Here is a 42,257-nt window from a genome sequence, read left to right as displayed (position 1 = left end):
TATATGAGCGCGGGCCAGTTTCCGATTCCGATCGTGTTCCGAGGCGCGGGCGGCGCGGGAGGAAGATTGGCGGCTCAACATTCTCAGTCGTTTGAAAGTTGGTACGCGCATATCCCCGGTTTGAAAGTGATCGCTCCTTATACTCCCGCGGACGCTTGTGGTCTTTTGAAAACGGCGATCCGGGACAACAACCCTACGATCTTTATCGAAAGCGAAGTGTTATACGGAACCAGAGGAGAAGTTCCGGATCAAGAATATTCGATTCCGTTCGGAAAAGCGGATCTCAAACGCGAAGGATCGGATATAACGATCGTTAGTTGGTCAAGAGCGCTGCAATACGTTTTACCCGCCGCCGAACGACTGGCAAAGGAAGGAATCTCCGTGGAAGTTTTGGATCTGCGTTCGATCCGTCCCTTGGACGAGGAAGCGATCTACGCGTCGATTCGAAAAACCAACCGAGCTTTGATCGTAGAGGAAGGTTGGGAAGTGGCCGGTTTCGGATCGCAAGTCGCCTATCTCATTCAGAAGAATTCTTTCGACGATCTGGACGCGCCCGTGGAACGAATCACGCAAGAAGACGTTCCGATGCCGTATGCCGCGAATTTGGAAAAAGCCTCTCTTCCGAGCGAAGAGAAAATCATCGCGAAGGTTCGGGAAATGCTCGAATAAGAAGAGCAAGGAAGATTCAAAATGGCAAAAATTGCAGAGATGACTCAGCTCAGTCCGACGATGTCCGAAGGTAAGATCGTCCGTTGGCTCAAACAAAAAGGAGACGCGGTTTCTCCCGGAGAAATCATCGCAGAAGTGGAAACCGATAAAGCCGTGATGGAAATGGAAGCGTTTGAAACCGGTGTTTTACTGGAAGTCCTCGCACCCGAAGGAAGTCTTCTACCGGTCGGGGCGCCGGTCGCGATCATCGGAAAATCGGGAGAGGACGTTTCCGCGTTAGTCGAAACCGCAAAAAAATCCATTCCTGTAAAAAAGGAAAGTTCGGCTGCGCCCAGCCAAACCCCGACCTCTGCACCGGGCCCGTCGTCCGCGACAACTCCGACATCTTCCGCACAAGCGCAAAGCGGAACCTCCTCCTCATCCGCAACATCGAGCTCAGGCTCAGGAAAAAATCTCGAAACGAAAACGAACGTTTCTCTTTCGCAAGGCGCGGAAAACAAAGGCATAACAGCAAACGAAGAACGATCTTCCGGATTCAAAACGTCCTCTTCGTTCGGCGCGGAAGAATCGGATCATTCTCCCGTTCGAACCGCACGCGACGGGCGTCCGATCAAGGCTTCTCCGTTGGCGAAGAATCTCGCGATTCAAAAGGGAGTGGATTTAGGCGAAGTGATCGGCTCCGGGCCCGGAGGAAGAATCATCAAACGCGACATTCTTTCGTATCAGGAATCAGGCGGAGGCAAACAAGGTTCTTTTGTTAAGCGACAAGACCGCAAACTTGAAATCACCGGAATGCGTAGGACGATCGCCTCCAGACTCGCGCATTCAACTTCGACGATCCCTCATTTTTATCTTACGATGGAATTGGACGCAGGTCCGATCAGCGATCTCAGAAATTCCTTCAACAAGGATCTGGGACTCGATGGTCACGAAAAAGTCAGCGTCAATGATCTCATTCTGAAGGCGTGTGCATTCAGTTTATTGCAAGTTCCAGAAGTCAATTCTTCCTGGAGAGAGGATCATATTCTCCAGCATGGAAGAATCGACGTGGGAGTCGCGGTTTCGATCGAAGGCGGACTCATCACTCCGTATATCCGCAACGCAGATCAGAAAACCGTTCTCGCAATCAGCGCTGAAATAAAAGAACTTGCTTCCCGTGCAAGAGACAGAAAACTCAAACCGGGGGAATACACGGACGGAACGTTTACCGTTTCCAACCTCGGAATGTATGGAATTTCATCCTTCACCGCGGTCATCAACGAACCCGAAGCCGCCATCCTTGCGGTGGGAGCGCTCGTTGAAAAACCGGTTCTCAAGGCTGGAAGTATCGTTCCGGGAAAAATTCTGAACGTCACTCTTTCCTGCGATCACAGAGTGATCGACGGAGCGACGGGAGCAAGATTTCTTTCGATCTTCCGTGATTTTATAGAACATCCCCTTCGCCTGCTTACAGGCTAAGGATTTTATTTTTGTGGAAAAAGATTCAGCGTCCGCGGCTCGAAAAGAAAAAATCAGAAAATCGGCACTCCTCCTTCTCTCTTTAAACAAAGAAGACGCAGCCAAGGTTTTATCCAAACTCGACGACTCGATGATCGAAGAGATCATTTTGGAAATGGCTCAGATCAAAACCATCTCTAAAAAGGAAAAAGAAGACGTTCTTTTAGAGTTTAAGAATTCGGTTCTTCCCGGAGAAGGTGAAATCAAGGGCGGGTTGGACGCGGCCCGCGAAATCTTGCAGCAATCCTTAGGAAGAGAAAAAGCCGAGAATATTCTCGGCAAACTTTCCCGCAAAGACATCGAAGACGATTTTTCTTTTTTAAGTGAAGCCGAACCCGGCGTACTTGCGGGTCTGCTTCAACACGAATCTCCGCAGACGGTCGCGGTAACTCTCGCATTCATGAGCCCGAAAAAAGCCGCTGATATTTTGAAGTTCTTTCCCGGAGAATTGCAGGCAAGCGTCGCGTATCGTTTGGCCAATACGACCAAAACGCATCCCGATGCGATCAAAGAAATTGCAAGGGTTCTCAAGAAGAAATACGAACAAAGGGATCGTTCCGAGTACAGCGAAGCCGGCGGCGCGGAAGCTCTTGCGAACATCCTCAACCACATGGACAAATCTCAGGAAGAGAATATCTTGAAAGAGTTGGAAGCGAATTCTCCCGAACTCGCAAAACAAGTCAAAGAGAAGTTATATACCTTTGAAGACGTTCTGGGTTTGGATCAGAAAGAAATGCGGATTCTTATCAATCGCTTGAGTGACGACGAATGCCTCAGTGTCGCTTTACGCGGCGCCGGCGACGAACTTAGAAATCATTTCTTAAACGCGATGTCCCGCAACCGAGCCGCGGAAATCATGGATATGATGGACATCCGCGGTAAACTCACCTTACGCGAGATCAACGACGCAAGAAATAGTATTTTAAATTTGGTTCGTGAGTTGGAAGAAGAAGGAACCATCTTTGTCAAAAAAGACGGGGAAGAATATATTTAAGGGAAGAATCTGACTCGTAGGGAAGAATCTGCTGAGTTGATTGCAGGAAATTGCGCTGCTACGGCGGGTTTGCGCTTCACAGGACTCGTCGTTTCGCAATTTTGCATCCTGCAAAATTAAGCTCCACGGCGTCTTCCTCGCGCGCTCATCCATCCATGGATTCGCATCGCGTTTTACGCTTTTTATGAAAGCGCAAAACGCTCTCGCTCGAAAGCTTCGAGTCCATTTTATTGTAAGTTAAAAGGAAAGTTTGAGAAGAGGAAGAATCCGGAGCTGACGGGACTCGAACCCGCGACATCCTGCGTGACAGGCAGGCACTCTAACCAGCTGAGCTACAGCTCCTTGTTCCTTAGATACTTTTTCAAAGGAACTTCCCCGGTCAATCGATTTCGTTTAAATTACTTCGAAAAATTCTGTTCCGAAAATCAATTCTTTCATTTACTGGAATACAGAATTCTTCCCGTAAAAATATTGGAACTTTACCGCAGATGATCGTTCAGGAAAAAAAACCGCAGGAACTTTTGGAAGACAGGGTTTTCACCGTCTCAAACTTTCTTTCCGTCAGCCGAGTTTTTCTTTTACCGTTTTTCATCACTTTCACAAAAACTTATATGACTTCGCCGGAAAGGACCGAATTCCTTTTCTATGCTATACTCACTTGTCTTTTGGCGGTTCTTACCGACTATCTTGACGGCTTTCTTGCAAGACTTCTTCATCAAGAATCGGTTCTCGGGAGATACTTAGATCCGGTCTGCGACAAGATCGTGACTGTCGGAGGACTTTCGGTCATCGTTCATTACTTCCGCTTTCCCCTTTGGATTCTCATCGCTTATATTATCCGAGAAATTTTAGGAATTTGGCTCGGTAGTTTTCTTTATCTCAAACGAGGAATTCAGGGGAAACCGAATTGGTGGGGAAAATTCGGAGTCGGATTGGTTGCGATCGCCGTTCTTTGGTATATGTGCATTCCATTGATCGAATTTAGAATTCCGGGCGAAACCATTCTCAAACATCCTGAAATTTCCGGTTACGTATTGGTCGCGATTCTTTGCGCGGGGATCTTCGCTTATTCGAAGCGTTACTGGAATATCGTTTTTCATCCGGAGAAGATTCAGATCGATCCCGAGGACAAAAAGACTCGAAAGAAATACGAGCTGGTTTGATCGTAAGTTCCTTGACGCCCAAGGCTATTCCCACATTCTGTCATTGCAACCCGCTCGGGTGGTGGAATTGGTAGACACGCAAGCTTGAGGTGCTTGTGCCGTTTAGGTGTAGGGGTTCGAGTCCCCTCTCGAGCAAAAATTCTCCCCTCTTTTACACAATCATAGAATCAATTACAACAAGATCCGGACTCGAAGCGAGCTTTGGTAAAGCGTTACGAGCTTCCTTAAGAAGCGAAGGTACGCTTCCGAGGAACAGGATGTTCCGAGGCCAAAGCGAGACGCCGTGGAGCTAAATCCATCAGGATGATGGATTGCGTAACGGCGAGTCCCCTCTCGAGCAAAAATTCTCCCCTCTTTTACACAATCATAGAATCAATTACAACAAGATCCGAACTCGAAGCGAGCTTTGGTAAAGCGTTACGAGCTTCCTTAAGAAGTGAAGGAACGCTTCCGAGGAACAGGATGTTCCGAGGCCAAAGCGAGACGCCGTGATAGATTCTGACCGATAGCGCGCCCCTTAGGAAAGCGCTATTGAGTTATCTGCTGAGTTTATTGCAGGATGATGGATTGCGTAACGGCGAGTCCCCCACAATGCGACCCGTAGAAGAGCATTGCGGTAAACCAATCGATCACTACAGATTGTTTTGTCGGAGGTACGACAGACTGTAATACGAATTTCTCCCCGCCCTTGTGTTTGGGTGGGGGGACCAGAAAGTTCAGTAGCCCTTCCGGATCGCGGCGGGTGGTGGGAAAGATCCCTATATCACAACTATCCAACTTCATCCACAACAATTTCCGTTTCCCATTTGTCGGAGGTACGACAACAAACTCCGAAAACAGACTTCGTTTGATTCCGTTTCAAAAAAGCCTATCTCCGCAAAAGCCCGCCCAAAAAATTGAGAAAAACCCACAGAGCGAAAGGCACCGATCATGCTTTATGAAATCACAATTCTCCAGTTTTCCAAAATGTTGAAAAACTTAAACACCATCCTGAATCAAGGAGCGGCCCACTCTGAATCCAAAAAATTCGACGTGCAAGTTCTTTTAAACTCGAGATTAGCGCCCGATCAGTTTCACTTGATCAAACAAATTCAAACCGCTTGCGATACGGCAAAGTTATGCGTTGCCCGTCTAACCGGTAAAGAAGCTCCGAAACACGACGATCAGGAAAAAACTCTTGCGGAACTTCGCGAAAGAATCCAATCCACGTTAGACTATCTTGTAACGTTCACGGAAAAAGACTTTTCCGAATCGAACGAACGCAAGATCTTTCATCCGCGCTGGGAAGGAAAATTTCTTACCGGCCGGGAGTTTGCGATTCAACACGCGATCCCGAACTTCTATTTTCATGTAACAACCGCCTATTCCATTCTTCGCCACAACGGCGTCGACATCGGAAAGAAGAATTACCTCGGCGAAATGCCGTTGAAAAACGAATAAGACGGAGAAGATCTTTTGAAACAAATCGATTTTCTGTTTCGAGTACCGATTCTTTGGATCGGAATCTTCTGGGTTTCATTCCAAACTTGTAATTCTCCCGCTTTTTCCCCGCGCCCTCGCGAACAACAAACAACCGCGGCCTCCGCGACCGCTAATTCGAAAGGAATTCCGGTTCTGATCTATCACGAGATCGTAACCGACACGCAAAAAGAATACGGAGAAACCGTGATTTCTTTGGAACGATTCGAAGAACAGATGCGCTATCTGCACACCAAGGGTTACAATCCGATTCCAATGAAAGACCTCCTTGCCTATATGCGCAATGGTAAGAAACTTCCCGATCGTTCGATCGTTTTGAACTTCGACGACGGCTGGAAAAACGCGCTCAACGCCGTCCCGATTCTGGAACGTTATTCGTTTCCTGCTTCCTTTTGGATCATCGCCGGACCGAAAGGAATCGGAAACGGAGAATATATGGAATGGACCGAGATCCAAACCCTCGCTAAAAATCCAAAGTTCGAAATCGGTTCCCATACCTACAGTCATCCCTGGAACCCGAAAGATAACCTCGTTACTTGGGTGGACGGGAAAGTTCCCGGTAAAGGCGACAAAGAAGCCCTTTTCGAACTAAAAGAATCCAAAAGTATTTTGGAAAAGAAGTTAGGAGTTCCTGTTGATTTCCTTGCCTGGCCCTGCGGTTGGTTCAACGAGAAACTTATAAAATTAGCGGTGAAGGCCGGCTATAAGGCAATCTTAACAACCCAAGAAGGCGCCAATCTACCGGGGGATGATCCCTTGCGAATCAAACGGGTTTTTATCGATGGGAAATGCGACCTTGCATCCTTTATTGAACAATTGGAAAATCCACGATACATCGTGTGTCAAAAAGGACAGAGACCAACGCAGGGAAATTCCCCCTATTCCTATTAGAATTCTCTAAATTTAGCTTCCAAAATAAATTTTTCTTCTCCGGAGAATATTATGATTTCTTCGGGGAAGCGTAATCTTGTTATTGTAAGTTTAGTAACTTTGAATGAGAAACGATCCAGCTTTTTCCGTGGAATCCAAGAATTCGAAAAACCTCCGGTATTATCGGGACCAGATCTGGATTACAAGACTCTTTCTTCTTCTGACAATTCTCGCGTGTACGTTTGCGAGCATCGAGATGGTTCGTGTCTTCTGGGAGCAATTGCTCGATCACAGACCCTTTGCCGCGATCGGTCAAATCGCCTTTACGATTATCATCGTCCTCTTAACCTACGGGAACTTCGTTTATCAATTTACGCGACTCGGTTATTTCAAAAGACTTCTGCTACATTCTCCTCCGAAACGAGAAGAATTGGAAGGGATCTATGCGCAGAATTCTCCGGCTCTCGCCGTGCTCGTTCCTTCTTACAAAGAGGAATTGGATATCGTCCGTGAAACCCTTCTTTCCGCGGCCCTCCAGGATTATCCGAATCGAAGAGTGGTATTGTTAATCGACGATCCTCCTCAGCCGAAACGTTATGAGGATTTCGAAGCCCTTCAAAAGATGCGGGAACTGCCCCGATCTCTTCAAAAAGAATTCAACGATGCGGCTTCTCCTTTTCTTCATGCAAGAAAAGAATATTTAGACCGAAAACTTTCACATCAATCGAAAGTCCTCGCAGAAACCGAGCGGCTCATTCAACTCTATGAGAACGCTTCCTCTTGGTTCCAAAACCGCATCGGTTCTTATGACGATGCTTCCGTCAAAAAAGATCTGCCCGAACATACGCGCCGTTTTATGAAGGAACGTTTCTTCCAAGAATGGTCCAACCTTCATTCCGAAAGAGCGTCCGAACTGCGCGAACTTTTGAACGACGGCGGAGCTAATTCGGAAAGAATCGAACGCGAATACAACCGTTTGGCGTCCTTATTCTCCGTTCAATTTTCCACGTTCGAAAGAAAGAAGTATCTGAATCTTTCTCATCTTCCCAATAAGGCGATGAACTTGAACAGCTACATCGATCTCATAGGAAAAAAATGGAAGGAACGGGAAGAATCGCACGGAATTCTTCTGGAAGAAGTTCACGGAAAACAATTCAGTTTCGAAGTTCCTTCCGCGGATCTGCTGATTACCTTGGACGCGGACAGCGTTCTTTTACCGGACTATATTCTAAAATTGGCAAACGTTTTGACTTCTCCTTCCATGAAAAGAGTCGCGGTGGCTCAAACTCCGTACAGCTCCTTTCCGGGCGCGCCTAACGTGTTGGAAAGAATGGCGGGCGCAACGACCGACATTCAATATCAGATTCACCAAGGGTTTACGCATTGGCGTGCGACGTTTTGGGTCGGCGCAAACGCTATGCTTCGCTATCAAGCCCTTCTCGATATCAAAACCGTTTTCAAAGAACGCGGTTATACGATCAGCAAATACATCCAAGACAATACCGTCATCGAAGACACGGAATCGAGCATCGATCTTTTGGATGTGAACTGGAATCTTTACAACTATCCGGAACGACTCGCTTACAGCGCGACTCCTCCCGACTTCGGTTCTCTTTTGATTCAAAGAAGAAGATGGGCCAACGGAGGACTCATCATTCTTCCGAAACTTCTGCGTCACGTGTTTCAGTGGCCCTGGCGATTCGCAAAATTCGCGGAAGCCTTCTTCCGAGTTCATTATCTCGGATCGATCGCCGCAGTGAACATCGGACTTGTCATTCTTATGGGAACTCCGCTCGGAGAGGGAATCGAAACCTATTGGATCGCCGTATCTTCGCTTCCGTATTTCTTTTTATACGGAATGGATCTCGTCGAAATGGAATACAAATGGAGCGACGTTTTCCGTGTGTATGCACTGAACCTTCTTTTGATTCCGGTAAACTTAGCCGGGGTTTTCATGTCGATCAACCAAGCGATCACCGGAAAACAGATTCCGTTCAGCAGAACTCCGAAAGTAATCGGAAGAACCGCGATGCCCGCTCTTTACGTCATCGCCGAATATTCTCTTTTGGCGCAGCTGTTGTTCGGGTTCGTTACGAACTTCATCCACAGAAACTGGGTTTATTCGATGTACAATTTGGGGAACGCGATTCTTTTAGGATATGCGATCGTAAAATTCATCGGACTCAAATCGTGTTGGGAAGACATTCTTCTCTCCCTATCCAAACAACCGGAGATCGTCGAAACGGTCGCTCATCTCGTCGAAAAGAGAGTGGCCATCGATCCCGAAGGCGCGATGATTTATACCGGCGAAACTTCGGAAGAAGATCCGATTTCCTCTTAAACAAAAGTCCTTTCGTAAACGACGGACCGATCGTGCCGCATCAAAGGAACTGCTACGTTCCGGCGTAAATTCCTCTTGTAATTTGGTTCCTGGGAAAAACTCTCGTTCTATATGTCTGCAAATCCAGGACCGGTATCCGTACAGGAAGTTTTGTACAAAGCACGGTTATTCTTTTCCGGATTTTTCCTTTGTTTGATCCTCGGACTCGGATTCGTTTTTTTAAGTCCCTTATTTTTGATCCAAGATCGCCCCTTTCCCAAAAGCGACGCGCTCGTTCTCGAAGCCAAAGAGACGATTCCCAGAGATATTCTCAAAAACGCAGCCGACGGTTTTAAAAAAGGATACGCAGGAATTCTGATCGTTTTGTATTCTCCCGCGACCGTAAACTCCCACTTGGGAATTCCTCTGGATTTGACCGCGGATATCCAAAGTTCTTTGGTTTCTCTTGGAGTGGATGAATCCAAAATTCTGATCTACAAACTCGAACCGTATCCGACGGGTGCGAAGAATTTTTCTAAATCGCTTTTAAAGATCTGTCTCGATCGACAATTGAAAACAATTCTCCTTCTTTCCAAACGATTCGAATCCGCGTTTCAACAAAAGGCATACGAATCCGTCTTAGGCCCAGCGGGTTTAAAGATCCACGTCGTTCCCCTTTCGGACAAGATCGGACTCGGCAACTGGTTCCTAACGGAAGAAGGATTCGAAATCGTATTCGTAAATTTGGCAAAAACGTTATATCAAATACTTCCAGGAAAATAAGATCCGCATGTTAGACGCAAAAGAATCCAACGAGCTCATTCAGCAAAGAATTCAAAAAATCGAAGAATTAAAGAAACAAGGGATCAATCCGTACCCGGTCCGTTTTTTTCCGGATTCAAAATCGAAGGACATCATCGAACGATTCGAAAAAACTCCGACCGGACCCGAAACCAAATTCAAGTTAGGCGGAAGACTTCATTCCAAACGAGTGATGGGAAAAGCGAGTTTCGCGCATTTAAAGGACAGCGCGGGAATCATACAACTCTATGCGACCCGGGACGACCTCGGAGAAACTTCCTATTCCATCTTTAAATCGCTCGATCTCGGAGATATCATCGGACTCGAAGGATATCTCTTCACGACGCAAAAGGGAGAAATCACTCTGCACGTCACTTCGGTGGAACTTCTCGCGAAGTGCATCCGCCCTCTTCCGGTCGTAAAAGAAAAGGACGGGGTTGTATACGACGCGTTCGCCGACGTCGAACAAAGATACAGAATGCGTTACGTGGATCTCGTCGTGAACGATCACGTCCGCGACACCTTCATTACGAGAAGCAGAATCGTTTCCGAAATCAGAAGTTTTCTTACCAACGAAGGATTTCTCGAAGTGGAAACTCCGATGATGCAGCCGATTGCGGGCGGTGCCGCGGCAAGACCGTTCGTGACCCATCACAACACGCTCGACATGCAGTTGTTTTTAAGAATCGCCCCGGAACTCTATCTCAAACGTTTGATCGTAGGCGGAATGGATCGTGTATTCGAATTGAACCGCAACTTCCGAAACGAAGGGATTTCCACCAAACACAACCCTGAGTTTACGATGATGGAAGCTTACATGGCTTTCGGAGACATGAGTTCGATGCTCGATCTGACCGAAAGACTGATCATTCATCTGGCCCGGACGATCTGTGGAACCTTAAAAATCCAATACGGCAAGGATTTGATCGATCTTTCTTCTCCTTGGAGAAGAGTTACGTATGTGGATATCATCAAGGAATACAGCGGAATCGATTTTAGCCAAATCACTTCTTTGGAAGAAGCGAAGAAAAAAGCTTCCGAATTGAAAGTGGACGTTTCTAAGTGCAATACGATCTGGAAAGTCGCGGATGAAGTTTTTTCCGACAAAGCGGAACCGAATCTGATTCAACCGGTGTTCATCACCGATTATCCGAAAGAACTCTCTCCTCTTGCAAAATCCAATCCGGATAAACCGGATTATGTGGAACGTTTCGAACCGTACATTGCGGGAAGAGAAATCGGAAACGCATTTACGGAGTTAAACGATCCGTTCGATCAAAAGGAACGATTCGAAGATCAGGTAAAACAAAGAGAAGCGGGCGACGACGAAGCGTTTATGATGGACGAAGATTATATCCGGGCGTTGGAATACGGAATGCCTCCTACGGGAGGACTTGGAATCGGGATTGATCGTTTGGTGATGCTATTGACCAACTCCCATTCGATCCGAGATACCATTCTTTTTCCTTTGATGAGACCGGAATAAACTTCGGTCTTCGAGTTTCTGCTTTTCCAAAAGGATATTCCGGTTTAGTATCAAAAACGCGATTTCAACGGAGGGGATTTCGATTTAAGATCCGGAATGAATCGGATGTTTGTTCATAACGCAAGCGAACGACTTCGACTTTATTACGATGAATCGGGTTTTTACAACGGTAGTAAAAAGTTTGGTCTGTTTTTCGTAGTTAGATCTTAGTATCGAAGATAAGAATTACCCTTGCAATCTTCTTCTCTTTTTAGAGGTTTCCGAATCTCCCCATCGAACCACAAACATTTCAATCAAAGAATCGATTCTGCTGTCGATGCGATCCATTCTGCTATCGATACGATCCATTCGACTGTCAATGCGATCCATTCGAATATTGAGAGCGGAAAACGATTTTACTAAACGCGATTCCGTATGCTTTAAATCTTCCTTAAATTCAATACGTAAGATTTGTTGATCCGCCTTCGTTTCTTTTTTGAATTCCTCCATGCTGGAAGAAAGCTGTTTCCAGATCAGATGAAGAAATCCGAATAACGATCCGAAACCCAGTAAAACGGTAAGAAAGAGAGTTAAGAACGGAAGTTCGGTCATACCCAATATTCCGACCTACTCAAAAAGCGATTTCAATTCTTTTTTCTACAATGCGTAGGTATATTCAGGAAAAAAGATATACTCGTTTCGAATATTTTCCCGACAAACTAAAAATGAAAATCGATTCTTAGGATTTTTTTCTAAAGAGAGATTTAAAGAAAACAACCGTAAAAAATTGGAACATTCTAAAAAGACGGAAGAGTCTCCAAGGTTTGCTCAAAATTCTCCAGAGCCAAATCAAACCCCTCAGTTTAAAAAAGTTAGGCGCCTTTCTTACCTTGCCGGAAAGAATATCCAAAGATCCGCTAACTCCGATGATCACGGAATGTCCGAAGAACGCAGTGTTGTTTTCGATCCAAATTTCCTGTTCCGGAAAATCCATTGCAAGAAAGATAATATTCGGGCTCGTCTTACGGATGGATTCTTTTACCATCAGTTCGCGTTGCGGATTCATGTAACCCGCGTGACGACCAACGATTCTTACTCCCGGAAAATGTCGGGAAAGTGTGAAATACACTTTTTCAATCACGTCTTCTTTTCCGCCGAGCATGAATATGGAATAATTTCTAAGTTCACAAAGACGGACCAAGTCCATCATCAAGGCGATCGGAGAAATTCTTTCCTTGAGAACTTTTCCGAGGCGAGCGGCCGCCCACTGAAGTCCCGCGCCTTCCGCGAGGATCATCGTCGCCTTTTCCGTGATTCGATGGAGTTTTTTTCCCTTTCGAACCGACATGATTTTGATCGGATCCAAAAAGAGAATGTGATGAAACTTTTCCTTTTCCTCCAAGAGTCGATAAATCTTGGCCACGGATTCGTCCTGGGTTACGTTATCGAAGGGAACCCCGAGAATATCCGTTTTCCCTAATGTTTCCGTCTGAATGACCTGATAATCTAAAAGATAATCCCGATCGTCCTTTGCGGAAAGATGTATGATTTCACCCGGCTTTTTCATCCTAAAGGCATCCTATACGACATAAGTTCAGAGTCAATTGAAACTTACCGAATTTGCCCGCGTATTTTTTTCACGGCGGCCCGAAATTCCTTCTCTAAACAAGCCATGGAAATGCTCGAAAGGAGAAACGGAGCTTGGGCTAAGATTCGATCCAGATTATCGACCTGAATCCCGCCGATCAACGTTACGGGCAACGGAGCTTCGTTTGCGATTCTTCTCAAATCCTTTGTCCCGACGGCCGACTTTGCGTCGTCTTTGTTATCGGTCGGAAAAATCGGTCCGAGCCCGGTGTAATTCCAAAGGGAAGAATCCAAGGCCTTGATTTCTTCCAACGTATGAGACGAAGTTCCTAAATAGAGTTTGGATTCCGAGAGATTTTTTTTCTCTTCTTCGTTCAACGACTCATAGTCTTCTTTTCCGACATGAGCTCCGAAACAATTCCAATCCCTCGCCTGTTTCCAATAGTCGTTCAAAATCCAAAGGATGGTCGGATAACGATCCTGCAGCTTCTTTACGATCGATTCTAAGATCGAATTGGAAACTCCTTTGGCTCGGATCTGAACAAAGGGAACCAGATCCGGAACTTCCAACCAAAGTTCGGGAAGCGAAAACAAATCCAGATCTCTTTTACTACAAAAATCCCGGTCGAGGATCGGATAAATTCCCGGCGCCGGCCAAGAAGAAGTCTTAGCCCCCGCCGACAAATCTTAAAATCTCCACTTGATCGCCGTCTTCCAAAGAGGTTTTGTTCCAAAATTCCCGTTTGAGAATGTTTCCGTTTTTCTGAATGGCAACCATTTCCGGTCTAAGTTTCAAATATTCTAATAAGGATGAAATCCTCGGTTCTTCGAGTTCGGAAAGGGAAAGCGGTTTTCCGTTAACTTTCATAAAGTAATCCTAGAAAGTTTGGCTTTGGAATTGTAACATGTCCAATCTTTTTTGATTTACGCGAAATTCCGAGATAGAGGATCATACATTTATGAAGAAATTATTTTCGATCTTGATTTCTCTTCTTTTACTTTCCACAGTTTTTGTAGGTTGCCATTCCCGAAAAGACGAAACGACCGATAAGGCCTTTTTCAATTATATCCTTGCCTGCGGTCCGGGTGGAACCATCGAATCCTGCAATGCGGGCTGTTCCGCGACTTACGGAAACACAGTAACGGCGACTAACTTGCAAGCGCTCAATACCTGCACGAGCTCGTGTTCCACGAACTGCAACGTGTTGACCTTATTCCTGCAATACAGCGCCCTCAATAAGTAAAGTAACGAAACAAAGAGGCCGCGAAAACTCCGGCGGTCTCGATTCTTAATATCGAATCTCCCGCCTTTACTCCGATCACATTCCTTTCTTTGAATAGACTTTTTTCCTTTTCCCGAAAGCCGCCTTCCGGTCCGATGATCCAGATCGAATTTCGAAAAAACTCCGGTTGCAACCCCGCTTCTCCCCTCGGATCGAATTGATACAGAGAATGTTTCGTATCTTTTTGAGAATGTAGGAACTCCTTCAGAGAAACAGGAGCGTAAATTTCCGGTAAAAAAATCCGTTTAGACTGAGCGGCGGCTTCTTCCGCGATCTTTTCGGCGCGTTTGAGATTGAAATCCTTTCGATCGGATTGTTCGAAGTTGAGAAAATAAAAATGCGTTAATCCGAGTTCGGTTCCTTTTTGCAAAAGCCATTCCAATCGGTTTCCCTTCGGAATCGCCGTCGCGATTCCGGAAATCGATTCCGTTCGCGGATGGTGTTTCGTTTCCTTCAAGATTCCCTGCAAAGAATTCGCCTTCGTTTCGTAGATCCATTCGCTTCCGGTTCCGCTTAAAACACGGAGAATCTTATCTTCCGAAAATATACGAAGCGCTTTGAGATGGGAGATTTCGTCCCGATCGAGCGGGAACGTTTCGTCCCCCGTCCAGTCCCTTCTGAAAAGAATCGATTCTTCCAACGGAGAATTTTTCCTATCTATCGGTTCAGGTTCGCGAGATCGAACAGGGAAGGATCGGGTTTGACTTCCTTGTCTATTTCAGTATATTCTAATACGCTGATGGAACCAGTGTTCAGATCGAGCATTTCCAATCGGTTCGCGTGTTCTTCCTTGACGAATTTCTGATTTTGTTTCACTTTCACCGGTCCGTATTTGATGTTCATCGTTTTGAACAAGACCCCGTCCCGGTCGTGAAAGTCGAGTCGGGTCGGCCGCAACGAATCGGAATCCAAAAGTAAAATCAGCTTCGAATAAAAATACGGAATGATCGGTTTCAACGAAACCCGTTTGAAGGAATGATCCGCGGTTTTCAAATCGCTTTGAACGATGGGGTTGTAGTTCGCCTGATACGAGACCCCGGAAAGATCGATAAAGCTGAAACCGGTCGCTAAATGCGATTCGTATTTTTCCTCGTCGACTTTTCGGAAAATCTTTTTGGATAGCACGTTGAACGCATAGATCTGTTCGCCTTCGTCTTTGACCAAAATTTTATATTCCAGTCCTCGACCTCGGCTTTCAAACAGGTAGAGAGTGTCTTCTTCCTTTCGAAAAATGCTTACGTCCCAACTCCAGGTTTCTCCGCTTCTTCGGATGAGAATCAAATTGGCCTTGATCAATCCCTGATTGGATTTGAGGAGAGCCTGATCGAGTCTTGCAACCAATTCTTGTGCGACTCGGATCGAATTGTTGGATCCTTGCGGGTTTGTTTCTCCGCTGAAAAAAGTCAGCGCAACGAAACCTACCGAAATCGCAAGAATCCGAATCAAACTTATTCTGCCCTCATCGTCGGGGCGCTGAAAGAATACAATCCGTGAACGGATCCTTGCGCCTGTGCGGACTCGGATCTTCTTTCAAAACGGAGTTTTCCATCTCGGAGCGCTTTATGAATTTCCGGTATCGATTTATAACCCATGTCTTGGAACGAAAGACGCAGACCCTGAGATAAGTAAGGAATGAAGTTCAGGATCGACCCCCTATCAACAACCGATCCGCTGACTCCTTGAGCCACTTTTACCTTTTGACCTTCGTTGAAGTAACGTTTGTCCCCGCCCGCTTTCATCGCTTCGATGGATGCCATTCCTCTGTATTTCTTGAGACGGATTCCGTTCTCGTAAAAATACTCTCCCGGAGCCTCGCTGGTTCCGGCGAACATGAATCCCATCATACAAGTGGAAGCACCGATCGCCAATGCGTTCGCGATATCTCCGATATTGGAAATTCCTCCGTCGGCGATCACGGGAACATCGTATTTTGCGGCGTGTTTTGCGGTCTGAAAGATTGCGGTCGCTTGCGCTCTTCCCACCGCCATCGTATCCTGCGTGATACAAATCGAACCCGGCCCCATTCCGATTCGGAGCCCGTCGGCTCCTGCGCGGATTAGATTCTCCGCTTGTCCGCGGGTTACTACGTTTCCGCCGACGACTTCCAGATTCTTAAATTCTTTTTTGATAAATTGAATCATCTCGATCTGATAGTTCGAGTTTCCTTGCGCGGAGTCGATGATGATTACGTCCACACCCGCTTCGTAAAGCGCCGCGACTCTGTCTCTAGATTCGAGCAACGTAGAAACCGCCGCTCCGCAGCGAAGTCGTTTGCGTTCGTCTTTGGAGGCGTCCGGAAATTCTTTGTTCTTCTTTAAGTCGGAACGACTTACAAGTGACACCAACTTTCCATCAGAATCCACAATCGGTAATTTTCCGATCTTAGATTTCTTAATGATGTCGTTTGCATCTTGTAAAGTGATACCCGCTTTTCCCGTGATGATGTTTGTGGTCATCACTTTATCCAAAGTGATCTCGCGATTCTTTTCAAAATCGATATCCCTGTTGGTTACGATTCCAACAAGTTTAGAATTTCGGGTTCCATCTTCGGTGACGGGAATTCCGGTAAACCCTTTGTGTTCTTTGATCCAATCCAAATCGCGAATGACGTTCTTTGGTCCGAGAATCACAGGATCGGTGATAAAACCGTTTTCGAAACGTTTTACCTTTTCCACGAGAGCGACCTGTTCTTCGATCGTGTTGTTGTAATGAATGATTCCGATTCCACCCATCAAAGCTTGTGCGATAGCCATCTGGGATTCGGTCACCGTGTCCATCGGTGAACTTATAAAAGGTCTCTTCAGTTTTATATTTCGAGTCAGTCTGGTTTCAAGCTCAACTTCGGAGGGATGGAAGTCGATATATCCAGGGAGGACGAGAAAATCTCTGTAAGTTAGGCCGATCTGAAGACTGAAAAGTTCGTCTCCGGATAGTCCGTCTAAATATTCGGAGTCGCGGTAAGTTTGGTTTGACATTCTTATTCCTTACCTAGTACATAAAAGGTAAACAGAGAGCTGAGATCAAGAGAATTTCCCCTCCTTCGCTTTGAAAAACTATGGAAACCATTCAAAGAAAAAAAAGAGACAAGGAAACGATTTCCGATCCTGCGAAAAAGTTTCACATCATTTCCAAATTTCTCGTGAAAACCGATATTGTCGCGCAAGCCTCGGGCGGTCTAAAGCAGATCGTCAAAATTCTGCAGGTTTCCAAAGACGCGACGAAAATTCTCATTCAAACGCAGACTCCGAACGCGTTTCCTTTGAACAGCCAAGTCACTCTTACCAAACTACTAGCGAAATACGTGGAACTCGATTGCGAAGTTCTGGATGAAAAACCGAACAACCAGTTGATTCTTTCCGTTTCCGATATTTCGATCGCAAGCAAGGAAAGAAGTTTAAACAGAATTGCGCCTCCCGAAGGAACCGTATGGATCACGAACATACGCACGAGCAAAACGACGATCGACGCGAATCTGTTCAACATTCCCACTTCGGTGAAAGTGAACTTTGCCGACTACGAAACGAAACTGAAATCCAAATACGATTTTTTGAAAATCGACGTGTTCCGCACGATCGGAGATAAGTTCGATCTCGTTAAAAAAACGCGTAAGATTCTTTTTATCCCCAACACACAAAAGGAAGAAAGTTATACTGCCTTTGATCAGGAAGGTTTTATCGACTACGCTTCCGAACTCGGAGATGCGGAAGACGTTCGCAAACGGATCATCGAATATGCGAATCAGAAAATCAAATCGGAACTCATCGTTCCCGTCATCTATCTCAACCACGAAGAACAAGCCATCCCCATCGGGTTCGTTCACGCGCAAAACCGCACCAGAGAAATCGACATTCTCGAGGTGATGGAAATCAAAACGCTTACGTTCGAAATGGTGGATCGAATCCGCGAATCCAACACGGTTCTTGTGAAGGAAAGATTTCCGATCGTGAATATTTCCACGGGAGGTTTGAAGGTAAAGATCAATCACCCCGATTTGAATCACGATCTCACCAAAAGAGCGGGATTCACATTCGATATTTTTTTTAAGATGCAGGCGCCTCTTACGGCGTTCGGAGTCATCCGGTCCGTGACCAAGGATAGCGAAGGTAATCTTTACGTTGGACTTTCGATCGAAGGAAACTCTTCCAGACCGGGAGAAAGAAAGAAATATATCGACAACGTAAACCGCCTACTCGCGGAAGCGAATCAGGCCCAGTCGTAGGCGGCGATCCCCATCCCTGTCAAAACGGACCGATCCAGAGTCGAATACGGTCGAATACGATTAAAGATTTATAATTTTCTAATATTCAGGAACTTGCACGTCCACAAAAAGAACGTTTCCGTCCGGTAGCTTTTTACTGTAGGTTACCAGCAGAATTTCGTAGCTGATATCGTAATACGGATTGCTGATGATCCATTCCGCACGAGAATCCTTCATCGATTTATAGAATTGTTCGAGGAAATACGGTCTCCAACTCCAGTTTCTTCCCACAAAGGAAAGATCGATATCCATCGAAACCTCTCCGATCCGCATATAGTTGGGGGATAGCTGACTTCCGGTCGGGCTTGTGACGTAGATTCGAAACACAAAGTCGCTGAGAACGGAAGGATTTTGAATCTGGATCGAACAGGATTCTTCCTCCGAGTTTACGAGAATTCCGGAAAGATCGAGCTTCTCCTCCAATTCGTTCTCTCGTTTGATTCTTCGAATGAGCTGTTGACGCTTGTGATTCAAAAAGAGTTCGTGCAAAGTGGAAAAGCGAAGCTTCAACTCTTCCTGTCCGATCATCTCGGGCAAAGCCTCCGCAAAATAAAATCCCTGTAAGAAACGCGCGCCGTATGTGAGGGATTGAAAAAGTTCCGCTTCGTTTTCGATTCCCTCGAACAACAAGGAACAACCCAACGATTCCGAAAGACGGGAAATCGTAAAAAGAATTTCCTGAAAGTTGCGGGATGTGACCGAATGCCGCAGCATCTGCAGATCGACCTTGAGAATATCGGGATGAAAGATTCCGATCCGATCCAAGTTGGAGGAACGGGAGCCGAGGTCGTCGATCGCGACTAAAAACCCTTCCGCCTTATAACGGGAAATCAAAGGACGAAGCGATTCAATGCTTCCGTCGAAATGTTCTTCCACGATTTCAATCACGATCTTGGAGGGATTGAGTCCCAATTCCTTTACGAGACGAATCGTGTAAGGATCCTTTTCTTCGTCTTCGATATGATCTCTCATATACGCCGGCGAAATATTGAGGAAAAGTTTCGCGTCAGGAAAGCGATGTTGATTTTTCAAAAGATGTAGGATCGCTTTTCTGCGGAGATCACGGTCTATCTCTCGTTTGAGATGATAAATTTCCTTACGCTCGGCATGATCCAGAACATCCGACTCCGCATCCAAAAAGAAAGGACCGAGAGAATGAATTTTTCCGGATTGATCTCGGAACCTTCCCAAGGTTTCATAACCGAAAATGGAATCCCTTTCCACGGAAAGGATCGGTTGAAAAAAAGGAATGATTTCCCCAGCCTGGAACCAATTATCCCATTCTGATTTCGTTTTCGGAAACGTGCCGGAAGGCTTTATCATTCAGTTACACGATTTTGGACTGTCTCAATCCTACAAGGAAATTCCGCACAACGTAAAAAAACGGATACGAATCTTCGTATTACTTACCGTAAAAGGACTGCGAATTTGAGGCGCAATTTGTATTTCACTTTTAGCATTCTGCTGATTTTATTCGGTGTCATTTCCGCGTTTCAAATGCGCTGGATTGCAGACGATGCTTTCATTAGCCTGCGTTATGCGAAGAATTTTGCGGACGGCAAAGGGCTTGTTTTTAACGCGGGAGAATATGTCGAAGGTTATACGAACTTTCTTTGGACCGTTCTTTTGATTCCGTTTCATTGGAAAGAATGGATCCATCCCGTGGACGCGACGTACTGTTTCGGAATCGCATCCTTTTTGGGAACTTGTATTTATCTTCTTTTTTTTTCGAGGAGAATTTCGAAGGACAATCTTCCGATTCCATTCGCACTTTCTTGTTTTGTTCTCCTGCACCACAACCGGGTTTTTGCAACGGGAGGATTGGAAACATCTCTCCACGGATTTATATTCATAGCGTCTTCATATCATTTGATATATTCTCAAAGAATCATTTCTTATAGAACGATTCTCGGAATCGGACTTTCCGCATTGAGCTGCCTCAATCGTCCGGACGGACTTTTGTTTCACGGCCTCGCGGGAATTTACGTTTCACTTCGCGTCTTTCAAGAGTTTCACGAGAGGAAGAATGACCTAAAATCCGTCGTATTCCGTTCCGAATTCGCGCTTCTTTGTATTCTTTTCTATTTATCTCCTGTTCTTTTCTATATTTGGAAATTAGAATATTATGGAAACCTACTTCCGAATACGTTTTATGCCAAGTCGGGAGGAAGCTTTCATCTATCGCAAGGACTTTTGTATCTCTGGACTTTTTTGAAGATGTATTACGCGATGATTCCGATCGTTCTGTTCGCTCTTTTTTCTTTCACCCGAACGCTTCGCGAACAAGCGTTAAAGCCGATCGCAAACCGAGATTTCCGTTGGATTCTACTCATATTTTTTCCGATTTTATACGCGGGTTATTATACCTGGATCGGAGGAGACTTTATGTTTTCCCGGTTTTATCTTCCGATTCTTCCTTTGGTTTTTGTTTGGACCGAACAAAAAATTCAATTCCTTCGAGATTCTTATCAAAGAAAAGAGAAAGTTATTCTTACCATCGTTTGCGCAATGCCGATTCTACTCGGATTAAGATGGGATCTCTATAAAGGTTCCGCGTTCCCGATCATCAACGGAATCAGCGATGAAAATCAAATTTACAAACGGGAAACGACGGAGCGCGTCAGAGACCGACTTCTTCCTTGGAGAAAACATTTCGAGGATTCGAAGGTTCGAGTCGCTTTTGCGGGAGCGGGATGTATCTTGATCTATTACTTAAATCCGATTGTTGCGATCGAAACCGAAGCGGGACTTACCGATCCAGTGATCGCTCGAATGGAATTCAAAGAACGAAAAAGAATCGGCCACGGAAAATCCGCGCCTCTCGATTACCTTCGAGAAAGAGGCGTTCATATTTTGCTCTACTCGAACGGCCTTCCGATTAAAAAAGAATACGACGAATTTCTGACGGGGGATTTTTCATCTCCGTGGAGAATTCTTTTTTACTCACAGAGCGTAATGAGCGAACTGCTGAAAATTTCTTCGTTCCAAGCCGTCGATTTTCCGTCGTATTTGGATTCCTATAAATACGAATATTTAAATCTCACTGCGCCACAACGGAAAGAAAAATTTTCGGAATTCGATTCTTACTATTTTCAAAACGGACAAGATCCGAAACGGGAAGAATGGTTTCGAAAAAATCGATAAGTTTTTTCAAAAAAAGAACGGATCTCTTGTCGGGAGAATCTTGATTGCTAAAATCGGGGAGCCAAATACCCTGCTACTATTCTCGTTTCGGACGAACTGCAAAAACTTAGATGAGCCAAGTTTTCAATATTAAAATTCTACCTCTTCCCTTACTTGCCTTCGCTTTATCTTTGCTGTTTTTTTTCGATCCTTCCAATCCCGCTCTTTCCAGGGATTCGGTCGTATTCGCTTTTTTTGTCTGGGTAATCTGCGCGGGAATTTCTTTTAAGAAAAAGAATCATCGGATTCATCCTTTGTTTCTGTTAGCCTGTCTTCTGTTAATCGGACTTTCCACGATCAACGGGATCAACCGTGCTCCTGTCGTCTATTTTCCGCAAAAGGTAAATATAAAACTTTTGTATGTAGCCGCGCTTTGTATTACTCTGATTTTGTATTTTAAGAACTTTCATCCGATCTTCTTATTCATTCATACGGTTGCGTTTGCCTGTTCGACTCCTCTTTTTTCCAGCATCAAAACCATCCCGCTCCTTCTGTTTATCATCGCTTCGTTTTTCTATTTATCTCCGAGAAGAATCGTATTTTCCAGAATGCACGGAATCGTTCTCTTGTTCTTCGTTCTGATAACGATATCCTCGTTGATTTCCTACAAATCGCAAGCGGCGCTTATGCAGCTTTGCCTTTTGTTGTCCGGAATTCTCGTTTTTTTCCTGATCTCTTCCTATCCAAGTCGCTTTATCAAGAAAGGATTGTTGCTTATTCTTTGCATCGATCTTCTGCTGAATACGATCAATCTGCTTTCAGCCGTTCATTTGATTTGGCCGTTTGATTTTTGGAAACCGCCTATGTTTTTGACGTACGCCGGTTTTCCGGTTTCGGCAATCGGAGTAATTTCCGCGTTTTGTGCCCTCGTCGCGTTTTATACGGCGATCCAATATCGAAATCATGCGTGGTATTTAATTCCGAGCGGATTTCTTTCCCTTTACCTCGCGTTTTTCAACCAATCGAGAGCGAGCTTATTGGCTTTCACGTTAGGCGCTCTTTGCATGATCGTATTTCGATTGAGTCCGAAACGGTTTTTCTTTCGGACCCTGATCGTGTCTTCGCTGATTGTTCTTTCCGTCGCGTTCGGTTTGATTTTGCTTTTGCCGGAAGAAATCGTAGCGCGCTATTTCAGTCCGGAGACCTTATTCATTCGTTTTTCGCTCTGGAAATTTCATTTTCAATCGGTTTTGGAAAACTCCCCCGTTTTCGGAATCGGATTGGACGCGGATTCGTTGCTCGCACATCTTCCGGGATCACATCCGGGCGTGGTTGGTTACGAAGAATTCTATCGTTTTCTTCATTCCTTTCGTTCCTATCCGCAGGCGCATAATCTCTATGTGGAAGCTTTTACAAGTTTTGGAATTCTCGGTTTTTTTGTTTTTCTCACCGTCGCGGGAAGTCTTTCGTTCGTCACGTATCGTATGTTAATTTCACAAAGCAAAGAAACGGTACGGTTGGGAATTTTCACTTCGGGAATTCTTGTTTTTATCGCGGTTCACGAGTTCTTCGACTTCAATTTGGGCGAGCAGCATTTTTTTATTCCCGCCGCGCTTTGTATGTCCTTGATCCGAGTAAAACTGAGTTCTAAATTGGGGACGATTCGGGCGAACACGACTGCATCTAAGATCATTTACGGATGTATTCTTATACTTTTAGGATTTCTTTGTTTTCAACTGACTTGGGAACAAAGACTTAGAAATTTGATTCTTGTCTCCACACAAAACGAGATCGAACTCGATAACTTTCTGATCTATAAAGAAAAACAAACGATCGGTAAAAGAAAAAAAATTTCTTATCCTACCGAAGAAATTGTAAAGAATCGGATTTGGATCCGGTCCGAGGAAAACTTGGTTCTCGCGTCCTTGGTTCTTCGAAAAGATCCAAAGTATCAAAACATAGGCGAATCCCTTTTGGATCAATGCGTTCAGAAATATCCTTATTCTTCCATTTGCCGAAGGGAAAGAGCGGAGGTTCTGCGGAAAAAAAATCCGAATTCCGACTTTCGAACCGATTGGGAGGAAGGCAAAAAAACCGATCCGTTTCATATCATATTTACGGAATAAATCTCCATGTTAAACCGACTTACCCATCCTTCTGTCCGCGCGGGCCTCTATATGCTCGTTGTTCTGTTCTTAGGATTCAATCGATCCAAGCTGGATCAGAAACTTCCGTTCGTTTCCAGCGACTCGGAAATCAAATATTATCAAACGATTATGTTTGCCGAAAGGGGATTCGAAGGATTTACGGATTCTGAATGTATTTATCCGGGTAAGACCTACGATCCTGAATATCGATTTTTCCCCTTCGATTATCCTTGGGCTTTTTTAAAGAATCAGGAAACTCGAAACTGTCTTTTCCAATACCCTCCCGTTTTCGCTTTGTTAAACGGACTTCCCGCGTACGCGTTTGGAACGAAAATAATCACGTTTCTACCGCTTTTGTTTCTGCTCGGTTCTTTACTGATATTTGACCGCATCCTCTCTTTTTTTATTCCGGTCGGATGGGCGATTTTGCTCGCGACGTCGATTCCTTTCGTTCTCAGTTTTCCCGTGCTTTCCGCGGTCGAATTCTCCGAAGTTCCGTTGAACAATTTTCTTCTATTATTCTTTGCATTGTATCTATTTCGCTCTTTGTTTGCGGACTTGTCGTCGGACTCCGGCGAGAAAAAACATTCAAATTTTAGAATATTTTCTTTTCTTTCCGGTTTTTTGGCTGTCACCGCGTTCTTTTTAAGAACCGAGTCCGCCTTTCCCGTTTTCCTATTCGGCTTCCTTTCCTTTTTCACTCAAGAATCCAGAAACAAACTGAAAGAATATCTCCCTTTTTCCGTATTAGGAGCCGCAGTATCGTTTTTGCTAATCGGAAGTTTGAATTATTTCTATTCGGGACATCCGATGGGAATCCGCTTTCTTGTCAGCTCCGGCGATGCGATGAGTCAATTTTCGATCTCGAAACAAATCGTGATCTTTCAAGGATATCTTTTCGGAGACGCGACGAAGTCCGGCTTTCTAAAGGCGGCTCCCTATGCGATTTTAGTTTTAGGAATTCTTTCCAATCTATTTCGCAAAAAGAAACTATCTGGAGAATCCGTTTTCGGCTTGGTGGGAATCGGAACGGTTTTCGCGATCGCTTTTTTTAGTCCTTACACGGCGGGCGTTCATCATTTCGGCTTGCGATATTTGGAATCGGGCTTTCTATTCTTGTCATTAGGAATTTCTGTTTTTCTGTATCAAAGATGCGTAACGTTTCCGAAAGCCGGAAACGTTTTGGTCCTCGTCGTCTTATTGAGTTTGTATTATAACTACAAGTTTACGCGAGAGGGTTTTAAAATTTTATTCGGCGCAATCACTCCCTATACCGAAATTCAAAACGAGTTTCAATCCAGAAAGATTATCGTTCACAAAGGACAATTTACGAATTACTTGATAGGTTCTTCTTATCTCACTTCCATGCACTTTGCGGTTATTAACGAGAGGGACGCTCTTGCGCTCGAAGAAACATTAAAAAAGAATCAAGTTCCGTCCTACTCGATTTTAGAATACGATCTGGAACCGCCCCGCGACCCGAATCTTCCGGAACAACAATACAAGGAAAAGATCGCGGTTCGTTTTGCCGATCCGAACCGTTTTTACAGATTAAAGGATTCAAAAAAGATTTTGGATTTCACGCTCAGAACGTATCAACTCCGTTGATAGACAAATTTTTATCGCTCCGCGCATTGCGTCGTTCGATTCAGTCTCCAATATAAATTCAGGGAAGCGGTTCGAACGCTCTAGTTATCAACTCCGTTGATAGACAAATTTTTATCGCTCCGCGCATTGCGTCGTTCGATTCAGTCTCCAATATAAATTCAGGGAAGCGGTTCGAACGCTCTAGTTATCAACTCCGTTGATAGACAAATTTTTATCGCTCCGCGCATTGCGTCGTTCGATTCAGTCTCCAATATAAATTCAGGGAAGCGGTTCGAACGCTCTAGTTATCAACTCCGTTGATAGACAAATTTTTATCGCTCCGCGCATTGCGTCGTTCGATTCAGTCTCCAATATAAATTCAGGGAAGCGGTTCGAACGCTCTAGTTATCAACTCCGTTGATAGACAAATTTTTATCGCTCCGCGAAAATTTGTCTAACTCGCTCTCTAAGGATCGCTCGTTATGTTCTTTTTAGAAGATGAGCGGTAATCGTTTGTCCGATTAAATTTAAAATCTGAACGCTCAAAAAGCTGATCATCAGAATCTCCTTTTCCAAATCGAGAACCTGAAAGGCATTTCGCCACCAGCGAAACACGATAAAAGCAAAAAGAAGAACCACGAAAAGAATCATTCTCGCGGAGTACCAGAAAAGCAAATCTTCGGAAAGAAGATTCAGCTTGGAATACAAACCGAGTTCCGGAATCTTACGAGCCGCCAAAAACAGACCGATCGCCCAGACCGTCTGCCCTAAAGTCGCAACGAGAAGGGAAACGGTAAGCGAATGAATTCCGAAGATATGGAACGGTCCCACTTGAATGATTCCCGTAAAATAACCCGCGATCGTAATCGCCCATCCCGTAAAAAACAGAGCAAAACCAGTATAATAAAAAAGCTGCTGAGAATGGATGAGAATCTGTAAAAGATGTCTCATCCCGTCCCTCCAAGTTCTTAAATGAGGAACCCTTCCCGCAACATCAGGATGAAGACTGATCGGAACGTGTGAAAGTTTCACTCCGCTTCTCAGCGCTTTAACGAGCATCTCGGAAGCGAATTCCATTCCCGTACTTTCGATCTCCCATTCCAGATATTTCTTTTTTAAGAAACAACGAAAGCCTGAGTTCGCGTCCTTTACACGATTTCCTTTTTTTGAATATAATACATTGATAATCCAGTTTATGACCGGCGTCCCCAAATAACGATGCAAAAACGGCATCGCACCTTTATGAATCGTTCCGTCCAACCGGGAGCCGATCACGAACTCCGCACCTTTTTCGATCTCCGCAAGCAGTGCGGGCGATTCCAGAAAGTCATACGTATCATCAGCGTCCGCAAAAAGAACTACTTCTCCGCCGGCGTTGATAATTCCGAAGTTGAGCGCGGCCCCGTATCCTCTTTCTTTGCAATGTACGACTTTCGCGCCGAACTTCTTTGCGATCGATACCGATTTATCTTTGCTTCCGTTGTCGGAAACGAGAATTTCAACGTTGTATTGTTTCAATTCTTTCTTGAGTCGAACGAGCTTTTCCAAAACGAGAGGAAGCGTTTTTTCCTCGTTCAAACAGGGGATGACATAAGTGATATTCTTTTTCTTCATAATTGATTACGATTCCGTGATGCTATTTGCGAATGGAGATGACGCGCATTCCGTAAAACAACCGATCATTCCGATCGAATACTTTGCGACTGAACAAAACGTCCACTTGTTCCGCATCGAGATATTTCCACGAAGTTTCGAGGATCACGAGTTTTCTGCGGGCGGGGTCTTTTATAAAAAGATCCGCTTCTTCCTTGCTGTAAATTTTAGGAACGACCCCTTGAATTCCCGCGGTTTTTAGGAAATATTCCATGTTATACGCATGAGAAGAACATAATATCGTAAACTCTTCCGGATGTTCCTTTATTTCGGAAATGATGTATTGGGAGCTTTCTCTCCACTGTTCCTTATACGGTTTATAATAATATCGGGTAAAATAATAGAGCGAAACGATTGAAATCAAAATCAAAACGGATTCCAATCTTCTTCCTTTGTAGATAGGAAAAAGAGAAAAACCCGTTGCGACCAAAAAATACAAAGCGGGAGCCGTAACCAAAAGATTTCTCGCGGTGATCAAAGGCTGAATCGCGGATAAGATCCCCAGGACAACGGAAAAAATCAGTAGGATCAAAAGAAGCAAAATAGAAGCCTTTTTATGAGCTTGTTCCAAATTCACCGACTCGGAATCGTTTTGATTCCTTTGAAAATACAAAGAGGCAAACCCGGCAAATAAAGCTAAGGAAGCGACGATTCCCGGTATAAACTTCTTTAAAATTCCGGAATGAAACATCAGATCGAAGAAGACGAGAAACGCGGTTAATCCCGCTTCCGGAATCCAAGATGCGATCCCGATCTTATCCGAATTGAATAAAAGATATAAGGCGGGAAGAAACAAAATCGCAAACCCTATCCCGAAAAAGAATTCTCTCTTGGGAAATTTTTTAGAAAGAATCCATTCGTACAAAAAGATTCCAAGAAACGAGGAGGCGGACCAGATAAATCCGAAAAAGTGAGTATAAGACGCTACTAAAGAAATTCCTAATAAACTCCATGTAAGAGAGGACTTCTTGTCCTCTTCGTAGACTAGTTTTAAAAGAACCGTCAACTGAATCGTGCAAAACAAAATCAATAGACTGTAAGAACGAAGTTCCTGCGAATAATAAATCAACCCGGTCGATAAACTCAAAAGCGCCGCGACGCTCACTCGAATTCGTCCGCTGAGAGCCGCGGGAGAAAACGCGTAAAACGCGAGCGGAACCGACAATCCCGCGATTGCACTGAGCATTCTCCCGACAAAAACCGTGGGACCGAAAAGCTGAAACCAAAAATACAATACGGTTTGATACAAGGGAGGATGTGGATCGTTCTTCATCCAATCCCAAAGATTGTTAAGCGAAGTCTCGGAGGATGCACGGATCGAAAAGAGCTCGTCTTCCCAGGGACTTTGCAGATCCAGTCGGAAAAGCCGGATAAAAGCGCCCGCAGCAAAAAGAACGAGGAATACTTTTATATCCTTATTCTTTTTAAATGAAGTTACAAACGCGTTCCATCGGCCCATACGATTTTACCAGATTCCCATAATCCTTCTATACAGATCCGTTTCCAAAATTCCTTTCGGATCGTATTTCTTTTTGAGGGAATGAAAGGTTTCGAGATTTTTTTTGGGAAACGCACGTTGAACGATTTCCGGTCGGAGCGTGCTGTCTTTGGCAAAGTAGAATTTGCCGCCGTACTTCAACACGATCTCGTCCAATTCTCCCGCAAGTTCCCAAAGTCTTTTTTTGTTTCCGGAAGTAACGGGAAAATCCATCGCCATCGAATATCCGTCGAGCGCGTGCGTGAGAAGAAACGGATCCGGTTTATGCTTTTTGAATACAGCGAGCCAAGTGACGATTCCCCTCTTCTGGCAGATTCTTAAAATTTCCGAAAAACCGTCGACCGCGTTCTCCTTGGGTATAAAACTCTGGTATTGGATCATCGAGCCGGGTTTATACATAAACTTCCAGTTCGGAACGTAATCCAACAAGAACGCATACTCCGCATGCCCTTGCATATAGGGTTTGTTGTTGGTCAGATAACCGGAGATAAACTTCGCGAAGTTCACGAGTCTCATTCCGAGGTTGTTGGAGAAAGGAAGCATAAACATCCACATCCAAGCCTTGGGAATCACTCCGAGAAAGGTGCCGGGTAAATTCTGTTTTTCTAATTTACAGTTTTCCGGAAAATCGGGATCTTCTCCCTTTTTTAAATGAACCGCTTTGTGGATCTGTCCTCTTCCGAGAGAATTTCCAGATGCGAACGCGTCCACCCAACCCACGAGGTAATCGGAATGTTTGTATTCCCGTTCGAAGTAGTCGAACATATCCTGCAGATTTTTACTTACGACCGGCCATACCTTCATCTTTCCGGCGTAGATATGTTTCATCTGAATCGTCACGGTCAAAAAAGCGCCTAACATCCCAAAGCCGGAAATGGCTCCGAAGAACAGTTCCTGATTCTTCTTACGGGAACAGGTAAGAACCTTTCCGTCGGGCGTCATAAAGGTGAACTCGAGAATATGATCCCCGATCGGTCCCACGGCGAAGTTGTTCTTTCCGTGGATATTCATGGATAAAGCGCCGCCGAGCGTCGGAAACATGGTTCCGCTTACGACGGGAGGCCAAAATCCTTTTTCGATTCCGAATTCCCAGAGTTGTTTGATCGTTACTCCGGATTCCGCTTTGAGAACTCCTGTCTTCGCGTTGAATTCTAAGATTCGATTGTATTTCGAGATATTGATGACGATTCCCTTCGTGTTGGTCGCCGCGTCTCCGTAGCTGCAGCCTCCTCCGCGGAACGTAAGTTTTATCCCTTTCGAACTTGCATACGAAAAGAGATCGCGGAAGTCCTCTTCCGTTTCGGGAAATACGACGGGAGACATCGAATGATGATTCATTCCCCACGCTTCCACCTTACTCGGAGCGGGAAGCGCGATGTCGATCGACGATTTTTTCGTCTTAGATGGTTTCGAAGTTTTTGCGGAAGACTTCTTCTTCGGGGAAGAAGTCTTTGCTTTGGATGCGGTTGCCATGTGTTACCCCCTTTAATCCTGAAAGATCAAATGGAAAGACGTCTGAAGATAAAGGAAGGAATACAACGGATGATCAATCCAACAAATCCCCAGCGCGCGGGAACGTAGATGTTTTCTTTTCCGGAATCGGTCGCCTTCAAAATAATCGAAGCGGCTTCTTTCGCGGAGATGAGCCAAAAAAGACCTTTCATCCCCTGCGTCATCGCCGTATCGATAAACCCCGGTTTTACGGTGAGAACTTGAACGCCTAAAACCGCAAGACGATTGCGAAGCGCTTCGAGATACGTGTTCATTCCGGCCTTGGATGTGTTGTAGACCGGATTTCCTCTTCTTCCGCGGTCACCCGCGATGGAGGAGATTCCGATGATCTTTCCGCTTTTCTGTTTTTGAAACAGCGCCGCCGCGGGATTGAGCCAAGCCACACAACCCAAAAGATTCGTGTTCAACATGGCGATGTCCTTTGATGTGTCGAACTCTTCCGGTTTGATGTCGTACATGATTCCGGAAGCGTAATAGATTTCGTCGAGTCCCTTCATCGACTTGACCGCCTTCTGAAAAACGGAGTCCGCCTGATCGAAGTTCGTAACGTCGTGTTTGATGATGAATGCGTTTGATTTGTAAGGAGCGGCGATCGTTTTCAGTTCCTTATCGCGACGAGCCACGAGAGTGACCGTATTTCCCCGCTCCAAAAGAAGAAGAGCCAATTCTTTTCCGATACCGCTAGATGCACCCACGACGATGATTTTTTTTGCCATATTCATCCGTTTTAAGAAAAGAAACGGAACTGACAAGTATGATTTAAAGGGAGAATCCTCTACCAGGAAAAGTCCGCGTGGCTTTTTTGAAATTCCTCGAACGACGTCCAATCCGTTCCGTCCGGTTCGCGGATCTCGGACGGTCCCCAAAACTTTTTATAATCCATATCGGGATGACCGGGAAGGAAATATCCCAAATGATAAAATTTCATTCCCGATTCCTTGGCGTATAAAATCGAACAGAGAATCGCAAAGCTGCCCAGACTTCGATCGGGATATTCCGGATCATACACGGAATAAACGGCTGAGAGAGAATCCGAAGCGTAGTCCAAGATCATAAAGCCGAGAAGTTTTTCTCCCAGCCACAAAGTCATTTCGAGAGAATTCTCCGGAGTGCCGAAAAGATTCCAACGCATTCCTTCCAGAAGTTCCTGATCCGATTCTCCGCTTACGAAACTCTCGTAGCGCAACCTTTGATAACGCAAATACAGACGTTCCTTATCTGTTGTGAGAGAAGGAGGCGCAAAGCGAATCGTAAGATCGGAATTCTTTTTTAAAAGACGCCTGCGGTTCCGGCTCGGAGTGAATTGATCCAGAGGAATCCGATAACTCAGACAATCCTTGCACCCGTTGCAAGACGCCCGATACAGAATGTTGCCGGTTCTACGAAAACCGGAATCGAAAAAAAACTGAAGAGCTTCCTTTGCGATCTCCCCTTGAAACGGAAGGTATTGAATCTGACTGAGGCGATCCGGATAATACGAACAACTTCTTTCCGGACTAATCGGAAGAGAATCGACCAAGTCTTGCAGTTTTTGCCGGATCATCTAGGAAAGGATGACATATCGCGGCGGACTCGTAAAGTTTTTTAGGGAAAACTCGACGAAAGAGGCGGTTGTTTTCAGTATGGCCGTAAACGAAACCCAAGTGCAAGGATCAAAGAATTTACAGATGCACGAACTCTTTATGAACTTCGAAGTCAAAAAACGCGGACTCCGCTTAGCCTTATTTTTCACGATCGTTAGTCTTCTTTCTTTTTTAATCGGAAACGCGGTTTTACAATTCGTTCTTTTGGGATTGGGGCTCGTTTCCTTTCTCTTTACTCTTTTCAACCCGGAAGCGTTCTATTCCGTCACGAACTGGATCTTGGAATTCGTTCTCACGTTTTTGAGCGGAATCGTAAAGGGCGGACTGCTTTTGTTTTACGTGATCGTCTGGAAACCGATCCGATTCGGAATCGATCTATTGCGAAAGGAAAAAAATTCTTGATTACGATCTTTTGCGACGGGGCCTCCAAAGGAAATCCCGGCCCTTCGTCCATCGGTATTGTTGCCTACGAAGGCGATCGGGAGGAATTCAGAATTTCCGAACGAATCGGAGACACGACCAACAACGTCGCGGAATGGACCGCCTTAAAAAAAGGTCTGGAAGAATGTATCCGCCGGAAGTTCGATTCCGTTCACGCGCACATGGATTCGGAACTCGTGGTTCGTCAGGTCACGGGAAGATACAAGGTGAAACATCCCAATCTTATCGAATACAAAAAGGAAGTGGACAAACTCGTTTCGTCCTTGCATACTTTCCAGATAACGCATGTTCCCCGTGAAAAAAATTCAGTCGCAGACAAACTCGCCAACGAAGCGTTCAAATCCTGAAAATTCATCTCCGTCGTTTCCCGCGGCGAAAAATACGTTTTCGTTTCCTCGGATTCAATCATTCGGCCGAATCTTGTTTTTGAGCGGGAGAATTCTTCCGTTCGTTTTGTTACTTTTCGTTTTCGTCTACTGCGGCCGATCCCTCAAAGACAAACTCGTCGATCTGCAAACGAAAGAAAAATACGAGGAAATGCTTCTTCTTTGTTTGTCCGAAAAGGAAACACCGGACGCAAAAGAACTCTGCGACTTCGCGACGGAAAAAACGGCGGCGGGAATCGATCGAATCCTATCCGAAAAAACGGAATTGCCGTTCAGCCAAATCACCGTCGATTCCGAATGGAAACAAAAGATCGACAAGATTCTTCAGAACAACGAAACGCTTCGCAATCGCTACGGAAATCTCTGGAAAAAACTGATTCAAAATGACTGACGTAGACGCGGGAGAATTGATTTCTCGGATTCCCGAAGTCTATCGGGAAGACATGCTTCACCTAACACAAAGTATTCGATCGGCAGGCGGAGAATGTTATCTGGTCGGCGGTAGCGTGCGCGATTTGGTTTTATCCAAAATTCCGGATGAATTCGACCTCACAACTTCCCTATTGCCCGAAACGATCGTAACGTTGTTCAAACGGACCGTTCCCACGGGAATCAAACACGGAACCGTAACGGTTCTGCTTCAAGATCGGGCTTACGAGATCACTACGTTTCGAAAGGACGCGGATTACCTGGATGGAAGAAGGCCCGAGACAGTGGAGTTCGGAGTATCGTTAAGCGAAGATTTAAAACGGCGCGACTTTACGATGAACGCGCTCGCGCTTGACCTCGAAGAAAAACGTCTCGTGGACGAACACAATGGACTGGAAGACATACGGAATCGAATCATACGAACGATCGGAGATCCGATCGGAAGATTCACCGAAGACGGTTTGCGTCCGATCCGCGCGATCCGATTCGTCAGCAGTTTGGGTTTTACCCTCGAAGAAGAAACCGAAAAGGCGATCGTCTCCTGTCGAAATATCACCGCCAAGGTTTCCAGGGAACGAGTTCACGACGAACTGGGTAAGACGTTGCGGAGTAACGATCCGAGCCATTCCCTGCTCCTCTTTCAAAAATTCCAAATCTTAGAATTGTTTACGAACGTAAAACTCTATCCTACGAATAACAAAACCGTGATCGAGACGATTTCGAAAGTCCCCGCTTTTCCTCCGAGTTTGCGGATTTCGTTTCTGCACGCTTGGTTGTTCGGAAGTTTTTCTGAAATCCCTTCCGCAAAACAATTCATGAAAGATCTTCGTTATTCGAATCAGAATACGAAGGATTCCTTGTTTTTTTCCTCGATGCTTTCCGTTCTTCTTTCGCCGCGGGAGAATTCTTCCGTGAGCGACTCGGAAATCCGTAAAACGATCCTGCATCCGATCTGCGTTCACGCGGGAAGGGAACATCTGAAAATTGTGACCGAACACATTCTAAATCTTGCAACTACTTACGAGCCTTCTTTGAAAGAAGTTTTCGATCTTGGGCGCCTACTCGCTCTGATCGCGAAGAAAGAAGCGCTTCTCGTCACCGAACTTGCACTTCGCGGGGAAGACATTCTCCGTGAATGTCCGAAATTACCTCCGAAAGAAATCGGATCGATCCTCGGAAAACTTCTGTCTCATGTCCTGGAATACCCGAACGAAAACACGAAAGCTTCTTTGATCGCCCTTTTGCCTCGCTAAATCCTTTTCAGATCGTGCCTAATTTTTAGACATTTGTCCCAATAAAAAGCTCCGTTATTCACCTTGCTTCTATTCTATAAGCAGTCTACACCCTTCTCTCTATAGGTTAAATGCTCGTTTTTTAGCTAATTTCCATTTTTTAAGCGTTGGCATGCATTTTGCATAAGATGGGCATAGGAGATTTAGGAGAATGATGAGAACAAAAACATTGAGCCTCGTTGCTTCCGTTCTCTGCCTCGTTGCTTCCTCTCAGGTCTTTGCCCAGACCGGAAAGAAACCAGCGGCAGACGCGACGGTTGCACCCGCGCCGGCTCCCAAAGCGGCAGAGCCCGAAGATAAGAAATGGTATGATCAGGTTGAATTTTCCGGATTCGCAGATGTGTATTACATGTACAATCTCAACCCGAAACAAGGAAACGACGTTGATGCTACCCGCGCTTTCGAAACCAGCAACAAGAACTTTGCGGTAAACGCGGTCGCCCTTACGATCCAAAAAGCCGCTGAAAAAAGTTCTCCTTGGGGTTTCAGAATCGACTTCCAAAACGGCCAGAACAACGCGTTTCAGGAAGCTCCGTATTCAGCAAGCAACAGTATCTACAACTACAACATGCTGAAACAAGCATACGTGAGTTTGTATTTCCCTGTTTTAAAAGGGATGACTCTGGATGTCGGTAAGATGGCAACCCATATCGGGTACGAGGTTCTCGAATCGATGAGCAACCCGAACTATTCGATTGGTGCGATCTTCCAAAATACGATCCCCTTTATTCACACCGGTGCTCGCTTGACCACTCAGTTCACGGACAAATGGGCCGGAACTTTCTACGTTTACAACAGTGGCGCTGGTACCGGTTATAACTCTCCCGCGAATACGACGACGGCTCCAACGCAGATCATTACGGATCTGAATTACAGCGGTCCTGCAGCCGGAAAAAGCTACTTCGTAGAAGGTCAAACCGAAAGAAAAGCGGTCGGAACTCAGATTAAAGGTCAACTGATCGAGGATAAGCTCTCCATCACTTGGAACACACTTTACTCGAGCGACGGTGCTGTCTCTCGTGTCGATCCTGCAAAAGCGGCTCTTGCTACCGAACTTGCAACCGCTCTTGGCGATGCGAACATCGGAAAGTATAACGTTGCGAACCCGAACAGAGCGCAGTACAACAAGGACTACTGGTTCATGAACCACGCGATCCTTTCCATCACTCCGACGGACAAGATCACGATCGATTTGGATTACACTTGGAGCGAAAAATCCGGCGCTTTGGCAAACAACAGCTTGGATCAAAAACGTTACAACGTGGATGCGACCGGAGCGGAAGTTTTCAACAAAGACACTCTTTTCTGGGGCTTGAACAACAAACGCGACGCTAAGACGACCTACAAAGCGTACGGTATCTTCGCGAAGTTTAAAATCAACGAAGCTTGGGGTGTGAACGTTCGTGCGGAATACATCGACGACAAACACAACAACGGTGCGTTGACTACCTTCAACCCTTTCATGGGCGTAAATGCATACGTCAGTGAATATAAGAAAGCCACCGACTTAGCGGTTGCAGACGCGGTTGCTACGGCTCTTGCGGCGGATGCAAATTTCGGATCTTTGGGAATCACCAAAGAACAAGTTCTCGAAGCGATGAGCGACGACTACAAAAACTACGGTGGAACCAGAAACGCGGGACAGTACAAAACCTTTACCGTTACTCCGGTTTGGAACTTCACCGAGAACCTGTTGATCAAACTCGACCTTCGTAGAGACTGGGCAACCGGTAAACAATTCGTTGACCAAAAAGGTGAAAGACAAGATCACCAATACGGTCTGACCTTAGGGGTTGTCGCTAAGTTTTAATACGAAAGCGAGAATCCTATGTATCAAAGGGCGCTCTTCATCGGGCGCCTTTTTTTTAAAAGAGAAAGCAGCATGAGATTGAGAGAATTTTTACAAAGAACAAAAAGATCGGAAATCGGAAACTCCACGTTTCAAACCGGTCTGAGTGTGTTGGAAGATTCGAAACAAACGACCTATAGAAACGGAAAATCGGCGGACAATCGTCTTACCGAACAACAGCTTCTATACATTTCGGAATACTATCTCGCCGCTCGATAATCACTTTCAAAAACCGTACACAAAAAAGGATTTGTCCGATGTTTTCGAACAAATCCTTTTGTAATAGCCAAGATAAGATCTTACACTCCGTTTCTGTTTATAACGAAAGTTGTAAGTTGTCGAGTGCTCGTATGGAAGCGCCTAACAAGGTTTACAGCTCAATCTAGAACCGGAAACTAAATCGTAATAGCTCCCACAAGAGACCGTATTTCTCGATCTCATCGGCTTTTCAAAGACCGCTTCCGTCGTTGGAGTTCCCACAGTTTTTATATTTTCGGACAATTCTTATTTCTTTTTCTTCTTCGCTGCGGAACCCGTAGAAGATTTTCCTTTTGTGGACTCGGCCGCCGAAGAACCTTTTTTACCGACCTTCCTCGACTTTTCCACCGTTTCACTCTGAGGTTTATCGAATTCTTCCTCATATTCTCCCAGAGAAAGCTGATCCAAATACGTAAACGGCTCCAAAGAAGAATCCTTCGGTTTCTTGAGTTTGCTGTATTCTCGCTCGCCGACAAGAATCAAATAAAGAGAAGGAAGTACGGTCAACACGAGAAGCAACGCGGAAAATAAACCGCCCACGATCACGGTCGCAAGAGGTCTTTGGACGTCCGAGCCGACTCCGGAGGCCAACGTAGCGGGAATCAAACCGAGCAAGGCCAAAAGCATCGTCATCAGCATCGGACGAAGCTGAATCACCGCGGCTTTTTTTACTGCTTCTTTCACGCTGATCTCGTCATCCTCGTGCAACAAGTGATTGGTACGGGAGACGAAAAGAACCCCGGCCATCGTGGCGATTCCAAACAAGGAAATAAATCCCACCCCGCCCGATACGTTGAAGTAATACCCTCGCATCAAAAGAGCATAAATTCCACCCACAAGGGAAAGCGGAATACAAGCGAGAGCGACGTAGACGTACTTTAGGTTTTTATAAAGTAAGTACAATACGCCGAAAATGATCGCGATCGTAAGAGGAATCACCATCGCGAGACGCGTTCCTACCCTGGCAAGGTTTTCATACTGTCCTCCGTAACGAATCTCGTAACCTTCCGGAAGTTTGACCTTCTTTTCGACGATCTTGCGAAGTTCCGCAACGAAACCTCCCTGATCCCGTCCGCGTATGTTCGTACGAACCGTTACCGTCCTTCTTCCTTCCTGACGAAAGATCATTGTCGGCCCGTCTTCCAAAGTCACCTTCGCCAATTCGGACAAAGGGATTCTTTCTCCTTTCGGAGATATGATTGGCATATTTTCGATCGCTCGTTGAGAGGTTCGGTAGTCTTTGGAAAAACGTACGACGATTCCGAATCGTGCAGGAGTTTTCGGAGGAATGTCGGAAGGACCTTCATAGAGAGTGTCGATTCTTTGCATCCCGATCGCCGCTTCCACCATTTGCTGTATATCGCTCACGTTGATTCCGTAACGGGCTGCCGCCTCCCGATCGATACGTACCGTAAGCTGCGGACTATCCGCCTCCTGTTCGATCCCAAATTCGCTCGCACCTTTCATTTCTTTGACGATATCTAGAATTTCTGTCGAGATCTGTCGCATCACTTTCAAGTCATTTCCGGAAACGAAGACCGCCAAATCCGCGATCGTACCCATAATCGCTTCGGAAAGGTTATCCATGATCGGCTGAGAAAAACTCACCCTGGCTCCGGGCAGCCCCGCTTCCAAATCGTTTCTCATTCGAAGAAGAAGTTCGGTCTTCGTGATTTTTTCCTTCCAATCGTCGTAATCTTTCAAACCGACAAGAACTTCCAAACGGTTCGGAGGAAGCGGATCGGTTCCGTCGTCGTTCCTTCCCAACTGAGAAAGAACCACGTTTACCTGTTCGTTCTTATAGATGATTTGTCGAATCTTTGGAATGAATTTTCTGGATTCCGGAAGTGAGATTCCGACCGGAAAGAAAATTCTCAGGTTAAATCCTCCCTCGTCCATTTCGGGAAGAAATTCGGTTCCGAGAGAAAGACCGCCAACCACGAGCAAACTCCCAACGACGGAAAAGCAGATCGTAACGACACGTTTGGATCGGTCGACCAACCACTCGATCAATCTTTCGTATTTCTTTTCCAACCATTCGTAAAACGGATTGTGCCATTCGATCGGACCCGGATTCGGCGATTCGAAATAATTTCGGTAGATATAGGACATCATCACGGGAATCGCGGTCATCGAAAAGATCAACGCACCCAGGATCGCAAAGGAGATCGTGAACGCCATCGGCTTGAACAATCTTCCTTCGATTCTTTCAAAGGAAAAGATCGGAAGATAAGCAAGGACGATGATTAAAATGGAAAAGATAATTTCCGTACCGACCTCGGAAGCCGCGTCCACAGTAAAACGGATGATTCCTTTTTTCTTATCGGTTGGAGAAGCGTCCCGGTAGCGGCGCATGATATTTTCCACCATTACGACCGCGCCGTCCACGATGATCCCGAAGTCGATAGCGCCTAACGACAATAAGCTGGCCGGAATACCTGTGATATTCATCAATAAAAACGCGAACAACATCGCGAAAGGAATCGTGGCAACGACGACCATCGAGGCTTTTACGCTTCCGATAAAAAAGATCAACACTAAGCTGACGACTACGACTCCTTCCACGAGGGTCTTACCGATGGTGCGTAACGTATAATTGACCAGATCGGTTCGATCGTACGTGGTTCGAATCTGAACCCCGTCCGGTAAATAATTCTCGTTGATCTCCTTAACTTTCGCGCGGATCCGATCGCCCATGACATTCGGATCTCCCCAACGGCGGATCGCAACCAGACCTTGAACGGAAGAATCGACGTCGATCAATCCTTCCTGATCGTTTTGGATCGTATAACCTAAAACCCCGCTCGGAATCGGATGCGAAATCTCCACCGTTCCTAAATCGCGGATAAAAACGGGCACACCGTTCACCGTTTTAACTACGATGTTTTCGATATGTACCGGATCTCGAATCGCGCCTAAAGAACGGATCGGAAAACCTTGTTCTCCCTGTAAAAGTAGATTTCCCCCCGTATTCAGGTTGTTTTGCTGAATCGCTTTGATTACGTCGTCGATCGTGAGCTTATACCGAATCAATTTGTCGGGGGTCGTCACTACATGATATTGTTTCGGGAGACCTCCGAACGTGACTACGTCCGCAATCCCCGGGATACCGAGCATCTTGGGCATAATAACCCAATCCTGAATGGTTCGAAGCTCCATCGGCGTATGATTCGCTTTCGTTTCCACGACATAGCGAAAAATTTCCCCGACGGGAGAACTCATAGGCCCGAGTGCAGGCTGAACTTCCACCGGAATATCCGCGTCGCGAACTCGTTCTAAAAGACGGGTTCTCGCAAAATAATCGTCCGTTCCATCTTCAAATACGAACTGAAATACGACGAGACCGTTGATCGTTCTCGACCTCCGAACCGAAACTTTCGGAATCGCATTCAAGACCCGTTCGATGGGAATCGTAACGCGTTCCTCCACTTCCACAGCGGCTTTTCCGGGAAATTTTGCGATCAAGCGAACCTGCGTATCCGCTATGTCGGAATATGCTTCTTTCCGAATATCGATCCAAGCCCAAATTCCGAAAACGATAGCCGCCGCGGATGCGATCAGGGTCGCAAGACGAAAACGTAAAACTCCTTCAATCAAACCTCGAATCATTCCGCAGACCTCGTATCGAATAAGTAACCGAGCTGAATGAGCAACTGAGGATTCTTATAATCCCCTTTGCCGATCCCTCCTCCGACTTGGAGGAAGAAATTACCGAGTAAAAAGTCGTAGGTCAAACCCACGTATTGCTGATTCAAATGCACTTTTTGGCGATCACGGCTTTCGTGTTCAAGATATAAAGCCAAAGTAGGATTTTGTTCCGTAACGTAAGAGCGAATGATCAAATCCTCGTAGGTAGGATCACGATGCGAATAACCCGGAAAAGAAGAACCGGAAGGATAAGAATTCTGTCCTCCCCGGCCGATTTCCGGTTGAAACGGATCTACTTCAAACTTTCCGAATACAAGAGAAACGCTATGTGCGATCACCGGAGTTTTCCAGAAACTATAACCGATGTCCACCTGACCTCCCCACCAATGAGGATTCCATTTCCCGCCGGAAACGCGCACGACCACGTCCTTATAATAATAACCAAGATTGAGGTTGACGCTTCCCGGGGAACCGATGCTCGCTCCGTAAACCAAAAAGTTCGTCGATTTCGGAAGCGGTTTACCCTTGAGAACGTCGCCACCCTCTTCTTCCTTGCCGATTTTAGTCTTTCGGTCCGGATCTTCGGTCCAATCCGGAGAAGGATCATTCTTGAAGCTGGAATCGTTTTTAGAATTTGGACTCTGCGCAAAGATTGCAACATTCAAAAATCCTAATAGGATAAAAGTCTGCCCCAAAAGCCGGACGGACTTTTGCAGCTTGATCTTTTTGAGATAACAAAATGAATTTTTAAGACGAGCCGTAAGTAGGACTAAGTATTTCAATGGATTCATATTAAAAACCGAAACTAAGCCCCTTGAGTAAAATGGTTCCTTCGACGACGATCTTATCCCCCTTTGTCAATCCTTCTACCACGGTAACGCGATCTTCGCCCGAAGTTCCGAGAACGACTTCCCGCTTATAAAACTCTCTCGGAGATTCTTCCACAAAAACGTAATTTTTACCTTCCACGGTAATGATGGAAGTGAACGGAACGATGACCGTGTCGCCTTTACGGTCTTCCGGAAAACGGACCGTTGCAAACATACCGGGTTTTAAAACGTAATTTTCGTTTCGGATGAGAATTCTTACTTTAACCGTTCTGGTCATAGGATCCACGTTATCGCCTAGAGCCTCAGCGGTTCCAACCCAGTTCGCCTCGGGAAAACTTGAGAATTTGAGTTTTACTTTTTTTCCTTTTTTCAAACTTTGAAGTTGCGATTCGGGAACGTCGCAGATGATCCAAGCGCTCTGAGCGCCGGCTCCTCTGAGTTCGTTCGGATTTAAACCGACCGCTCTAAGTTTTCCTTCGAACTCGGCGAGTTCCGCCGCGTCGTTTTCGGCGTTGGTTTCGGCTTCGATCAAATCCTTTTCCGTGGCGACTCTATGTTTGAACATATCCTTGATACGTTCGAGATTTTTTCTCGAACGATTCAAACTGTTCTTCGAATGTATGTAGCCGACATAGAGATCGTTCAGATCCGCGGATTCAAAAAGTATGATTTTTTCATTGCCCGACATAGAAGGAGAAGTCGAAGCAATCAGACGTGCGGGAGCTTCCACCTCTACGAACTCTCCTTCTTTTCCGATTAGAGACGTTTTGATGATTTCGAGACCGGGGCTGTTTTCCTTAAACTCGATCCATTCCCCTTTGTCATGAACGATCGCTTTGCTCGGCGGCAAAATCGATTGTTTATTTTTTTTGGACAAGGCCAAAATCGCGATGGAAACGATTGCGATGACAGCGGCCGCTCCGGAAATTAAAAGTGTTCTTCTGGTAAAATGTATCTTCATGTCTGTTTCCTCACTTTTCTTCCGCGGCCGGTTGGTTGAGTTTCGGGATGAGAACTCCCTGCCCCACGGAGAAATTTACTCCTTCGATCGCATCCATTCGATCGGTCTGCAGTTTCAGCATTTCCACGACGCTGGAACGATAGGTTTCGAAAAAATCCGTAAATTCCAAAATCGTAATATAACGTTTTTCGTAACTGAGAATCATGTCCTTGGAAAGATCCGTGTATTCCCGCGTATACGTGTTTCTGAACTTCTTATAAAGTTCGTCTTTGAGTCTCGCCGTTTCGATCGAAACGGCGACGTCGTTTTCCACTTCCAACAACGTGTTTTTAAGTTCCTGTTTTCTGGAAAGAATGGCTTTTTCGGAGGCTTTGATGTTTCCCTGATTTCTATCGAAGATAGGAATGTTCAACTGAGCGGTGATCCCCCAATAGTTCTGAAAGGCGGTTCCCCCTCTGTTGTACATCGGACCGAAGGCGAGATCTGGAATCGCGTTCGCGTGCTGCAGCTCCAAATTCGCCTCTTCGAAACGAAGCGCTTGGATCGCCTTCTTCAGATCCGGTCTTTTGTTCCGCGCCACTTCCAAAAGTTCTTCTTTTTTGAGTTTGCCCGGTTCGAGGTTATCGAGTTGATTGTCAGCGATCATCGGAACGATTTTAACGTCCGTGCTTCGG

General features: G+C 45.5%; 37 protein-coding genes and 2 tRNA genes (2 of these 39 cut by a window edge). 21 read left to right on the top strand and 18 right to left on the bottom strand.

Annotated features, from left to right (window positions below):
* The 3 genes in view from LFX25_RS08275 to fliG are tightly spaced (at most 21 nt apart) and all read left to right on the top strand, a layout consistent with a single transcriptional unit that may run on beyond the window.
* Positions 1 to 669, top strand: partial view of a pyruvate dehydrogenase complex E1 component subunit beta gene (locus LFX25_RS08275; protein WP_238729827.1) — the 3' portion only. It extends 306 nt beyond the left edge of the window; the window shows 669 of its 975 coding nt (coding positions 307-975); its start codon lies off the left edge, out of view; the stop codon is at positions 667 to 669.
* Between the two features lie 21 nt (positions 670 to 690).
* Positions 691 to 2,127 (top strand): dihydrolipoamide acetyltransferase family protein, encoded by a 1,437-nt coding sequence (locus LFX25_RS08270; protein WP_238729826.1) that lies wholly within the window; start codon positions 691 to 693, stop codon positions 2,125 to 2,127.
* Between the two features lie 13 nt (positions 2,128 to 2,140).
* The gene (gene fliG / locus LFX25_RS08265) at positions 2,141 to 3,160 is read left to right on the top strand and encodes a flagellar motor switch protein FliG (protein ID WP_238729825.1); all 1,020 of its coding nucleotides are present in this window, start codon (positions 2,141 to 2,143) and stop codon (positions 3,158 to 3,160) included.
* 268 nt (positions 3,161 to 3,428) lie between these two features.
* Here fliG and LFX25_RS08260 read toward each other — a convergent pair.
* Positions 3,429 to 3,502 (bottom strand) — tRNA-Asp (locus LFX25_RS08260).
* 146 nt (positions 3,503 to 3,648) lie between these two features.
* Between LFX25_RS08260 and LFX25_RS08255 the strand changes: the two genes are divergently transcribed.
* The 7 genes from LFX25_RS08255 (at position 3,649) to lysS (ending at position 11,279) form a co-directional block, all read left to right on the top strand.
* Positions 3,649 to 4,323, top strand: coding sequence for a CDP-alcohol phosphatidyltransferase family protein (locus tag LFX25_RS08255; protein ID WP_238729824.1), 675 nt, complete (start codon positions 3,649 to 3,651; stop codon positions 4,321 to 4,323).
* A gap of 52 nt (positions 4,324 to 4,375) precedes the next feature.
* A tRNA-Leu gene (locus tag LFX25_RS08250) sits at positions 4,376 to 4,458 on the top strand.
* Between the two features lie 795 nt (positions 4,459 to 5,253).
* Complete coding sequence (locus LFX25_RS08245) at positions 5,254 to 5,763, top strand: DUF1993 domain-containing protein (RefSeq protein WP_238729823.1); 510 nt, start codon at positions 5,254 to 5,256, stop codon at positions 5,761 to 5,763.
* A gap of 15 nt (positions 5,764 to 5,778) precedes the next feature.
* A complete protein-coding gene (locus LFX25_RS08240; RefSeq protein WP_238729822.1) occupies positions 5,779 to 6,693 on the top strand; it encodes a polysaccharide deacetylase family protein in 915 nt (304 codons plus the stop codon).
* A gap of 103 nt (positions 6,694 to 6,796) precedes the next feature.
* The gene (locus LFX25_RS08235) at positions 6,797 to 9,013 is read left to right on the top strand and encodes a glycosyltransferase family 2 protein (RefSeq protein WP_238729821.1); all 2,217 of its coding nucleotides are present in this window, start codon (positions 6,797 to 6,799) and stop codon (positions 9,011 to 9,013) included.
* Between the two features lie 111 nt (positions 9,014 to 9,124).
* Entirely contained in the window at positions 9,125 to 9,775 is a 651-nt protein-coding gene (locus LFX25_RS08230; protein WP_238729820.1) for a hypothetical protein, read from the top strand.
* A gap of 7 nt (positions 9,776 to 9,782) precedes the next feature.
* On the top strand, positions 9,783 to 11,279 hold the full coding sequence (gene lysS / locus LFX25_RS08225; protein ID WP_238729819.1) for a lysine--tRNA ligase: 1,497 nt from the start codon (positions 9,783 to 9,785) through the stop codon (positions 11,277 to 11,279).
* Positions 11,280 to 11,504: 225 nt separating this feature from the next.
* Here the strand turns inward: lysS and LFX25_RS08220 are convergent, their stop codons facing one another.
* The 4 genes from LFX25_RS08220 to thiS all read right to left on the bottom strand — a co-directional run bounded on the left by LFX25_RS08220 (position 11,505) and on the right by thiS (position 13,713).
* Positions 11,505 to 11,870, bottom strand: a complete 366-nt coding sequence (locus LFX25_RS08220; RefSeq protein WP_238729818.1) for a hypothetical protein — start codon at positions 11,868 to 11,870, stop codon at positions 11,505 to 11,507.
* 127 nt (positions 11,871 to 11,997) lie between these two features.
* Entirely contained in the window at positions 11,998 to 12,825 is an 828-nt protein-coding gene (locus tag LFX25_RS08215; RefSeq protein ID WP_238729817.1) for a WecB/TagA/CpsF family glycosyltransferase, read from the bottom strand.
* Between the two features lie 44 nt (positions 12,826 to 12,869).
* The gene (locus LFX25_RS08210) at positions 12,870 to 13,529 is read right to left on the bottom strand and encodes a thiamine phosphate synthase (protein ID WP_238729816.1); all 660 of its coding nucleotides are present in this window, start codon (positions 13,527 to 13,529) and stop codon (positions 12,870 to 12,872) included.
* Positions 13,513 to 13,713, bottom strand: a complete 201-nt coding sequence (gene thiS, locus LFX25_RS08205) for a sulfur carrier protein ThiS (protein ID WP_238729815.1) — start codon at positions 13,711 to 13,713, stop codon at positions 13,513 to 13,515. Before thiS ends, LFX25_RS08210 begins: the two co-directional genes overlap by 17 nt.
* 91 nt (positions 13,714 to 13,804) lie before the next feature.
* On the opposite strand from thiS, the gene LFX25_RS08200 reads away from it, so the two are divergent.
* Complete coding sequence (locus LFX25_RS08200; RefSeq protein ID WP_238729814.1) at positions 13,805 to 14,089, top strand: hypothetical protein; 285 nt, start codon at positions 13,805 to 13,807, stop codon at positions 14,087 to 14,089.
* On the opposite strand, the gene LFX25_RS08195 is transcribed toward LFX25_RS08200, so the two are convergent.
* The 3 genes from LFX25_RS08195 to guaB are packed head-to-tail and all read right to left on the bottom strand — an operon-like array spanning position 14,079 to position 17,103.
* A complete protein-coding gene (locus LFX25_RS08195; protein WP_238729813.1) occupies positions 14,079 to 14,768 on the bottom strand; it encodes a 16S rRNA (uracil(1498)-N(3))-methyltransferase in 690 nt (229 codons plus the stop codon). The genes LFX25_RS08200 and LFX25_RS08195 overlap by 11 nt on opposite strands.
* Before the next feature lie 17 nt (positions 14,769 to 14,785).
* Positions 14,786 to 15,574, bottom strand: a complete 789-nt coding sequence (locus LFX25_RS08190; RefSeq protein ID WP_238729812.1) for an outer membrane lipoprotein-sorting protein — start codon at positions 15,572 to 15,574, stop codon at positions 14,786 to 14,788.
* Positions 15,575 to 15,576: 2 nt separating this feature from the next.
* On the bottom strand, positions 15,577 to 17,103 hold the full coding sequence (gene guaB, locus LFX25_RS08185; RefSeq protein ID WP_238729811.1) for an IMP dehydrogenase: 1,527 nt from the start codon (positions 17,101 to 17,103) through the stop codon (positions 15,577 to 15,579).
* A gap of 80 nt (positions 17,104 to 17,183) precedes the next feature.
* Here guaB and LFX25_RS08180 point away from each other — a divergent pair, with 80 nt between their 5' ends.
* Positions 17,184 to 18,347: a DUF1577 domain-containing protein gene (locus LFX25_RS08180; RefSeq protein WP_238729810.1), complete on the top strand. Its 1,164-nt coding sequence runs from the start codon at positions 17,184 to 17,186 to the stop codon at positions 18,345 to 18,347.
* A 78-nt stretch (positions 18,348 to 18,425) separates the two neighbouring features.
* On the opposite strand, the gene LFX25_RS08175 is transcribed toward LFX25_RS08180, so the two are convergent.
* A complete protein-coding gene (locus LFX25_RS08175) occupies positions 18,426 to 19,709 on the bottom strand; it encodes an EAL domain-containing protein (protein WP_238729809.1) in 1,284 nt (427 codons plus the stop codon).
* Positions 19,710 to 19,814: 105 nt separating this feature from the next.
* On the opposite strand from LFX25_RS08175, the gene LFX25_RS08170 reads away from it, so the two are divergent.
* The 3 genes from LFX25_RS08170 (at position 19,815) to LFX25_RS08160 (ending at position 25,264) form a co-directional block, all read left to right on the top strand.
* Positions 19,815 to 21,530 (top strand): hypothetical protein, encoded by a 1,716-nt coding sequence (locus LFX25_RS08170; RefSeq protein ID WP_238729808.1) that lies wholly within the window; start codon positions 19,815 to 19,817, stop codon positions 21,528 to 21,530.
* Between the two features lie 110 nt (positions 21,531 to 21,640).
* Complete coding sequence (locus LFX25_RS08165) at positions 21,641 to 23,635, top strand: O-antigen ligase family protein (protein WP_238729807.1); 1,995 nt, start codon at positions 21,641 to 21,643, stop codon at positions 23,633 to 23,635.
* 6 nt (positions 23,636 to 23,641) lie between these two features.
* Complete coding sequence (locus LFX25_RS08160; RefSeq protein ID WP_238729806.1) at positions 23,642 to 25,264, top strand: LA_3751/LA_3752 family putative glycosyltransferase; 1,623 nt, start codon at positions 23,642 to 23,644, stop codon at positions 25,262 to 25,264.
* 459 nt (positions 25,265 to 25,723) lie between these two features.
* Here LFX25_RS08160 and LFX25_RS08155 read toward each other — a convergent pair whose 3' ends face one another.
* The 5 genes from LFX25_RS08155 to LFX25_RS08135 are packed head-to-tail and all read right to left on the bottom strand — an operon-like array spanning position 25,724 to position 31,449.
* On the bottom strand, positions 25,724 to 26,857 hold the full coding sequence (locus tag LFX25_RS08155; protein WP_238729805.1) for a glycosyltransferase family 2 protein: 1,134 nt from the start codon (positions 26,855 to 26,857) through the stop codon (positions 25,724 to 25,726).
* A 22-nt stretch (positions 26,858 to 26,879) separates the two neighbouring features.
* Positions 26,880 to 28,355 carry a glycosyltransferase family 39 protein gene (locus tag LFX25_RS08150; protein ID WP_238729804.1) on the bottom strand — a complete coding sequence of 492 codons (1,476 nt, stop codon included), beginning with the start codon at positions 28,353 to 28,355 and terminating at the stop codon, positions 26,880 to 26,882.
* Between the two features lie 6 nt (positions 28,356 to 28,361).
* On the bottom strand, positions 28,362 to 29,867 hold the full coding sequence (locus LFX25_RS08145; protein ID WP_238729803.1) for an FAD-binding oxidoreductase: 1,506 nt from the start codon (positions 29,865 to 29,867) through the stop codon (positions 28,362 to 28,364).
* A 26-nt stretch (positions 29,868 to 29,893) separates the two neighbouring features.
* A complete protein-coding gene (locus tag LFX25_RS08140; protein ID WP_238729802.1) occupies positions 29,894 to 30,622 on the bottom strand; it encodes an SDR family NAD(P)-dependent oxidoreductase in 729 nt (242 codons plus the stop codon).
* Positions 30,623 to 30,681: 59 nt separating this feature from the next.
* Positions 30,682 to 31,449: an arginyltransferase gene (locus LFX25_RS08135; RefSeq protein WP_238729801.1), complete on the bottom strand. Its 768-nt coding sequence runs from the start codon at positions 31,447 to 31,449 to the stop codon at positions 30,682 to 30,684.
* 124 nt (positions 31,450 to 31,573) lie between these two features.
* On the opposite strand from LFX25_RS08135, the gene LFX25_RS08130 reads away from it, so the two are divergent.
* The 6 genes from LFX25_RS08130 (at position 31,574) to LFX25_RS08105 (ending at position 36,105) form a co-directional block, all read left to right on the top strand.
* Positions 31,574 to 31,891 carry a hypothetical protein gene (locus LFX25_RS08130; RefSeq protein WP_238731550.1) on the top strand — a complete coding sequence of 106 codons (318 nt, stop codon included), beginning with the start codon at positions 31,574 to 31,576 and terminating at the stop codon, positions 31,889 to 31,891.
* A complete protein-coding gene (locus LFX25_RS08125) occupies positions 31,888 to 32,277 on the top strand; it encodes a ribonuclease HI family protein (RefSeq protein WP_238729800.1) in 390 nt (129 codons plus the stop codon). The genes LFX25_RS08130 and LFX25_RS08125 overlap by 4 nt, the downstream gene beginning before the upstream one ends.
* Before the next feature lie 79 nt (positions 32,278 to 32,356).
* Positions 32,357 to 32,707 (top strand): hypothetical protein, encoded by a 351-nt coding sequence (locus LFX25_RS08120; protein WP_406600488.1) that lies wholly within the window; start codon positions 32,357 to 32,359, stop codon positions 32,705 to 32,707.
* A complete protein-coding gene (locus LFX25_RS08115) occupies positions 32,700 to 33,998 on the top strand; it encodes a CCA tRNA nucleotidyltransferase (protein WP_238729799.1) in 1,299 nt (432 codons plus the stop codon). Before LFX25_RS08120 ends, LFX25_RS08115 begins: the two co-directional genes overlap by 8 nt.
* 193 nt (positions 33,999 to 34,191) lie before the next feature.
* Positions 34,192 to 35,847, top strand: a complete 1,656-nt coding sequence (locus tag LFX25_RS08110; RefSeq protein WP_238731548.1) for an outer membrane beta-barrel protein — start codon at positions 34,192 to 34,194, stop codon at positions 35,845 to 35,847.
* Positions 35,848 to 35,919: 72 nt separating this feature from the next.
* Positions 35,920 to 36,105, top strand: a complete 186-nt coding sequence (locus LFX25_RS08105) for a hypothetical protein (protein WP_218741119.1) — start codon at positions 35,920 to 35,922, stop codon at positions 36,103 to 36,105.
* Between the two features lie 285 nt (positions 36,106 to 36,390).
* Here LFX25_RS08105 and LFX25_RS08100 read toward each other — a convergent pair whose 3' ends face one another.
* The 4 genes from LFX25_RS08100 to LFX25_RS08085 all read right to left on the bottom strand — a co-directional run.
* Positions 36,391 to 39,753 (bottom strand): efflux RND transporter permease subunit, encoded by a 3,363-nt coding sequence (locus LFX25_RS08100; RefSeq protein WP_238729798.1) that lies wholly within the window; start codon positions 39,751 to 39,753, stop codon positions 36,391 to 36,393.
* On the bottom strand, positions 39,750 to 40,487 hold the full coding sequence (locus LFX25_RS08095) for a hypothetical protein (RefSeq protein WP_238731547.1): 738 nt from the start codon (positions 40,485 to 40,487) through the stop codon (positions 39,750 to 39,752). Before LFX25_RS08095 ends, LFX25_RS08100 begins: the two co-directional genes overlap by 4 nt.
* 97 nt (positions 40,488 to 40,584) lie before the next feature.
* The gene (locus tag LFX25_RS08090) at positions 40,585 to 41,583 is read right to left on the bottom strand and encodes an efflux RND transporter periplasmic adaptor subunit (RefSeq protein WP_238729797.1); all 999 of its coding nucleotides are present in this window, start codon (positions 41,581 to 41,583) and stop codon (positions 40,585 to 40,587) included.
* Positions 41,584 to 41,593: 10 nt separating this feature from the next.
* Positions 41,594 to 42,257: the 3' end of a TolC family protein gene (locus LFX25_RS08085; protein WP_238729796.1), read on the bottom strand. The gene runs 746 nt beyond the window's last position; only the last 664 of its 1,410 coding nucleotides appear in the window; the start codon falls outside the window, past its right edge — the gene reads right to left on this strand; the stop codon is at positions 41,594 to 41,596.

The organism is Leptospira sanjuanensis (assembly GCF_022267325.1).
Lineage (GTDB): Bacteria > Spirochaetota > Leptospiria > Leptospirales > Leptospiraceae > Leptospira > Leptospira sanjuanensis.
The sequence above is the reverse complement of the archived record's forward strand: the minus strand, read 5'-3'. Positions and strand labels throughout refer to the sequence as shown.

Coding starts and splice junctions, on each gene's coding strand:
- LFX25_RS08245 (WP_238729823.1), top strand. CDS start 5,254: ATGCTTTATGAAATCACAATTCTCCAGTTTTCCAAAATGTTGAAAAAC.
- LFX25_RS08145 (WP_238729803.1), bottom strand. CDS start 29,867: ATGGCAACCGCATCCAAAGCAAAGACTTCTTCCCCGAAGAAGAAGTCT.
- LFX25_RS08160 (WP_238729806.1), top strand. CDS start 23,642: ATGTTAAACCGACTTACCCATCCTTCTGTCCGCGCGGGCCTCTATATG.
- LFX25_RS08115 (WP_238729799.1), top strand. CDS start 32,700: ATGACTGACGTAGACGCGGGAGAATTGATTTCTCGGATTCCCGAAGTC.
- LFX25_RS08100 (WP_238729798.1), bottom strand. CDS start 39,753: ATGATTCGAGGTTTGATTGAAGGAGTTTTACGTTTTCGTCTTGCGACC.
- LFX25_RS08180 (WP_238729810.1), top strand. CDS start 17,184: ATGGAAACCATTCAAAGAAAAAAAAGAGACAAGGAAACGATTTCCGAT.
- LFX25_RS08255 (WP_238729824.1), top strand. CDS start 3,649: ATGATCGTTCAGGAAAAAAAACCGCAGGAACTTTTGGAAGACAGGGTT.
- LFX25_RS08105 (WP_218741119.1), top strand. CDS start 35,920: ATGAGATTGAGAGAATTTTTACAAAGAACAAAAAGATCGGAAATCGGA.
- LFX25_RS08165 (WP_238729807.1), top strand. CDS start 21,641: ATGAGCCAAGTTTTCAATATTAAAATTCTACCTCTTCCCTTACTTGCC.
- LFX25_RS08155 (WP_238729805.1), bottom strand. CDS start 26,857: ATGAAGAAAAAGAATATCACTTATGTCATCCCCTGTTTGAACGAGGAA.
- LFX25_RS08220 (WP_238729818.1), bottom strand. CDS start 11,870: ATGACCGAACTTCCGTTCTTAACTCTCTTTCTTACCGTTTTACTGGGT.
- LFX25_RS08230 (WP_238729820.1), top strand. CDS start 9,125: ATGTCTGCAAATCCAGGACCGGTATCCGTACAGGAAGTTTTGTACAAA.
- thiS (WP_238729815.1), bottom strand. CDS start 13,713: ATGAAAGTTAACGGAAAACCGCTTTCCCTTTCCGAACTCGAAGAACCG.
- lysS (WP_238729819.1), top strand. CDS start 9,783: ATGTTAGACGCAAAAGAATCCAACGAGCTCATTCAGCAAAGAATTCAA.
- LFX25_RS08175 (WP_238729809.1), bottom strand. CDS start 19,709: ATGATAAAGCCTTCCGGCACGTTTCCGAAAACGAAATCAGAATGGGAT.
- guaB (WP_238729811.1), bottom strand. CDS start 17,103: ATGTCAAACCAAACTTACCGCGACTCCGAATATTTAGACGGACTATCC.
- LFX25_RS08270 (WP_238729826.1), top strand. CDS start 691: ATGGCAAAAATTGCAGAGATGACTCAGCTCAGTCCGACGATGTCCGAA.
- LFX25_RS08130 (WP_238731550.1), top strand. CDS start 31,574: ATGCACGAACTCTTTATGAACTTCGAAGTCAAAAAACGCGGACTCCGC.
- LFX25_RS08090 (WP_238729797.1), bottom strand. CDS start 41,583: ATGAAGATACATTTTACCAGAAGAACACTTTTAATTTCCGGAGCGGCC.
- LFX25_RS08235 (WP_238729821.1), top strand. CDS start 6,797: ATGAGAAACGATCCAGCTTTTTCCGTGGAATCCAAGAATTCGAAAAAC.
- LFX25_RS08215 (WP_238729817.1), bottom strand. CDS start 12,825: ATGAAAAAGCCGGGTGAAATCATACATCTTTCCGCAAAGGACGATCGG.
- LFX25_RS08110 (WP_238731548.1), top strand. CDS start 34,192: ATGAGAACAAAAACATTGAGCCTCGTTGCTTCCGTTCTCTGCCTCGTT.
- LFX25_RS08140 (WP_238729802.1), bottom strand. CDS start 30,622: ATGGCAAAAAAAATCATCGTCGTGGGTGCATCTAGCGGTATCGGAAAA.
- LFX25_RS08200 (WP_238729814.1), top strand. CDS start 13,805: ATGAAGAAATTATTTTCGATCTTGATTTCTCTTCTTTTACTTTCCACA.
- LFX25_RS08135 (WP_238729801.1), bottom strand. CDS start 31,449: ATGATCCGGCAAAAACTGCAAGACTTGGTCGATTCTCTTCCGATTAGT.
- LFX25_RS08150 (WP_238729804.1), bottom strand. CDS start 28,355: ATGGGCCGATGGAACGCGTTTGTAACTTCATTTAAAAAGAATAAGGAT.